The sequence below is a fragment of the Streptomyces sp. CC53 genome (genome assembly GCF_001865245.1).
Taxonomy (GTDB): Bacteria; Actinomycetota; Actinomycetes; order Streptomycetales; family Streptomycetaceae; genus Streptomyces.
Genome location: NZ_MKXB01000003.1, coordinates 1 through 44,289 on the forward strand (window position 1 = coordinate 1; position 44,289 = coordinate 44,289).

Annotated in this window: 36 protein-coding genes, 1 pseudogene and 1 riboswitch; of the genes and pseudogenes, 12 read left to right on the plus strand and 25 right to left on the minus strand. The window is 73.5% G+C overall.

What is annotated here, in order from left to right:
* Positions 1–292 precede the first annotated feature (292 nt).
* The 8 genes from BJP40_RS00085 to BJP40_RS00120 form a co-directional block, all read right to left on the minus strand.
* Entirely contained in the window at positions 293–1,660 is a 1,368-nt protein-coding gene (locus BJP40_RS00085; protein ID WP_226962434.1) for an ABC transporter ATP-binding protein, read from the minus strand.
* A complete protein-coding gene (locus BJP40_RS00090) occupies positions 1,657–2,646 on the minus strand; it encodes an ABC transporter ATP-binding protein (RefSeq protein ID WP_071277441.1) in 990 nt (329 codons plus the stop codon). The genes BJP40_RS00085 and BJP40_RS00090 overlap by 4 nt, the downstream gene beginning before the upstream one ends.
* Positions 2,647–2,652: 6 nt before the next feature.
* Entirely contained in the window at positions 2,653–3,618 is a 966-nt protein-coding gene (locus BJP40_RS00095) for an ABC transporter permease (RefSeq protein WP_071277443.1), read from the minus strand.
* A 1-nt stretch (position 3,619) separates the two neighbouring features.
* Complete coding sequence (locus tag BJP40_RS00100) at positions 3,620–4,624, minus strand: ABC transporter permease (protein WP_071277445.1); 1,005 nt, start codon at positions 4,622–4,624, stop codon at positions 3,620–3,622.
* 117 nt (positions 4,625–4,741) lie between these two features.
* Positions 4,742–6,418 carry an ABC transporter substrate-binding protein gene (locus tag BJP40_RS00105; RefSeq protein ID WP_071268913.1) on the minus strand — a complete coding sequence of 559 codons (1,677 nt, stop codon included), beginning with the start codon at positions 6,416–6,418 and terminating at the stop codon, positions 4,742–4,744.
* A 219-nt stretch (positions 6,419–6,637) separates the two neighbouring features.
* Positions 6,638–7,420, minus strand: coding sequence for an enhanced serine sensitivity protein SseB C-terminal domain-containing protein (locus tag BJP40_RS00110; protein WP_071277447.1), 783 nt, complete (start codon positions 7,418–7,420; stop codon positions 6,638–6,640).
* Between the two features lie 133 nt (positions 7,421–7,553).
* On the minus strand, positions 7,554–8,327 hold the full coding sequence (locus tag BJP40_RS00115; RefSeq protein ID WP_071277449.1) for an enhanced serine sensitivity protein SseB: 774 nt from the start codon (positions 8,325–8,327) through the stop codon (positions 7,554–7,556).
* A gap of 503 nt (positions 8,328–8,830) precedes the next feature.
* Positions 8,831–9,547 carry an AAA family ATPase gene (locus tag BJP40_RS00120; RefSeq protein WP_071277451.1) on the minus strand — a complete coding sequence of 239 codons (717 nt, stop codon included), beginning with the start codon at positions 9,545–9,547 and terminating at the stop codon, positions 8,831–8,833.
* Positions 9,548–9,695: 148 nt separating this feature from the next.
* Positions 9,696–9,800: riboswitch (glycine riboswitch) on the plus strand.
* 171 nt (positions 9,801–9,971) lie between these two features.
* On the opposite strand from BJP40_RS00120, the gene gcvT reads away from it, so the two are divergent.
* The 4 genes from gcvT to BJP40_RS00140 all read left to right on the plus strand — a co-directional run bounded on the left by gcvT (position 9,972) and on the right by BJP40_RS00140 (position 14,376).
* The gene (gene gcvT / locus BJP40_RS00125; RefSeq protein ID WP_071277453.1) at positions 9,972–11,087 is read left to right on the plus strand and encodes a glycine cleavage system aminomethyltransferase GcvT; all 1,116 of its coding nucleotides are present in this window, start codon (positions 9,972–9,974) and stop codon (positions 11,085–11,087) included.
* An 82-nt stretch (positions 11,088–11,169) separates the two neighbouring features.
* Positions 11,170–11,544, plus strand: coding sequence for a glycine cleavage system protein GcvH (gene gcvH / locus BJP40_RS00130; protein ID WP_071277455.1), 375 nt, complete (start codon positions 11,170–11,172; stop codon positions 11,542–11,544).
* Between the two features lie 55 nt (positions 11,545–11,599).
* A complete protein-coding gene (gene glyA / locus BJP40_RS00135) occupies positions 11,600–12,856 on the plus strand; it encodes a serine hydroxymethyltransferase (RefSeq protein ID WP_071277457.1) in 1,257 nt (418 codons plus the stop codon).
* Between the two features lie 152 nt (positions 12,857–13,008).
* Positions 13,009–14,376: an L-serine ammonia-lyase gene (locus tag BJP40_RS00140; protein ID WP_071277459.1), complete on the plus strand. Its 1,368-nt coding sequence runs from the start codon at positions 13,009–13,011 to the stop codon at positions 14,374–14,376.
* 107 nt (positions 14,377–14,483) lie between these two features.
* Here BJP40_RS00140 and BJP40_RS00145 read toward each other — a convergent pair whose 3' ends face one another.
* A complete protein-coding gene (locus BJP40_RS00145; protein WP_071271718.1) occupies positions 14,484–14,699 on the minus strand; it encodes an EF-hand domain-containing protein in 216 nt (71 codons plus the stop codon).
* Positions 14,700–14,793: 94 nt separating this feature from the next.
* On the opposite strand from BJP40_RS00145, the gene BJP40_RS00150 reads away from it, so the two are divergent.
* The gene (locus BJP40_RS00150; RefSeq protein ID WP_071277461.1) at positions 14,794–15,435 is read left to right on the plus strand and encodes a GNAT family N-acetyltransferase; all 642 of its coding nucleotides are present in this window, start codon (positions 14,794–14,796) and stop codon (positions 15,433–15,435) included.
* 24 nt (positions 15,436–15,459) lie between these two features.
* Here BJP40_RS00150 and BJP40_RS00155 read toward each other — a convergent pair whose 3' ends face one another.
* The 6 genes and pseudogenes from BJP40_RS00155 to BJP40_RS00180 all read right to left on the minus strand — a co-directional run bounded on the left by BJP40_RS00155 (position 15,460) and on the right by BJP40_RS00180 (position 22,080).
* Positions 15,460–16,623: a beta-propeller fold lactonase family protein gene (locus BJP40_RS00155; RefSeq protein WP_071277485.1), complete on the minus strand. Its 1,164-nt coding sequence runs from the start codon at positions 16,621–16,623 to the stop codon at positions 15,460–15,462.
* 299 nt (positions 16,624–16,922) lie between these two features.
* Positions 16,923–17,243: pseudogene (locus BJP40_RS00160) on the minus strand (hypothetical protein); the annotation flags it as partial.
* A gap of 393 nt (positions 17,244–17,636) precedes the next feature.
* A complete protein-coding gene (locus BJP40_RS00165) occupies positions 17,637–18,245 on the minus strand; it encodes an ATP-binding protein (protein ID WP_371258574.1) in 609 nt (202 codons plus the stop codon).
* 197 nt (positions 18,246–18,442) lie between these two features.
* Positions 18,443–19,210 carry an enoyl-CoA hydratase/isomerase family protein gene (locus BJP40_RS00170; RefSeq protein WP_071268723.1) on the minus strand — a complete coding sequence of 256 codons (768 nt, stop codon included), beginning with the start codon at positions 19,208–19,210 and terminating at the stop codon, positions 18,443–18,445.
* Positions 19,211–19,303: 93 nt separating this feature from the next.
* On the minus strand, positions 19,304–20,551 hold the full coding sequence (locus tag BJP40_RS00175; RefSeq protein ID WP_079169248.1) for an Ig-like domain-containing protein: 1,248 nt from the start codon (positions 20,549–20,551) through the stop codon (positions 19,304–19,306).
* A 182-nt stretch (positions 20,552–20,733) separates the two neighbouring features.
* Positions 20,734–22,080, minus strand: coding sequence for an Ig-like domain-containing protein (locus BJP40_RS00180; RefSeq protein WP_079170802.1), 1,347 nt, complete (start codon positions 22,078–22,080; stop codon positions 20,734–20,736).
* 217 nt (positions 22,081–22,297) lie between these two features.
* Here BJP40_RS00180 and glgX point away from each other — a divergent pair, with 217 nt between their 5' ends.
* The 4 genes from glgX (at position 22,298) to BJP40_RS00200 (ending at position 29,569) form a co-directional block, all read left to right on the plus strand.
* Entirely contained in the window at positions 22,298–24,490 is a 2,193-nt protein-coding gene (gene glgX, locus BJP40_RS00185) for a glycogen debranching protein GlgX (RefSeq protein ID WP_071268725.1), read from the plus strand.
* 396 nt (positions 24,491–24,886) lie between these two features.
* Complete coding sequence (locus BJP40_RS00190; RefSeq protein ID WP_071277467.1) at positions 24,887–26,710, plus strand: ABC transporter ATP-binding protein; 1,824 nt, start codon at positions 24,887–24,889, stop codon at positions 26,708–26,710.
* Entirely contained in the window at positions 26,707–28,908 is a 2,202-nt protein-coding gene (locus tag BJP40_RS00195; RefSeq protein ID WP_226962435.1) for an ABC transporter transmembrane domain-containing protein, read from the plus strand. Before BJP40_RS00190 ends, BJP40_RS00195 begins: the two co-directional genes overlap by 4 nt.
* A 172-nt stretch (positions 28,909–29,080) precedes the next feature.
* Positions 29,081–29,569 carry a hypothetical protein gene (locus tag BJP40_RS00200; protein ID WP_071277469.1) on the plus strand — a complete coding sequence of 163 codons (489 nt, stop codon included), beginning with the start codon at positions 29,081–29,083 and terminating at the stop codon, positions 29,567–29,569.
* 14 nt (positions 29,570–29,583) lie between these two features.
* Here the strand turns inward: BJP40_RS00200 and BJP40_RS00205 are convergent, their stop codons facing one another.
* Positions 29,584–29,919 (minus strand): YnfA family protein, encoded by a 336-nt coding sequence (locus BJP40_RS00205; protein ID WP_071277471.1) that lies wholly within the window; start codon positions 29,917–29,919, stop codon positions 29,584–29,586.
* Between the two features lie 40 nt (positions 29,920–29,959).
* Positions 29,960–30,157 (minus strand): hypothetical protein, encoded by a 198-nt coding sequence (locus BJP40_RS00210; protein WP_071277473.1) that lies wholly within the window; start codon positions 30,155–30,157, stop codon positions 29,960–29,962.
* A gap of 138 nt (positions 30,158–30,295) precedes the next feature.
* Between BJP40_RS00210 and BJP40_RS00215 the strand changes: the two genes are divergently transcribed.
* Positions 30,296–31,222 carry a helix-turn-helix transcriptional regulator gene (locus BJP40_RS00215; RefSeq protein WP_071277488.1) on the plus strand — a complete coding sequence of 309 codons (927 nt, stop codon included), beginning with the start codon at positions 30,296–30,298 and terminating at the stop codon, positions 31,220–31,222.
* Positions 31,179–31,316: a DUF397 domain-containing protein gene (locus BJP40_RS35060; RefSeq protein ID WP_256220570.1), complete on the plus strand. Its 138-nt coding sequence runs from the start codon at positions 31,179–31,181 to the stop codon at positions 31,314–31,316. Before BJP40_RS00215 ends, BJP40_RS35060 begins: the two co-directional genes overlap by 44 nt.
* A gap of 144 nt (positions 31,317–31,460) precedes the next feature.
* Here the strand turns inward: BJP40_RS35060 and BJP40_RS00220 are convergent, their stop codons facing one another.
* The 3 genes from BJP40_RS00220 to BJP40_RS00230 all read right to left on the minus strand — a co-directional run bounded on the left by BJP40_RS00220 (position 31,461) and on the right by BJP40_RS00230 (position 33,086).
* A complete protein-coding gene (locus tag BJP40_RS00220; protein ID WP_071277475.1) occupies positions 31,461–31,973 on the minus strand; it encodes a hypothetical protein in 513 nt (170 codons plus the stop codon).
* Positions 31,970–32,347, minus strand: a complete 378-nt coding sequence (locus BJP40_RS00225) for a hypothetical protein (protein WP_071263989.1) — start codon at positions 32,345–32,347, stop codon at positions 31,970–31,972. Before BJP40_RS00225 ends, BJP40_RS00220 begins: the two co-directional genes overlap by 4 nt.
* Positions 32,348–32,627: 280 nt before the next feature.
* Positions 32,628–33,086: a hypothetical protein gene (locus BJP40_RS00230; protein ID WP_071277477.1), complete on the minus strand. Its 459-nt coding sequence runs from the start codon at positions 33,084–33,086 to the stop codon at positions 32,628–32,630.
* Between the two features lie 303 nt (positions 33,087–33,389).
* On the opposite strand from BJP40_RS00230, the gene BJP40_RS00235 reads away from it, so the two are divergent.
* Positions 33,390–35,429: a M4 family metallopeptidase gene (locus BJP40_RS00235; protein ID WP_071277479.1), complete on the plus strand. Its 2,040-nt coding sequence runs from the start codon at positions 33,390–33,392 to the stop codon at positions 35,427–35,429.
* A 312-nt stretch (positions 35,430–35,741) separates the two neighbouring features.
* Here BJP40_RS00235 and glgP read toward each other — a convergent pair whose 3' ends face one another.
* The 5 genes from glgP to BJP40_RS00260 form a co-directional block, all read right to left on the minus strand.
* Positions 35,742–38,387 carry an alpha-glucan family phosphorylase gene (glgP, locus tag BJP40_RS00240; protein ID WP_071277481.1) on the minus strand — a complete coding sequence of 882 codons (2,646 nt, stop codon included), beginning with the start codon at positions 38,385–38,387 and terminating at the stop codon, positions 35,742–35,744.
* 137 nt (positions 38,388–38,524) lie between these two features.
* Entirely contained in the window at positions 38,525–39,832 is a 1,308-nt protein-coding gene (locus BJP40_RS00245) for a flavin-dependent oxidoreductase (protein WP_071263994.1), read from the minus strand.
* A 14-nt stretch (positions 39,833–39,846) separates the two neighbouring features.
* Complete coding sequence (locus tag BJP40_RS00250; protein WP_071263996.1) at positions 39,847–40,995, minus strand: monodechloroaminopyrrolnitrin synthase PrnB family protein; 1,149 nt, start codon at positions 40,993–40,995, stop codon at positions 39,847–39,849.
* A 104-nt stretch (positions 40,996–41,099) separates the two neighbouring features.
* Complete coding sequence (locus BJP40_RS00255; protein WP_071277483.1) at positions 41,100–42,539, minus strand: MFS transporter; 1,440 nt, start codon at positions 42,537–42,539, stop codon at positions 41,100–41,102.
* Entirely contained in the window at positions 42,536–43,993 is a 1,458-nt protein-coding gene (locus tag BJP40_RS00260) for a 4-hydroxyphenylacetate 3-hydroxylase family protein (RefSeq protein WP_226962436.1), read from the minus strand. Before BJP40_RS00260 ends, BJP40_RS00255 begins: the two co-directional genes overlap by 4 nt.
* Positions 43,994–44,289: the final 296 nt, after the last annotated feature.

The following is a 44,289-nucleotide window of genomic DNA, read 5'->3' on the forward strand; positions in this document are numbered from 1 at the left end:
TGACCAGGTGCCCTGCCGACTCGGGCACCCGCCCGCGTGCCCTTGAGGCCGCGGGGCACGCGGCCCCGACCGTGCCCGCACGGCAGTGGGCCGGGCAGCCCGGACAGCGCGCCCCGGCGGCCACGGTCGGGCATGCCGCCCGCATGCCCTCAAGGCCCGGCGCCGTCACCCCGCCCGTGTGCCCCGTGCCGCGACTCCGCGGGACCGGGCACCGCCCTCGCGTGCCACGTGCCGCAGGGTGCGGGTCGGACACCCCGCCCCTGCACCCCCAAGCCGTGGTCGCACACCCCTCTCACGGGCCCGCAGGACGGCGCCGGGCACCCGCCCGCATGCTTCGTGCCGCAGGGCCGGGCCGGATCCCGCGCCCACACCCCGCACCCGCACAGCCACAGCCGGGGCACCGCCTGCCCGCACAGTCTCGGATCAGCATCCGGCCGCAGGTGCCGGGCCGGATCCCGCGCCCCGCACCCCGCACAACCACAGCCGGGGCACCGCCGCCCGCACAGCCGCGAGTCGGCACCCGGCCGCGGGTGCCGGCGGGCGCGAGGGCGGAGCGCCCGGTCTCCGGGTGGGGACGTGCCCGTCCGGGCGCCTTCGTGACCGGGGCCGAGGGCTGCTCCGGGATGGCGGCGGTCGCGGCCTTCGGGCCCGTGGGGCGCATCGGCGCGAGGGTGCCCGCTTCGATCTCCGCGGCGAAGTGGCAGGCCACCCGGTGGCCGTCGCCGGTGTCCGTCAGCTCAGGGCGGTCCTGGGCGCAGCGGGGCTGCGCCCACGGGCACCGGGTGTGGAAGCGGCACCCCGCGGGAGGGGCGGCCGGGGAGGGCAGGTCGCCGTGGAGCAGGATCCGCTCGCGGCGGTCCTCCACCTCCGGGTCGGGGACGGGCACCGCGGACATGAGGGCGCGTGTGTACGGGTGCTTCGGCGCCTCGTACAGCGCGTCGCTCGGGGCCTCCTCGACGAGCGAGCCGAGGTACATCACGCCGATGACGTCGGAGATGTGCCGGACGACGGCGAGGTCGTGGGCGATGACCAGGTACGTCAGGCCCAGCTGCTCCTGGAGCTCCTCCAGCAGGTTGATGACCTGCGCCTGGATGGACACGTCCAGCGCGGACACCGGCTCGTCGCAGATGATGACGTCCGGTTCGAGGACGAGCGCGCGGGCGATGCCGATGCGCTGGCGCTGCCCGCCGGAGAACTCGTGCGGATAGCGGGACAGGGCGTTCGACGGGAGGCCGACCCGTTCCAGGATCGCCTTGATCCGGTTGCGCCGGTCCTCCTGGTCGTCGCCGATGCCGTGCGCCAGCATGCCCTCGGTGAGGATGGACTCGATGTTCTGGCGGGGGTTGAGGCTGCCCAGGGGGTCCTGGAACACCATCTGCAGCCTGCGGCGGAACCGGCGCATCTGCTCCTCGGGGAGCGCCGCGAGGTCCGTGCCGTCGAAGACGACGGAGCCGTCCGTGACGTCCACCAGGCGCAGCACCGCGCGGCCCAGCGTGGTCTTGCCGCAGCCGGACTCGCCGACCAGGCCGTACGTCTGGCCGGCCTCGACCTTCAGGGACACCCCGTCGACCGCGTAGACGTGGCCCACCGTGCGGTCGAAGAGCAGGCCCTTCTTGACCGGGAAGTGGACTTTCACGCCGTCCAGTTCGAGCAGGCTCATGCCTGGACCTCCTCGGGCAGGACCGGGTTGACGCACCGCACCTGGTGGCCGGCGTTCCCGGGTTCGGTCAGGGCCGGCGTGCCCGACAGGCACTCCAGCGTGTAGTGGTCGCAGCGCGGCGCGAACGCACAGCCGTCGACCCAGGCGATCTTGTCGTTGATGGAGCCGCGGATCGGGTTGAGCGGCTCGCCGCGCGGCGCGTCCAGCCGCGGGATGGAGCCCAGCAGGCCGTGCGCGTACGGGTGGGTGGGGTGGGCGAACAGCTCGCGGCGGTCCGCCGACTCCACCGCCTTGCCCGCGTACAGGACGTTGACCTGGTCGCAGAGCCCGGCCACCACCCCGAGGTCGTGGGTGATCATCAGCAGGGCCGTGCCCTCCTGGTCCACGAGCTCCTTCAGCAGTTCCAGGATCTGGGCCTGGATCGTCACGTCCAGGGCGGTCGTCGGCTCGTCGGCGATCAGCAGGCGCGGCGCGCAGGCGACTGCCATGGCGATCAGGGCGCGCTGGCGCATGCCGCCGGACAGCTGGTGGGGGTATTCCTTCAGTCTGCGGTGCGGGTCGGGGATGCCGACGCGGTCCAGCAGGTGCGCGGCCTCCTTCCGGGCGGGCTCGCCCTTCATCCCGCGGTGGCGCTGGAGGATCTCGGTGACCTGGACGCCGATCGGGATGACCGGGTTCAGGGAGGACAGCGGGTCCTGGAAGATCATCGCGAGCTTGCTGCCGCGCATGTCGCGCAGCCGGCGCGGGCTCATGGCGAGCAGGTCCTCGCCGTCGAACTCGGCGCGCCCGCCGATCGTCACGCCCTTGCGGGGCAGCAGGCCCATGAGGGCGAGCGACGTGACGGACTTGCCGCAGCCGGACTCGCCGACCAGGCCCACGACCTGGCCCTGGTCGACGGTGAAGGAGACGCCGTCCACGGCGGCGGAAGGCGTCCGGCCACGGCCGCCGAACGTCACGGTGAGTTCGTCAACAGTGAGCAGTGGCATGGTCGTTCAGCCTCGCAGCTTCGGGTCGAGGGCTTCCCGCATGGCCTCGCCGAGCAGGGTGAAGCCGAGGGCGGTGATGATGATCCCGACCGCCGGGTAGACGGCCATCATCGGCGCGTTGTCGAAGAACCGCTGCGCCTGGGCGAGCATCACGCCCCACTCGGGCACGGCGGGGTCCGGGTTGCCGAGGCCCAGGTACGACAGCGCGGCCGCCTCGATGATCGCGGTGGCGAGGCTGAGGGTCGCCTGGACGATCACGGGGCTGAGCGAGTTGGGGAGGATCTGGGTGACGACGATCCGCTTCTTCCGCACGCCGAGCGCCTTCGCCGCCAGGACGTAGTCGGAGCCGCCCTGGGCCAGCATGGAGCCGCGCAGCAGGCGGGCGAAGACCGGGATCTGGACGACGCCGACGGCGATCATCACGGTGGTGAGGGACTGGCCCATCACGGCCGCGATGGACACGGCGAGGAGCAGCGACGGGAGCGACAGCATGATGTCGATGACCCGCATGACGACGGTGTCGACGCGCTGTCCCGCCCGGCCGCCGAGGGTGGCGGCGGCGCCGGAGACCATGCCGATCAGGGCGCCGGCGAGGAGTCCGATGAGCATGGCGACGACGCCCACGAGGAGCGTCTGGCGGGCGCCGACGAGGATGCGGGAGAACGTGTCGCGGCCGAGGTGGTCCAGGCCGAACCAGTTCTCCGCGCGGGCGCCGACGAACTGGCCGCGGTTGGCGAACACCTCGCCGCGCCAGGTCTGCGCGGTCGGCGAGTACGGGGCCAGCCAGGGGCCGACGATCGCGATGAGCACGAAGACGCCGATGACCGCGGCGCCGATGACGGCCATCTTGCTGGACCTCAGGCGGCGGAAGGCCTCGTTCCAGAGGCTGCCGCCGGAGGTGCTGTCGTTGCGCTGGGTGAGCTCCGCGAGGTGGTCGATCTTGTCCTTCTTGGTGAACGTCTTGGCGGACACGTCAGTTCACCCGCACTCTCGGGTCGATGAGGCTGTACGCGAGGTCGACCAGCAGGTTGATGACGACGTACACCATCGTGATGAACATGATGAAGCCGACCAGGACCGGGTAGTCGCGTGCGTCGATGGCCAGGCGGATGAAGTTGCCGATGCCGTTGAAGGAGAACACGGACTCGGTGAGGACGGCGCCGGACAGCAGGGAGCCGGTGAGCAGGCCGATGGCGGTGACCACGGGCAGCAGCGCGTTGCGCAGCACGTGGCGGCCGCGGACGACGCGCTTGTCCAGGCCCTTCGACTCGGCGGTGCGGACGTAGTCCTCGCCGAGGACCTCCAGCACGCTCGCGCGGGTCATCCGGACGATGACGGCGAGCGGGATGGAGGCGAGGGTGACCGCGGGCAGGACGAGGTGCCACAAGGCGTCCGCGGCGGCGTCGAACTCGCCGGTGAGCAGGCCGTCGAGGACGGCGAAGCCGGTCACCTCGGTCGCGTCGATGCCGGTGGTCATCCGGCCGAAGCTGGGGAAGAGGCCGAGTTCCACGGCGAAGATGCCCTTGAGGATCATGCCGAGGAAGAACACCGGCACGCAGATGCCGAAGAGCGAGCCGGACACCGAGGCCACGTCGAGCCAGCCGCCGCGGCGACGGGCCGCCAGGTAGCCGAGCGGGATGCCGACCGCCACGGCGATGATCATGGCGGTGAGGCTGAGTTCCACGGTCGCCGGGAACCGCAGGACGAACTCGTCCCACACCGGCTGGCGGGTGCGGGTGGAGGTGCCGAGGTCGAGTTCGGCGATGCGCTTGAGGAACCGCCCGTACTGGACCCAGACCGGCTGGTCGAGGCCGAGGGCCCGGTTGATGCGCGCCACCTCGGACGGTGTGGCCTTCTCGCCCAGGATCGCCGCGGCGGGTCCGCCGGGCAGCCGGTTCAGCCAGACGAAGAGCAGGACCGACAGGCCGAGCAGGGTGGGAATGAGCTGGAGCAGTCTTCGTACGACGAGTCGCAGCACCCCGCATGCCCCTTTCTCGCGTCCGCGGGATTCTCACGCCGGACGCGTGCTACGTCGCGATGGGTCCGCCCGGCCACGCTTGTGGTGTGGCCGGGCGGACCCCGCGTGCGGATGCGGTTACTTGAAGGAGACCTCGGCGAAGTTCTCCTGCGTCAGCGGGGAGACCTTCGGCGGGTTGACGTTCTTGCCGAACGCGATGGCGGGCGGCGACGAGGAGATGGGGAGACCGGGCAGGTACTCCATGATCTTCTCGTTGGCGGCCTTGTAGGCCTCCACGCGCTGCGCCGGGTCGGTCACCTTCGAGGCGCCGGTGACGGCGTCGAAGACCGCGGGCTCCTTGAAGCCCCACTGCTTGTCGTAGCCGGAGAACCAGGTGCCGATGAAGTTGTAGCCGTCGTTGAAGTCACCGGTCCAGCCGAGCATGTGCAGGGCGCACGCTCCGGCCTCGGTGGCGTCCAGGTAGTCCGGGGCCCACTTGAGGGGCTTCGGCGTGACGGTGATGCCGGCCTTCTCCAGGTCGGCCTTCATCAGCTCGAAGATGTCCTGCGGGGCCGGCATGTAGGGCCGGGTGACCTCGGTCGGGTAGCAGAACTCCAGCTTCAGGCCGGACTCGCCGGCGGCCTCCAGCAGCTGCTTCGCCTTGGCGGTGTCGAACGGGTACGTCTTCACCTTGTCCGACCAGCCGGCGACGGTGTCCGGCATGAACTGCGTGGCGACCTTGCCGCCCTCGGGCAGCTGCGTCTTGACGATGTTCTCGCGGTCGACGGCGTGCGCGATGGCCTGGCGGACCTCGGGCTTCTGCAGCGCCGGGTTCTTCTCCTGGGTCATGCCCAGGTAGAAGATGTTGAAGACGTCACGCGTCGGGACCTGGAAGCCCTCCCCCTCCAGGGTCTTCACGTCCGCCGGGGACACCAGGTCGTAGCCGTGGATGTCGCCGGCCTGCAGGGCCTGGCGGCGGCCTTCCTCGGTGTCGATGGTGCGGAAGACGAGCTTCTTCACCTTCGCCTTGTCGCCCCAGTAGTCGTCGAAGCGCTCAAGGGTGACTTCCTTGTTGCCCTTGTTCCAGCCGGTGATCCGGAACGGGCCGGTGCCGGCGACCGTACCGGGCTCCTGGCTGTACGCCGGGTAGGTGATGGCGTCGTCGGCGCCGGTCGCGGCCTGCTTCTCGTACTCCTTGATGGCCTTCGGCGAGTGGATCGCGAGGGCCTGCAAGGAGAAGCCGCCGGGCAGGTTGGCGGACGGCTCGTGGACGGTGATGACGGCGGTGTTCTCGTCCTTCGCGACACAGGACTTGTAGTTGGCCTTGGGGGCCTCCTTGTCCTCGTTCTTCGCGAAGCCGCCCATGATGGCCTGCCAGTAGTACGACACGGCGCTGGACTGGTACGTGCCCGTCCAGTTGAACCAGTGGTCGTAGTTGGCGCAGACCGCGGCCGCGTTGAACGGCTCGCCGTCGTGGAACTTCACGCCCTTGCGGAGGTTGAAGGTCCACTCGGTGCCCGCGGGATTGCTCTCCCACGTCTCGGCGAGGCCGCCGACGAGTTCGCTGCCGCCGGACTCGTGCTCCAGCAGGGCCTCGAAGGCCTGGCGGGTGACGCGGAACGTCTCGCCGTCGCTGGCGAGGGCCGGGTCGAGGGAGCTCGGGTCGCCGGCACCGGCGAACACGAACGTGTCCTTTCCGCCGCCCTCCCCCTTGCCGCTGTCCTTGCCGCGCTCGCTGGCGCAGCCCGTGGCGATCATTCCGACGGCCAGCGCCGCGGTGACCGCACGGACCGCACGGGACTTGAATATTCGCATGGGCCACCCCTGGTTTGGCCTAGTGAATGAGGTCTTGAGTGGGCCGAACACTACCCACGGGTGGACCTGCGGAGAACAGTCCGGATAGCGGTGATACCTAGTCGAGACCCGGACAGTCGCCAAACCGGTCCCATCCGGGACAAGCCCGCGGGGCGCGTTAACACGCCTGACATACAGGGGACTTCGGGGCGCGCTCCGGCGGCCCCGCCGAACGGCAGGTCAGCGCTGCTGCGGGTAGCCGTAGCCGGTCGCGCCGGGCGCCGGCGGGGCGGCGAGGTGCGCCTCACGGTCGTAGAAGGGGCGGGCGTGGGCGCGCAGCCACATCGCGACCGGGTCGTAGGGGTCGGACATCGCGACCGTGGACACCGGCAGACCGTCCGGGACGGCTCCTACGGACTGCTGCATCATGGCGCGGACGGCGTCCACGGAACCGGGGCTCGTGTCGTACAGGTCGAGGCCGATCGCGAGGTACGGGGTGCCGAGGGCTGGCTGCACCCACGCCCGGCGCAGGGAGCGGACGGCGGCGGTGCGGTGCGCGTTCTGGGTGAGCAGGGCGTAGAACTGCGGCAGCTGGAGTGCGGGTTCGCCGAGCCGCAGCGGTCCCGCGGGCATGCGGTCCAGGCCGGTGGCGATGCGGCGCAGGTCGGCCCACGGGACGCCGACGCCGCCGCCGGGGGCGTGCGGGTTGAGCCAGATGCCCCAGCGGTCGGGGTAGAGGGTGCGGGCCACGTCGCGGACGGCGACGACCTCGTGGTCGCGGTCCCAGCCGGAGGCGGAGAGTTCCTGGGCGGAGGTGACGCAGGGGGCGTAGCCGTGCCCGTCGAGTTCCACGTTGCCGTACTGCGCCTCGGGGGAGCCCGCCCGGCCGTGCCACAGCAGCATCCACACCTGGCTGTCGGCCAGCGCGTGCAGCAGGGCCTCGTAGGCGTCGTAGCGGCCGGGCGTGACCTGCCGCAGCATGTGCTCCACGTGACCGGCCGCCGCCGTGCCTGACGCGCTCACTGGATCCCGCCCCTCGTTCCGCGTGGTGTCCGGTCCAGCTTAAGCGGCCGCCCGGCGCGCGGCCCCGCCCAGGCACCGTGTTCCGCGGGTCGGCGGGGCCCGCGGGTGCGCCCGGCGGCCCCGGGGGCGGCGGTCAGGAGGCGGGGGCACGGTCGTAGAAGGGGCGGACCTTCTCCCGCATCCAGTCGCCGACGGGGTCCTGGGCGACGTCGAGCAGGATCAGGTTCACCGGCCAGGGCACCGGGACCCGGCCGAGGGCCCGGCCCAGGGCGTCCAGGGGGGCCGTGCGGTCGGCGTCCCCCCACGACGAGAGCTGGACGCCGACGAAGAGCGCGGGCGGGTCGCCTTCGATGCTCGCCAGGGCGCGGCGGGCGGTGAGGACGAGGCCGGTGGCCTCGAACTCCTGCCCGGCGGCGGCGAGGAAGTCGACGGGGTCGTCCTTCCAGTCCGGCTCGAAGAGGCGGACGCGGCCCCCGGTCGCGGGACCGTCCAGCGGGCCGCGTCCGGCGCGGCACAGCTCGGCGACGGCCGGCGGCGGCAGCGGCACGCCGACGGCGCCGCCCGGGTTCACGGCGATGCCGAGCTGCGGCGGGAGCCCGCGGGCGAACTCGACGGCGGGCGCCACGGCGAAGTCCATGTGGTCTCCGACGCAGGCGCGCAGCTGCGCCTCGGAGCTGAAGACGGGCACGTACGGCTGTCCGTCGACCTCCAGTGTCGGCAGGTCGAGCCCGGGGCCGCCGGGGCCGGCGCTGTCGGGGCCGCCGCCCTTGGGGAGGGGCACCCACACGTGGCTGCGGCCGAGGACCTCGCCGATGCGCGGTCCGGCACCGGGGTGGCCGACGGAGGCGGCGAGGACCTCTTCGAGCTCGTTGGCCGGCCAGGCGGTGGCGGCTGCTGCGTGGTCCACGGCGCTCCATCCCTTTCCGCGCGGGGCACTTGGGTCTCCGCAGAACCCTAGCGCGGGGGCGGTGGGGCGGGGCGGCAGGGCCCCTCCGCGGTGGCCGGGCGACAGCCGCGGAGACCGGCAGCACCACGTCGGGGCGCGGGCGGGGCGACGTGCGGTGGGCGAGGGGGAGGTCCCGGGGCGGTGTGCCCGTGGGTCCCGGCCGGCAGCGGGGCGCGCCGGTGCGGGGGGCGGGGGTGAGCGCCTCGTGGGCCCCGTCCGCCGGACGGCCGGGGCAGGGGGTGGCCGGGTACAAGGCCGCGAGGCCGCGGTGGCCGGGCGGCAGCCGCGGAGACCGGCAGCACCACGTCGGGGCGCGGGCGGGGCCGGGCCGCGGGGCGCACCGCCCGGTCCGGCCGCTCGCCCGTCCGGCCGGCGGCGTCACGACGGGCGCGCCCGCGGTCGGGCGCCTGGTCAGGCCGGAGGTCCCCACCCGGGCGGCGCCCGTGGGGCGTCCCCTCCCCCGGTCAGCCGCCGAAGGTGATCCGGGCCAGCGCTCCGGCGGCCGCCCGGTCCAGCAGGACCGCGGAGGCGCAGCCGCCCGGCAGCACTCCCCGCTCGGCGTCGCGCAGCAGCCGGCCGACGGCTCTGCGGTGGCGGGCGAAGGCGTACGCGGAGACGCCGCGGCCCCGCTCGCGCTGGCCCGCGCGGGCGGTGTCGGGGTCCACGTCGAGCAGCAGCAGGTGCAGCGCGCGGCCCCGCCGCCGGGCCTCGCGGGCGAGCCAGCGGCGGACCCAGGACTGGGTGCCGCAGTCGTGGACGACGAGGCTCCGACCGGACCGCAGGGCGCTCCACAGTCCTGCGTAGTGGGCGGCGCGCACGAGCGGGCGGTAGACCGCGTACGGGACGAGCCGGGGGGCCCGGCGCTCCCAGCGCTCGCGGACGTCCTGGGAGTCGACGGCGCGGCCGGGCGCGGCGCGGCGCATCAGCGTGGACTTGCCGCTGCCGGGCAGCCCGGAGACCACGACGACGTCGCCGTCCGCGAAGGCCAGCTCGCGGGGGCCGCGTCGGGCGCGGTCGCGCAGGTCGCGCAGCACGGGCGCGGCGACCGTCGGCGGGGCGCCCGCGCGGTGCGGGGTGCCCGCGGAAAGCGGGACGGCGGTGGTGTCGCCGCGGGCGGGCAGCCCGGACGGCGCGGGCACCCCCGCGGTCACGGCGTACGCCTCGGACCGCTGCAATGTCATGGCCCCTCCCGGGTCGGCTCCCCACAGCCTGCCCACGAAGTGTAAAGAAACGGTAATAGGTCTCAAGTGATTCGCCGACAAGTGAAGGGTTTGCCGATCGGGACCCTCGTGCAATGATGTGCGCGCCGACAACCGCATACCGGCCGATCGAATCCGTGCGGGAGAGTTCCGGACCAGCCTCAGACGCTGGGCCGGGCGCCGAAGGAGCAAGTCCCTCCCTTGAATCTCTCAGGCCCCGCACCGCACGGGTGAGGCAGATCTGAAAAGCGAGCCGTCCCCTTCCGAGGGCGGACGGCTCCACCCAAGGTGCAAGCCGCGCCCGGCGGGTCCTCCCGCGGGTCACGGCGAACCTCTCAGGTTCCGATGACAGATGGGGAGGAATCGTCCTCGCCATTCTCGCCCCCTGGACCTGGGAGCCCCCTTCATGAGCACTTCCCCGCGCCGTACGGCCCTTGATGCGCTGCATCGTTCGCTGGGCGCCACCATGACCGACTTCGCCGGCTGGGACATGCCGCTGCGGTACGGCAGCGAGCGCGACGAGCACCAGGCCGTCCGGACGCGGGCCGGCCTCTTCGACCTCTCCCACATGGGCGAGATCACCGTGACGGGACCGCAGGCCGCGGACCTGCTCGACTACGCGCTCGTCGGCAACATCGGCGGTGTCGGCACCGGTCGCGCCCGCTACACGATGATCTGCCGGGAGGACGGCGGCATCCTCGACGACCTGATCGTGTACCGGCTCCAGGAGCAGGAGTACATGGTCGTCGCCAACGCGTCGAACGCGCAGGTCGTCCTGGACGCGCTGACCGAGCGCGCGGCCGGCTTCGACGCGCAGGTGCGCGACGACCGCGACGCGTACGCGCTCATCGCCGTCCAGGGCCCCGAGTCCCCCGGCATCCTGAAGTCCCTCACCGACGCGGACCTGGACGGGCTGAAGTACTACGCCGGCCTGCCCGGCACGGTCGCGGGCGTGCCCGCGCTGATCGCCCGTACCGGCTACACCGGCGAGGACGGCTTCGAGCTGTTCGTGGCGCCGGAGCACGCCGAGCCGCTGTGGCGGGCCCTCACCGAGGCCGGCGCCCCGGTCGGGCTCATCCCCTGCGGCCTGTCCTGCCGCGACACGCTGCGCCTGGAGGCGGGCATGCCGCTGTACGGGCAGGAGCTGACCACGGAGCTGACCCCGTTCGACGCGGGCCTCGGCCGGGTCGTGAAGTTCGAGAAGGCCGGCGACTTCGTGGGCCGCTCGGCGCTCACGGCGGCCGCCGAGCGCGCCGAGTCGGCGCCGCCGCGCAAGCTGGTCGGCCTGGTCGCCGAGGGCCGCCGGGTGCCGCGCGCCGGGATGGACGTCGTCTCGGACGGCGAGGTCGTCGGCCGTGTCACCTCGGGCGCCCCCTCCCCCACGCTGGGCAAGCCGATCGCGATGGCGTACGTCGACGCGGCCCACGCCGCCCCCGGCACGGCGGGTGTCGGTGTCGACATCCGCGGCACCCACGAGCCGTACGAGGTCGTGGCGCTGCCGTTCTACAAGCGCCAGAAGTGACATAAAGGCGTCAAAACCGGCGCTGGCGCCCGAGTGTGCCCCCGTTCCTCACCAGTCCCCCGCGTACAGGAGAATTCAGGTCATGAGCAACCCCACCGAGCTGCGCTACAGCAAGGAGCACGAGTGGCTGTCGGCCGCCGAGGACGGCGTCTCGACGGTCGGCATCACGGAGCACGCGGCGAACGCCCTGGGCGACGTCGTGTACGTCCAGCTCCCCGAGGTCGGCGACACGATCACCGCCAACGAGACCTGCGGCGAGCTGGAGTCGACCAAGTCCGTGAGCGACCTCTACTCGCCGGTGACCGGCGAGGTCACCGAGGTCAACCAGGAGGTCGTGGACGACCCCTCCCTGGTCAACACCGCCCCCTTCGAGGGCGGCTGGCTGTTCAAGGTGCGCGTCGCGGAGGAGCCCGAGGGCCTGCTCTCCGCCGACGAGTACACCGAGTACGCCGGCTGACCGGCCAGCAGCGCCCGGACACCCGCCACCTTCACCCACCCGTAGGGACCGCGTGATGTCGCTTCTGAACACCCCTCTCCACGAGCTGGACCCGGACGTCGCCGCCGCCGTCGACGCCGAGCTCAGCCGCCAGCAGAACACCCTCGAAATGATCGCCTCGGAGAACTTCGCTCCGGTCGCGGTCATGGAGGCCCAGGGCTCCGTCCTCACCAACAAGTACGCCGAGGGCTACCCGGGCCGCCGCTACTACGGCGGCTGTGAGCACGTCGACGTGGTCGAGCAGATCGCCATCGACCGCATCAAGGAGCTCTTCGGCGCCGAGCACGCGAACGTGCAGCCGCACTCGGGCGCCCAGGCCAACGCGGCGGCGATGTTCGCGCTGCTGAAGCCGGGCGACACGATCATGGGTCTGAACCTCGCCCACGGCGGGCACCTGACCCACGGCATGAAGATCAACTTCTCCGGCAAGCTCTACAACGTGGTCGCCTACCACGTGGACGAGACCGGCCGGGTCGACATGGCCGAGGTCGAGCGCCTCGCCAAGGAGTCCAAGCCGAAGCTGATCGTGGCCGGCTGGTCGGCGTACCCGCGCCAGCTCGACTTCGCCGCGTTCCGCCGGATCGCGGACGAGGTCGGGGCGTACCTGATGGTCGACATGGCCCACTTCGCGGGCCTGGTCGCCGCCGGGCTGCACCCCAACCCGGTGCCGCACGCCCATGTGGTCACCACGACCACGCACAAGACGCTGGGCGGCCCGCGCGGCGGCGTGATCCTCTCGACCGCCGAGCTCGCCAAGAAGATCAACTCCGCGGTCTTCCCCGGCCAGCAGGGCGGCCCGCTGGAGCACGTCATCGCCGCGAAGGCGGTCGCCTTCAAGGTCGCGGCGAGCGAGGACTTCAAGGAGCGCCAGCACCGCACCGTGGAGGGCGCGAAGATCCTCGCCGAGCGCCTGGTCCAGGAGGACGTCAAGGCCGTGGGCGTGGACGTCCTCTCCGGCGGCACCGACGTGCACCTGGTCCTGGTGGACCTGCGCAACAGCGAGCTGGACGGCCAGCAGGCCGAGGACCGCCTCCACGAGGTCGGCATCACGGTCAACCGGAACGCGATCCCGAACGACCCGCGGCCCCCGATGGTCACCTCGGGCCTGCGGATCGGCACCCCGGCGCTGGCCACCCGCGGCTTCCAGGCGGAGGACTTCCGTGAGGTCGCGGAGATCATCGCGGAGACCCTGAAGCCGGCCTACGACGCCGCCGCGCTGCGCGCCCGGGTCGAGGCACTCGCCGCGAAGCACCCGCTTTACCCTGGCCTGTGACGTTCGGCACGTAACAGACCATTTGCCGGGGCACCGCGCACACTGACACGGTGAGTGCGGTGCCCCGTCCCGTGCCCAGGCACCACCACCCCAGCCCCGACCTGCACCACCCCACCGGCAGACAGCGGCGTCTACCACCCAAGGAGTCCCCCGTGGCCATCTCGGTCTTCGACCTGTTCTCGATCGGCATCGGGCCGTCCAGCTCCCACACCGTCGGCCCGATGCGGGCCGCCCGCATGTTCGCGCGCCGCCTCAAGAACGAGGGCGTGCTGGCCTCCACCGCCTCCGTGCGGTGCGAGCTGTACGGCTCCCTCGGCGCCACCGGCCACGGGCACGGCACCCCGAAGGCCGTCCTGCTCGGGCTGGAGGGCGAATCGCCCCGCACGGTGGACGTGGAGTCCGCGGACGACCGGGTCGAGGCGATCAGGACCGCCGGGCGGATCAGCCTCCTGGGCGCCCACGAGATCGCCTTCGACGCCGGCGAGGACCTGGTCCTGCACCGCCGCAAGGCGCTCCCCTACCACGCCAACGGCATGACGCTGTGGGCGTACGACACCGAGGGCGCGGCGCTGCTGGAGAAGACGTACTACTCGGTGGGCGGCGGGTTCGTCGTCGACGAGGACGCGGTCGGCGCCGACCGGATCAAGCTCGACGACACGTCCCTGAAGTACCCCTTCCGCACCGGGGACGAGCTGCTGCGGCTCACCCGCGAGACCGGACTGTCGATCTCCGCGCTGATGCTGGAGAACGAGAAGGCGTGGCGCACCGAGCAGGAGATCCGCGAGGGCCTGCTGGAGATCTGGCGGGTCATGCGGGAGTGCGTCGACCGCGGCATGTCCCGCGAGGGCATCCTCCCGGGCGGCCTGCGGGTCCGCCGCCGGGCCGCCACCACGGCCCGCAAGCTGCGCTCCGAGGGCGACCCGCTGGCGCTGTCAATGGAGTGGATCACGCTCTACGCGATGGCGGTGAACGAGGAGAACGCGGCGGGCGGGCGGGTCGTGACCGCGCCCACCAACGGCGCCGCCGGCATCATCCCGGCGGTCCTGCACTACTACGTGAACTTCGTGCCGGGCGCCGACGAGGACGGCGTGGTGCGCTTCCTGCTGGCGGCGGGCGCGATCGGCATGCTCTTCAAGGAGAACGCCTCCATCTCCGGCGCGGAGGTCGGCTGCCAGGGCGAGGTCGGCTCGGCCTGCTCGATGGCGGCGGGTGCCCTCGCCGAGGTGATGGGCGGTTCGCCGGAGCAGGTGGAGAACGCCGCCGAGATCGGCATGGAGCACAACCTGGGCCTGACCTGCGACCCGGTCGGCGGCCTGGTGCAGATCCCGTGCATCGAGCGCAACGGCATGGCCGCGGTGAAGGCGGTCACGGCGGCGCGGATGGCGATGCGCGGCGACGGCACGCACAAGGTGTCCCTGGACAAGGTCATCAAGACGATGAAGGACACCGGCGCCGACATGTCGGTCAAGTACAAGGAGACCGCGCGCGGCGGTCTCGCGGTGAACATCATCGAGTGCTGAGGAGGCGGGTCCCGGGTGTCCCCGGGGCCCCTCTCGCACGCGGCGGCCACCCGGTGCCGAACCGGGTGGCCGCCGTGGTGCTCGGCCGTAGGGGCCGGCCGGGGTGCTCAGGCCCTGTTGATGCGGGTCCAGAACTCGTCCCAGCTCAGCTGCCCGTCGCCGTTGACGTCCTGCGCGTTGATGACGGCCTGGGCCACGGGCTCGGTGACGTTGAAGTCGCCCAGCTGCGCCATGACGCTCTTGTACTCGGCGGCCGTGATGAACCCGTCGCCGTCCACGTCGAACCGGTCGAAAGCCTTGCGCGCGGCCTCGATGTCCGCCATCGCTCCACCCCTTCGTGATACCTGCTGTACGGCGGTCAGCGTACCGGCTGGACCGGGCGGGGCCTGCTGGGCCCCGGAGGGTGAGGATGGGCCCATGAGAGACGCAGTGGGACGCGTACTGGCCGCGGCCGCGCGGGGCGTGTTCCCGGCTCCCGACGGTTCCGTGGCGGTCGTGCCGCAACCGGGTCCGCGGGACGCCGGAGTGCTGGCCTTCACCGCGCACTCGGTGGTGTTCGTCGACGAGGACCCCGCCTGGGTGCGCGCCCGGTTGGCGGCCGTGGGGAGGGACCCGCTGGCGGCCGCCGTGAGCCCCCGCTTCCTCACCGCGCTGATGGACCGTACGGGGCGGTGGACGGACGGCGTCGACCTGCTGACCGTCGCGGACCGCCTGCCGGGCGGACCGCCCGTGGAGTTGCGGGAGATCGAGGACCCGGAGCACCCGCGGGTCGTACGGGCCCGTGCGTACCGCGACGACGTGCGGGTGTGGCGGGCGGCCGAGGGCGGCGTGGTGGTCGTGGGGCGGGCGGTGGCGGGCCGCTGGGAGTGCGCGATCGAGGTGGACGAGGGGGCGCGCGGCCGTGGCCTGGGCGCCCGGCTGGCCCTGGCCGCCCGGCATCTCGTGCCGGGCGGCCACGTGTGGGCGCAGGCGTCGCCCGGCAACGCCATGAGCGTGCGCGCCTTCCAGGCGGCGGGCTACCGGCCGGTGGGCGCCGAGGCGTTGCTGACGGCGGGCTGACGCCTGCCGTCCGGACCGGGCGGCTCAGCGGAAGACGCCGGTGTGGCCCAGGGAGTAGCGGCCGGGCTGTGGGTAGACGGCCAGTCCGTGGGGGCCGTCGCCGACGGGGATGCGGGCCAGTTGCCTGCCGGTCGTGGTGTCGATGGCGTACACCTCGGAGTCGTACCGGCCGGAGAGCCACAGGACCTTGCCGTCCGCCGAGACGCCGCCCATGTCGGGCGAGCCGCCGTCGGGCAGCCACCACTTCTTGGTCAGCTTGTTCTTCGTGAAGTCGAAGACGGAGATGGAGCCCTCCCCGCGGTTCGGGACGTACATCTCCTTGGAGTCCCGCGAGATGTACAGGCCGTGGCAGCCCTTGCCGGTGGGCAGCAGGGTCGGGGTGGTGAACTTCTCGCCGTCCAGGACCCACATGCCGTGCGCCATCATGTCGGCGATGTAGAAGGTCTTGCCGTCCGGGGAGAGCTTGACGTCCTGCGGCATGGCCCCGTTGAAGGGGAGCTTCTGCTGCCCGACGACCTTCATCTTCTGCGTGTCGACCTTCAGCAGTTCGCCGGAGAACTCGCAGGACACGATGAAGTAGCGGCCGTCCGCGGAGAAGTCGGCGTGGTTCACGCCGTAGCAGGTGACCGGTTCGGTGTGGACGCGCTTCATGGTGTGCGGGTCACGGAAGACCAGTTCGCGGTCGAGGGAGGCCATGACGACCGCGTGCTTGCCGTTCGGCGTGAAGTACAGGTTGTACGGGTCGTGGACCTCCACGTCCTTGCCGCGCTTGCCCGTCGCGGGGTCGATGGGGGTGAGGGTGTGGCCCTGGTTGTTGTTGACCCAGAGGGTCTTCAGGTCCCAGGAGGGCACCACGTGCTGGGGGTGCTTGCCGACCGGGATGGTCTCGACGACCTCGTACGTCTTCGGGTCGATGACGGTGACGGTGTTGGAGAGCGTGTTGGGCACGTAGACGCGGGAAGGGAAGTCCTTCACGACGGGCGAGAGCTTGTTCGGCCGGTCGGCGGCGTAGATGTCCTTGGCGTCGAGGACCGGGGGCATCCCCGGCAGTCCGGCGGGGACGGCGGGCTTCTTCGGGACGGGAGGCGCGGCGGCCTTGGGCACGGCCGGTTCGCTCGCCGAGCCGCAGCCGGAGGCGAGGGCGGCGAGGAGGGCGGCCGCGAGCAGGATCGAGGGGCGTTTCATCATGTGCACGGTCACCCGACCATTTAAGGGTGAGGTGCTACGTAAGGTACCGATTGACCCGTCATGTGCCGTTTTTTGGTGGCAACGCCCCCCGTCTGCCATAGTCGGCACTGCGACCCCCATGACCCGGGCCAGGTCGTCGACAGCGCCGTCGGACACACCCCTTACCCGTTCGGGGCGCTCCTGTGCAGAAGCCCCCGCGCGGTACCGTCACCACGGCACGCAGGGGGCTTCCGTGCGTTCGGCGCCCCGACGGCACCGAGGGGCGCGGCGTCGGTGTCTGCCGGCGCGGCCGTCGGCCGTCACGCCGCAGGTGCGCGCAGCTCCGCCGCGATGATCACGTTTCCGCAGAGGCCGGCCAGGTGCAGTGAGCGGCTGTCGGCCTCGTCCCGCACGCCCCGTACGCGCACGCCGTGCCGGCGCAGCCGCTCGCGGACCGTGTCCAGGTCGGGGGTGTACAGCACCAGCAGGAGCCGGCCGCCGCTCCGGCGGCCCACCAGTTCGCGCCCGCGGTCGCCGGCGGCGGCCATGAGCCGGACGCCGGCCGGCTCCTGACCGGGCAGGCCGATGTGCAGGAAGCGGTGGCCGCCGGCCGTCCCGTCGTGCAGGACGCGGAAGCCGAGGGCGTCGCGGTAGGGCCAGCGCCGCGTCCTGGTCGTCGACCAGGACGACCACGCGCCCCAGCGCGGAGAACGGGCTGTCGTCGGTGTGAGCGGTCATGCCCGGCAGCCTGGGCGGAGCCACTGACAGCGCCTCAGGAGACGGGAACCCCGTGAGGGCTCGGGCAGGAGCCCGGCGGGCGCGGGACGCAGGGCCTGGCGGCGCGGGCGCGGTGGACAGGGGCGGCGCGGGCGCGGAGACCGGCGGGAACCGCATACGGCAGACCCGGGCGCATGAGCCCGACGGTCGCGGGGCGCGGCGGGCTGGGGGCGGGGGCGGCGGAACGCGCGTACGGCGGGCGCAGGGCGCGGGAGCCTGGCGCGCGGGCGGACAGGGGGGCGGCGGGCCGCGAGGCCCTATCCGCGGTCGGCGACCCGCATCTCGAACCACGTGTTCTTGCCGCGGGGCAGCAGGTCCACGCCCCAGCGGTCGGAGAGCTTGTCCACCAGGAACAGGCCGCGCCCGCTGATGTCCGTCTCCCGCACGGGCATGAGGCAGGGCAGTCCGCGCGAGGGGTCGCGCACCTCGACGCGGATGCGGCCCCGGCCGCGGCGCATCCGCAGGCCGAAGACGCGGGCGCCGGTGTGGCGTACGGCGTTGCCGACGAGCTCGGAGACGAGCAGCACCGTGTCCTCGGCGATCTGCGGGCCGAGCGACCACTCACGCAGGACGACGTGGTGCACCATCCGGCGGGCCAGGGCGGCGGATTCGGGGCGGGACGGCATCTGCACTTCCTCGACCGTCGGGTCCCCGTACTGCTCCAGCGCCTTCAGCGCCTGCTCGTCGTCCGCCGTGGGCATCCACCGTGCGGTGGTGGCGCTGCCGCGCTGCCATGGTTGCTCACCTTCCAGCCCCGCCATGCCCCCATCATGACCGTCCGGCGTGCCGCGCGGGGCGGTTCCACGGGAATCGCCCCCGCGGGACCCGCACCCAAGGGGAAGCCGTACGGCATATGACGGGGGCAACTCAGACCCGTTCCACCCGGGCTGACCTGCGGTGACACACTGTTCAGCCATGATCACGGACAGATCTGAGCACCTGCGGCTTAAGGCTGGCTTGAGGCTGCCTTAAACCACCCGCAGGGCTGAACCGGTAACGGACCGTTTCCGCCGCGCGGACCGGCCATGCGCCGCGGCGCCACCCCTGCCGGTGTGGTCATATGTCAAAGGAACTTGGCCTTGCCGGGACCCTCCTCGACGAAGCTGCGCATGCCCCGCTCCCGGTCCTCGGTGGCGAACAGCCCGGCGAACCAGTTCCGTTCGATGGTCAGGCCGGTGTCGATGTCCGTCTCCAGGCCCGCGTCGACCGACTCCTTCGCCGCGCGCAGGGCCAGCGCCGGGCCCTGGGCGAGCCTGGCGGCCCAGGCGTGCGCCTGCTCGTACACCTCGGCGGCCGGGACGACCCGGTCGACGAGACCGATCGCCAGCGCCTCGTCCGCCCGGACGTGCCGCCCGGTGAAGATGAGGTCCTTGGCCTTGGACGGCCCGACGAGCCGCGCCAGCCGCTGGGTGCCGCCGGCCCCCGGGATGAGGCCGAGCAGGATCTCCGGCTGGCCCAGCTTCGCGTTGTCCGCGGCGATGCGGACGTCGGCGCACAGCGCCAGCTCGCAGCCGCCCCCCAGGGCGTAGCCGGTGACGGCGGCGACGACCGGCTTGGGGATGCGGGCCACGGCGGTGAAGGAGTCCTGCAGGGCCTTGGCGCGCAGCACCATGGCCCGGTGGTCCATGGCCTGCATCTCCTTGATGTCCGCGCCGGCCGCGAAGACCTTCTCGCCGCCGTAGAGCACCACCGCGCGCACGTCGTCGCGGTCCGCGGCCTCCTCGGCGAGTTCCTTGAGGCGGTCCTGGGTGGCGATGTCCAGGGCGTTCATGGGGGGCCGGTCCAGGCGGACGGTGCCGACACCCGCGGAGACTTCGAGAGTGACTGTCATACGGGGCAGGTTAGCCGCCGTTAACGGCCGCGGGAACGCGGGTGGGCCCGGCGCCGTCCGCCACGGCTCCGGGCCCACCCGCGGGGCACCCCGCTACTTGATCCACTCCGGCCACGGCATGTTCCAGCCGTTGAGGCCGTTCTCGGGCTGGATCTGCTTGTCCTGGGAGTTCTTCACGACCACCACGTCGCCGATGATCGAGTTGTCGTAGAACCAGGCGGCGGGCGTGGCCGGGTCGCCGGCGCCACGGACGTCGTGCAGCCCGACGCAGCCGTGGCTCACGTTGGCCGAGCCGAACGTCGACTTCGCGGCCCAGTAGTTGCCGTGCACGAAGGTGCCCGAGGTGGACAGCCGCATCGCGTGCGGCACGTCCTTGATGTCGTACTCGCCGCCGAAGCCGACGGTGGCGCCGTTCATCCGGGTCACCTTGTACTTCTCGCTGATGACCATCTGCCCGTTGTACGTGGTGGTGGACGGCGCGCCCGCGGTGATCGGGAGCGTCCTGAGCACCTTGCCGTCCCGGACGACGGTCATGGTCTTGGCGCTCGCGTCGACCGTCGACACCTGGCTGCGGCCGACGGTGAAGCTGACGGTCTTGCGCTGCTTGCCGTACACGCCGGGGCGGCCCTCCACCCCGTCGAGGTCGAGCGACAGCGTCACCTTCGTGCCCGGCTTCCAGTACTCCCGCGGCCGGAAGTCGAGCCGGTCGTTGCCGAACCAGTGGCCCTCGACCGGCACAGACGGCTCGGCGGTCACTTTGATGCCGGCCTCGACGGCCCCGGGGTCGGTGATGCCGCGGGAGAACTTCAGGGACACCGGCATGCCGACGCCGACCGTGGAGCCGTCCTCGGGCGTGAACTCGCCGAAGAAGGTGTTCTGCGGCACCAGCGTCGTGAAGGAGGTGTCCTTGGCGGACTCGCGGCCCGCGGCGTCCTTGGCGACGGCGTGCACCTTGTACGTCGTCGCGGCGGCCAGGTGCCGGACCGGCTGCCAGCTCGCGCCGTCGGCGGACATCCGGCCGTCGACCTTGCCGCCCTTGGAGTCCGTCACGGTGACCGCGCTCAGCGTGCCCTTCTCCGCGGTGACCTTCAGGGCCCCGCTCGTCTCGACCCCGTCCGCGCCGTCCTTCGGGACGACGGTGACGAGGGCCTGCGACGGCGCGTTGTCGACCTGCTGCGCATCCTTGGCTGCGGCCGCGTTCTCCGCGTCACCGCCCGCGCCGCCCGAACAGGCGGACACCAGCAGCAACAACGTTCCTGCGGCGACGGCCAGCGTCCCTCTGGCGCCCCGGCGCCGGGCCCCGCCCCGCGCCGCCGTCCCCGATATCGGCAGCACCTTCACGATGTACCTCTTCCTCGCCGGGCCCGGCGTCGCCGAGGCCCGCACCCCCGCGTGCTGCACTCGCACGCACCGCGCCAGACAACCACACCGCGAGCACCGCGGCGCGCCCCGGAATGTCACCGTTGCGTCCCAATGCTTCCAGGGCCGGCTTCCCGGGGCGCACCCGTCCTGCCGGGGCCGCCTCAGCGCAGCGCCGAACCCGCCTTCCAGGACTTCCAGTCCATGTTCCAGCCACCGAGGCCGTTGTCGGGAGCGACCTTCCGGTCACGCGAGTTGACGACCTCCACCACGTCCCCGACGAGGGTCCGGTCGAAGAACCAGCCGGCCGGGGTGTCGGCGCCGCCGCCCTTGGTGTCGCGCAGCCCGACACAGCCGTGGCTGACGTTCGCGGAGCCGAAGGCGTCGGCGGGCGTCCAGTAGTTGCCGTGCAGGAACGTGCCGGACGCGGTCAGCCGCATGGCGTGCGGCACGTCCTTGATGTCGTACTCGCTCTTGCCCGTCGCGTCCTTGAACCCCACGGTGGCGCCGTTCATCCGCGTCACCTCGAACAACTCGGTGACCACCATCTTCCCGTTGTACGTGGTGGTCTTCGGCGCTCCGGCCGTCACCGGCAGCGTGGCGACGAGCCGCCCGTCGCGGCGCACCTCCAAGGTGTGCTTCTCCGCGTCGACGAGGGAGGTCTGCGCCCGGCCCACGGTGAACCGCACCGTCTTGTCCTGGATGCCGTACACGCCGGGCGCGGCCTCCACGTCCCGCAGCCGCAGGTCGACGGTGACGCGGGTGCCGGGGGCCCAGTAGTGCTCGGGCCGGAAGTCGAGCCGCTCGCTGCCGAACCAGTGGCCGGCGATGTCGACGGCGGGCTCCGCGGTGACGCGGATGCGCCGCTCGACTGCGGCGCGGTTCCGCACCGGCCGGTTGAACCGGAAGGAGACGATCATGCCGGTGCCGACGGTGGAGCGGTTCTCCGGGGCGAAGTAGCCGATGAAGCGGTGCTCCGGCACGAGCGTGGTGAACGTGGTGTGCCGCGCGGAGCGCCGCCCGCGCCGGTCCACGGCCACCGCGTCCACGCGGTACTTGGCGGCGAGCGCCAGCCGGGTGCCCGGTTCCGGACGCCAGGCCAGCCCGTCGCCGGTGAGGGCGCCCGGCACGTCGTCGGGCTCGGCGTCCTCCACCTTGCGCACCCGTACGCTCTCCAACCGCCCGTCGGGGACCCGGACCTCGACGCGGGCGCCCGGGGCCACGCCTTCCGCCCCGTCGCCCGGCGTCACCCGGATGGTGTCACCGGCGGATTCGCCCTTGCCCCGGTCGGGAGCGACGGACCCGCCGTCCCCCCGGCCGCGTTCACCCGCGGCCCCGCCGCCCGGGGAGCACCCGGCCAGACCGAGGGCCGGACCCGCACACACCAGCGCAGCGACCAGGCCGGCCCATACCCGTGTCGCCCGTGGGATTCCATGTCGTCTCACAGCCCGCCCAACGACCGCGCCCGGGGCAGGGAAACGTCTGTACGGGTCGTGTTCGGGACCGGCCATGTTGGGATCGGGACAGTTCGGGCAGAACACGGTGAGGACCGGGAGCCCCGGGGACGGGTGACCGGATCCGTCAGCCGGACGAGCCGCAGGAGGCCGGCAGGTGTCGAGCGCAGCGGAACAGAGGTCAGTCGGTGGCGCCGTGCCCGGGGGGCCCGCGACACCCACCGCACCGCGGCATCCGGGGCCCGACGGGTCACGCCCCGGAGCCGCCGACGGCGTGACCGCGCGGGAGGCGCGCCCCGACGCGCGGGCGCAGGCCGCACCGCCCGCGTGGCCGGGGGCGCCCACGCCCCTCGGGGCCCGCTTCCGGGTCGGGCCCGACGGGGTGGCGGGCACGAACTTCGCGTTGTGGGCGGGTGGGGCGGAAGCCGTCGAGGTGTGCCTGTTCGCCCCGGACGGCACCGAGACCCGGGTGCCGCTCGCGGAGCTCACCCACGAGATCTGGCACGGCTTCGTGCCGGGGGTGCTGCCCGGGCAGCGGTACGGGTACCGGGTGCACGGCCGGTGGGACCCGTGGACGGGGGCCCGTTGGAACCCGGCGAAGCTGCTGCTCGACCCGTACGCCCGCGCGGTGGACGGCGAGTTCCGGCTGCCGCCGGAGGTCTACGGGCACGTGCGGGACTGGCCCGACCAGCGGGTGGCGGACACGGTCCGCGACGAGCGGGACTCGGCGCCGCACGTGCCGAAGGGGGTCGTCGTGCACGACCCGGACGACTGGGCGGACGACCGGCGCCCCAAGACGCCGTGGTCGGACTCGGTGATCTACGAGCTGCACGTGCGCGGCTTCACCATGCGGCACCCGGGCGTCCCTGAGGAGTTGCGGGGCACCTACGCGGGCCTCGCGCACCCGGCGGCGGTGGAGCACCTGACGCGGCTGGGGGTGACGGCGGTCGAGCTGCTGCCGGTGCACCAGTTCGCCCACGAGGACCACCTGCTGCGGCGGGGGCTGCGCAACTACTGGGGCTACAACTCGATCGGCTACTTCGCCCCGCACGGCGCGTACAGCGCGTCGGGCACGGGGGGCGGGCAGGTCGGCGAGTTCAAGCGGATGGTGCGGGCACTGCACGCCGCGGGCATCGAGGTCATCCTCGACGTGGTCTACAACCACACGGCCGAGGCGAACGAGATGGGCCCGACGCTGTCGCTGCGCGGCGTCGACAACCGCGGCTACTACCGGCTCGCGGGCGACGCCCGCCGCTACGCCGACTACACCGGCTGCGGCAACACCCTGCACGTGGTCCAGCCGCAGGTGCTGCGGCTCATCACGGACTCGCTGCGCTACTGGGTGACCGAGATGGGGGTGGACGGGTTCCGCTTCGACCTGGCGGCGGCGCTGGCCCGCTCGATGCACGACGTGGACATGCTGTCGCCGTTCCTCGCGGTGATCGCGCAGGACCCGGTGCTGCGGCGGGTGAAACTCATCGCGGAGCCCTGGGACGTCGGCAGCGGCGGCTACCAGGTGGGGGCCTTCCCGCCCCTGTGGACCGAGTGGAACGACCGCTACCGGGACGCTGTCCGGGACTTCTGGCGGGGCGCGCTGCCGGACGTGCGGGACCTCGGCTACCGGCTGTCCGGGTCGAGCGACCTGTACGCGTGGGGCGGGCGCCGCCCGTACGCGTCGGTCAACTTCGTCACCGCGCACGACGGTTTCACGCTGCGCGACCTGGTGTCGTACGAGCACAAGCACAACGAGGCGAACGGCGAGGACAACCGGGACGGCACGAACGACAACCGGTCCTGGAACTGCGGCGCCGAGGGCGAGACGGACGACGCGGACGTCAACGCGCTGCGCCGCCGCCAGGTCCGCAACCTGCTGACGACGCTGCTGCTGTCGACCGGCGTGCCGATGCTCGTCGCCGGGGACGAGCTGGGCCGCACCCAGGGCGGGAACAACAACGCGTACTGCCAGGACAACGAGATCGGCTGGGTGGACTGGTCGCTGCTCGACGAGGAGCCGTGGACGCGGCAGCTCCTGGCGCTGGCGCGGCGGCTGCTCGCCCTGCGCCACGCGCACCCGGTGCTGCGGCGCCGCGCGTTCTTCTCGGGCCGGCCTCAGGGGGAGGACGGGCTGCGGGACCTCGCGTGGTTCACCGCCAAGGGCGTGGAGATGACGGAACAGGACTGGTACGCGCCGACGGCGACCATCGCGTTCTACCTGTCGGGGCGGGACATCCCGGGGCGGGACGCGCGGGGCGGACCGATCCGGGACGACAGTTTCCTGGTGGTCCTGCACGCGGGCCACACGGAGGCGGAGCAGCGGCTGCCGGGCCCGCCGTGGGCGGAGTCGTACGAACTGCTGGTGGACACGACCGGAGAGGACCAGGAGGAGCCGCCGGGCACCGTCCACGACGGCGGGGAGGCGGTGAGGGTGGCGCCCAGGTCGGCACTGCTGTGGCGGGTGCGGGCGTAGGAGGCCCTCCGCGGCGGGCGCGCGGGCGGGCCGGTGCCCTGTTCCCGGGGATGGGGCGCGGCGGGCAGCCGCCCCGTCCCGGCGACGGGAGCGCTCCTGTGCTCTCCTCCGGGACGGCCACGGCCACGGCGTGCGGGCGTGCCGCCCCGGCGCGGGAGGTGGGGAGAGTGCGTGTGCGAGGAGTGTGGATGCGGGGCCGGCGCGTGGAGGAGGTGCGCGGGCCGGGGCTCCGCTCGCCGCGGAGGGGCGGGCAAGCGCCCGTTCCCGGGGCGGGCGGGGGTGCGGACCGGCAGGTGGGGGCGGTCGTAGGGCCGCGGGACCAGCACGAAGGTCCCAGGGCTGTTCGGCGGAAAAGCACATGAGCGATGTCAGTGGTGAACCGTACGCTCGGTGCTGATGTCTGCCTCTCCGTCACCAGCCCCCGTCCCTCCGTCGTCCGCCTCCACCGCCCCGCCGCCGAAGCGCTCGGCAGTGCGGTCGCTGCTGCGGCTGTGGCCGTACCTGCGCCCGGTGCGGGCGCGGTTCTTCACGGCCGCCGCCATAGCGGTCGTGGCGTCCTGCCTGAGCCTGGTCATCCCGCTGGTCCTGAAGTGGATGGTGGACGGGCCGGTCGCGGACCGCGATCCGGACGGGGTGTGGTGGGGCGCGCTCGCGGTGCTCGGGCTGGGGGTGGCGGAGGCGCTGCTGTTCGGGCTGCGGCGCTGGCTGGTGGCCCGGCCGCTGACGGGCGTGGAGGCGGCGCTGCGCGGCGACCTCTTCCGGCGGCTGCAGCGGCTGCCGGTGGCGTTCCACGACAAGTGGGCGTCGGGTCAGCTGCTGTCGCGCGGCACCACGGACCTGTCGCTGCTGCGGATGTTCTTCGCGTTCCCGCTGACGTTCCTGTTCGTCAACGCGGTGACGGTGCTGGCGGGCTTCGTGGTGCTCCTGATGCAGGACTGGACGCTGGGCCTGGTGCTGCTGGTGCCGGTCGTGCCGCTGATCGTCGGCTGCTCGTGGTTCGAGGGACGCTACTCGCAGGTGGCACGCCGGGCGCAGGACCAGGTGGGCGACGTGACCACCGTGGTCGAGGAGAGCGTGCTCGGCATCCGGGTGGTGAAGGGCTTCGGCCGGCACCGGAGCCAGGCGCAGGCGTTCGCGGTGACCGCGGAGCGGCTGCGCGGCACCGAGCTGCACAAGGCGCGGCTGCTCGCGTCCATCTGGGCGTTCATCACCGTGGTGCCGGAGCTGGCGATCGGGGCGGCGCTGGTGCTGGGCACCGTCCACGTGGCGGACGGCACCCTGTCGGCGGGGACGCTCGTGGCGTTCCTGTCGACGGCGCTGGCGCTGCGCTGGCCGGTGGAGTCCATCGGCTTCCTGCTGGCGATGAGCCAGGAGGCGGCGACGGCGACGGAGCGGTACTTCGAGGTGATGGACCAGGCCGAGGAGGAGCCCGGGCCCGCCGCCGCGGCCTCCGCTCCCCCGGACGGCCGCCGGGGGATGGTCTTCGAGGGCGTCCGCTTCCGCTACCCGGACGCGCCCGCGGACGCGCCGCCGGTGCTGAGCGGGGTGGACCTGCACGTCCGGCCCGGCGAGACGCTGGCGCTGGTGGGGGCGACCGGCTGTGGCAAGACCACGCTGACGGCGCTGGTCCCGCGGCTGCACGAGGTGACGGCGGGCCGGATCCTGCTGGACGGCGAGGACATCGCGGCCATGCCCAGGGAGCGGTTGCGGGAGCTGGTGTCGGTGGCGTTCGAGGAGCCGACGCTGTTCTCGGCGAGCGTCAAGGAGAACGTGCTGATGGGCGCGGCCGCGGCGGACGCCGGCGACCGGGAGCTGCGGCGGGCGCTGGACGTCGCCCAGGCCGGCTTCGTGGCGGACCTGCCGCAGGGACCCGACACGCAGGTGGGCGAGCAGGGCCTGAGCCTGTCGGGCGGCCAGCGGCAGCGGCTGGCGCTGGCCCGCGCGGTGGTGGGCGGCCCCCGGTTCCTGGTGCTGGACGACCCGCTGTCAGCTCTGGACGTGCACACCGAGGCGCTGGTGGAGGCGGCACTGCGGGAGGTGCTGGCCGGTACGACGGCGCTCGTGGTGGCGCACCGCCCGTCGACGGTGCTCCTGGCCGACCGGGTGGCGCTGCTGTCCGGGGGCAGGATCGCGGCGGTGGGCACCCACCAGGAACTGCTGCGGAGCAGTGCGGAGTACGCATGGCTGATGTCGGGGGCGGCGGAGGACGGGACACGATGACGGTTCAGGAGAAGCACCGGCCCCAGGAGGACGAGCCCACGGGCAGCGGTCCCGGGGAGGAGGGCGGCCGCGCGGCGCGGGGTCGCGGGACGGACCGCGCGGGCGGCCACGGGCGGGCGGACGGCGGCTCCGTGGACGGCTCCCCGGGCGGCGTCGACGGGGCGGCGGACGACCACGCCGCCGAGGCCGGGGACCCTCAGGTCCGCACCGGCCCGGCACAGGGCCACCCGGGCGGCGCCGGCGGCGGGGCGCAGGACCGGACCGCCGCCCCCGCCGCTCCCGCGGAGGACAGCCCCGCCGCCCCCACTGACCCCGGCGGCCCCGGCGGCCCCGGCGGCCCCGGCGGCCCCGGCGGTGTCACCGAAGCCGACGCCCCCACCGGCCCCGCCGGTGAGGGGGACGACCCCTTCGACCGGGACGCGCTGCCCGCGCCGAAGGGTGCGACGGGCGCGCTGCTGCGCTCGCTGCTCGCGCCGCGGCGGGCGGGCGTGGCCCTGTCGGCGCTGCTGCTCCTGCTCCAGCAGGCAGCCGTGCAGGCGGGCCCGCTGCTGGTGGCGTACGCGATCGACCGGGCCGTGCCGGCGCTGCGGCAGGGCGACCACGGGCCGGTCGTCGCCGTCGCGGCGGGGTACGCGCTGTGCGCGTTGGGCGCGGCGCTGTTCCAGTACGCCTTCACGCGGGCGTCGGCGCGGGTCAGCCAGGATGTGCTGCTGGACCTGCGGGGCCGGATCTTCCGCCACGCGCAGGCGCTCAGTGTGGACTTCCACGAGCGCTACACGTCCGGGCGGTTGATCTCCCGCTCGACGACCGACGTCGAGTCACTCCGGGAGCTGCTGAACGAAGGGCTCCAGGAACTCGTCAACGTCTTCCTGTCGTTCGTCGCGATCTCGGTGCTCCTGCTCTGGCTCGACTGGGGCATCGGCGCGGTCGCGGTGGCCTCGTTCGTGCCGCTGTACCTGCTCGTCCGGCTCTACCAGCGCCGGGCGGCGGTGGCGTTCAGCGCCCGCTCGACGGCCATCGCGGCGGTCATCGTGAAGTTCGCCGAAACCATGAACGGCATCCGGCCGGTGCGCGCGTTCCGCAGGGAACGCGCCAACGACGCGGTGTTCGGGCAGCTGAACGCCCACCACGAGCGGCGCAACGGGGACGCGATCCTGGAGATGGCGCGTTACGTGGTCGGCTCCCGGCTGGTGGCCAACACGGCGGTGGCCGGCATGGTGCTGTGGGGCGCCTACCGGGTCGCGGACGGCACGCTGGCGCTGGGCGTGCTGGCGGCCGCGGTCCTCTACATGCGGCGGTTGTACGACCCCATCGACCGGCTGGCGATGTTCCTGAACGCCTACCAGTCGGCGGCCGCGTCCCTGGAGAAGATCGCGGGCCTGCTGGCCCAGCGGCCCACGGTCGGGGAACCGGCCCCGTCGGCGTCCCGCGACCTGCCGCCGCGGCCGTCCGGGGCGCCGGGCCGGGAGGTGGTGTTCGACGGGGTGTCGTTCGCGTACCGGACGGGCGGCGAGGTCCTGCCCCGCTTCGACCTGCGGATCCCGGCCGGCCAGACGGTGGCGGTGGTGGGGACGACCGGCGCCGGGAAGTCCACCCTCGCCAAGCTGCTGGCGCGGTTCTACGACCCGACGACGGGGCGCGTCCTGCTGGACGGCGTGGACCTGCGCGACCTGCCCACCCCTGAGCTGCGGCGCGGTGTGGTGATGGTGACGCAGGAGGCGTTCCTCTTCTCCGGGACGGTGGCGGAGAACATCGCCCTGGGGCGCCCGGACGCGACCCGCGCGGAGATCGAGCAGGCCGCGAAGGCCATCGGCGCCCACGACTTCATCGCGGCGCTGCCGGACGGCTACGACACGGACGTGCGGAAGCGGGGCGGCCGCATCTCGGCGGGGCAGCGCCAGCTGGTGGCCTTCGCCCGCGCCCTGCTGGCGGACCCGGGCGTCCTGATCCTCGACGAGGCGACGAGTTCCCTGGACGTGCCGGGCGAGCGGGCGGTGCAGCAGGCGATGGACACGGTCCTGCACGGCCGTACGGCGGTGGTGATCGCCCACCGCCTGTCGACGGTGGAGATCGCGGACCGGGTGCTCGTGATGGAGCACGGCCGGGTGGTGGAGGACGGCGCCCCGTCCGCCCTGATCCACGGCGACGGCCGCTTCGCGGGCCTCCACCGGGCCTGGCGGGACAGCCTGGTGGGCTGAGGCGGCGGCCCGGCGAACGGCGGCAGGCGGGGGCCGTGTCGGTGGCTGCGCGGACGTGTCCCGGCTTCACGCGAGCCTCTGTTCTGCCGGCGGCCGGGGCGGCACCGGTACGGATCCGGACGAGACCGACCGCGGCCGCTGCGCCACGCTGCCGTCTGCGTAGACTCGCGGCATGCCAACCGACGAGCGCGTGACCCGGGCGTCGTTGTCGCGCCGCCTCAAGCCGATCTCCGCTCCGCATCGACTGCCGCTGCTCCCCGAGCGGGTCTGGTCGGACGCGGAGTGGGAGCGGATCAGCCTCGGCTACCGCGCGCGTGACATGGACGAGAAGTGGAACGTCTTCACCGAGGGCGACGTCGTCCACGTGCACCGCAGCTGGACCGGCTTCGGGATGTACGAGGCGACGTTCGCCCCGGTCGAGGGCGGCGGCCGCCGGATCACCGCGGCCCTGGCCGAACGCGACCCCGAGCGCTACCGCAACGACGACGACACGTACGACGGCCTGATGCTGGAGCTGGTGCTGAGCGCGATCGTACTGGGAGAGCCGGCCGACGAACTGCGTCAGCGGCTGGTCGAATCGGCCCGCGCGCGGGCGAAGGACCCGACCGTGTCCGGCGGCTTGGTGCAGCACAGCGTCCTGGGCCTGCGCTCCGACGCGTAGCCTCGGCACGCCCCTCACGTGCCGCGCGGGGCGTACATGATCAGGCCGACCCCGGCGAGGCACACCAGGGCGCCGGCCACGTCCCACCGGTCGGGGCGGAAGCCGTCCATGACCATGCCCCACGCCAGCGACCCGGCGACGAACACCCCGCCGTACGCGGCCAGGACCCGTCCGAAGTTCGGGTCGGACTGGAACGTGGCGACGAACCCGTACGCCCCGAGGGCCAGCACCCCCGCCCCCATCCACGCCCAGCCGCGCTCCTCCCGCACACCCTGCCAGACGAGCCACGCACCACCGATCTCCAGCAGGGCGGCCAGGGCGAACAGTGCGGCGGAGCGTGCGACGACCACGGCGGACCTCTCTCGTCACGGAGCAGGGAGGGCCCCATCCTCACACTTGCTGCTCGTGCGCCTCACCGAGGTGCCGCCGCAGCAGGACGTTCGCGTCGGTCGCCGCGCTGGAGTCGCAGCGGAACCGCGCCTCCGCCCGCTGGGCGGCCAGTTCCAGGCAGGGCAGGCAGCCGGGCACGGGCGAGGGCGGCCGCAACGGGTCGTAGACGTACGTACGGGAATCGACCTGTCGTTCCATGAGTGCTCCGTAAGGGGATACGCGTCCCGCACATACGGACCGCGTGACTACGTTGGGTGGCATCAGCGTTGCTCAGCGCGGTGGCCAGGCTCAATGCTGAGCGCGTGCCAGTGGACGACTGTCACGGGAGGGGACAGGGTGGCCCAACGCAACGCCCCGGCCGACACGGCGCCGGGAAGCTCGGCGGAGCTGTTCGGGGAGGTCCTGAAGCACTACCGGGAGGCCGCCGGTCTCACGCAGACGGCGCTCGCACGCCAGATCCCGTGCGACCGGTCGCACGTGGCCCGCGTGGAGGCGGGAACGCGGGTGCCGCAGGACCGGTTCGCGGCGCGCTGCGACGAGTTGCTGCGCACCGGCGGAGTACTGACGCGGATGTGGGCGAAGGTCGACTGGTATCCGAACGTCGAGCACCCGGACTGGTTCAAGCGGCGCGCCCTGATGGATGCGCGCGCGGAGGCGGTCCGGTTGTACGAAACGCACCGCATTCCCGGACTGCTGCAGGCGGAGGACTACATGCGGTGGCTCTTCTCCCTTCGGATCGCGGAGCCGGCGGCGGTCGAGGAGCGCATGCGGGCCAGGCTGAGCCGTCAGACGCGGTTTTTCGCGCCCGGCGGCCCGCTCCTCATCGCCGTACTGGAGGAAGCCTGCCTGCGGAACGTCGTGGGCGGGGCCGACATCATGGTCCGCCAGTGCGCGCACCTGCTGGACGCGGGGCAGCGGCCCAACATCCGTATCCAGGTGGCGCCCTCGGACGCTCCGCACCTTGCCCGGCCCAAGACCTCGATGTCCCTCATCACGCTCCCGGACGAGCCCGACTGCGTGTATTCGGAGTCTCTCAACAGGGGCCACTTCGCGGCCGATCCGCACCTCTACGCCGTTAACAGCCGCGCCTATGATGTGCTCAGGGCCGATGTTCTGTCCGCTCGGGAATCCGCGGCTCTGATCAGGGACGTGATGGAGGGATACCGGCACCATGCACTGGATCAAGAGCAGCCACAGCGGGGACGACGGCGGCGACTGCGTGGAAATCGCATCCGGTGTCCCCGGCCTCGTCCCCGTCCGTGACAGCAAGGACCCCGACGGGCCCGTCCTCGCCTTCGAACGGGACACGTGGGCCTCGTTCGTGGGCGCTGTCCGGGACGCGGCACTTCCCGCGTAGCGCCACGCCGCGTCAGCCGGGGACCGCACGACGCGGCGTGGCACCCCTCCGTGGGCCGTCCGCCAGGACGGGCACCCCGTGCCCCGAGACCGGCCTGAGCCGACACGGGCAGCCCGGGAGGGCGTCAGGCCCGTGGCCGCCGGACTAGTCCCCGGGGCTGTCCGGGCTCGCGAAGCGGAACGGGACGGCGAGGTGCGCGGCCAGCGCGCGTCCCGCCCGCTCGGCCGCGGCCGCCGACGGGTGGCGCGGCCCGCGTCCTGCGCCGAGGTACCGCACCGCCGCCTGCCAGTAGACGGTGGCGAGGCGGTGACCGGCCGGGCAGTCGGTGGTGACGGCCAGCAGGTCCACGAACCAGTCGTGGACCGTGTCGCCGTCCCACACGGCCTCGATCGCGACGACGCGTCCGGGCGCAGCGGAGGCACGGGCGGCCAGGGACTCCACGTCGAGCGGGTCGTCCGGAACGGGGACGACCCGCTCACCGTGGTGCCGGTAGCGGTCGTCGACGACGGCCTGGGCGTCGACGAGACTCATGCCGTGTGGGCGGCCCGCCTCCCAGACGGCCTTGACCGCGAGCAGCGGCGCGTCGCGCAGCACATTGGCGTCGGCCGCGTCCCGGGCGTCCGCGGGCAGCAGCTCCCACCATCTCGTGCCGCTCATCGCAGGAACTCGTGGACGACCTCGATGCGGCCCACGATGTGGGTGTTGAACTCGTCCAGCTCCTCAGCGGGCACCCACAGTTCGAGGATCGTCTCGCCGCCGGCCTGCCGGACCGGGTAGCGCGACACGAACTCGGTGTCGACCTCGAAGCGGGTGACGTAACCGGCGCCGCTGTGCGGGACGTTCCAGTCGCGGGCGATGCGGATCGCGTAGTCCTCGTTGAGGACGGGGTAGAAGATCGGCTGCTCCGGGAGGCGCGGCGGCCACGCGCGCCAGTCGGCGGCCCGGACCAGCTCCAGCTCCTCGGGGCCCGTGGGACGCCACAGCGTCGTCGTGGTCCGGGTCGCGGTGCCGGCGGTGTCGGTGCTGGTCATGGGCAGGACCGTAACGGTACGCGCCGGGGCTGAGCATCCCGTTTTCGCGCGGCGGCGCGGGTCGGGGGCGGGCCCGGCGCGCGCAGACCCGGCCGCAGCGGCGCCGCGGCCGGGCCGGACGCGAAGCCGAAGCCGAAGCCGAGCCGAGCCGCCGCGGACGGCCACGCCGGGCTTCGCCCCGGCCCGGCGCCGCACCGGGCGGGGCCGGGCCGGGGCGGGGCCGGGCCGCAGCGGCGCCCCCGCAGCATCCGGCAGTCCCCGGCTCCGCCGGGAGCCGCGCTCAGCCGACGCCGCGGGCCGTGAACTTCAGGCACAGCTCGCGGTGCGCGCCGGTGTCGACGGTGGCGCGGATCTTGACGGTGCGGCCGACGAGTTCGCTTCCGGCGCGGAAGGACCCGCGCGCGGTGTGCTTCGTCCCGGCCCGGAGCGCGCCCGTCGCGGTGTCGCCCAGCGGGAGTTCGCCGAACGACGCCTCGGCGGTGAGGCGGAACCGTGCCTTCGCGGCGGTCGCGGCGGGCACGAAGTCGGCATCCACCGTGTAGCTCTGGTGGAGGCGCAGGGTGGTCGTGCCGCCGTCGTTGCCGCTGACGCGGAGTTCCAGCGGGCGGCCCTTGCCGCCGCAGTTCTCGACCCCGGTGACGGCGCCGCCCTGGGCCGGTCCCGCGCCGAGGAGCAGGAGTCCTGCTGCCGCCGCCAGGGCCGTGTACACGCGGGAGGGGGTCTGGGTGTAGGTGTTCATGGGGCCCGGTCCTACACCCCCGGTGCGCCCCACACACCGGTGCCGGTCCGGAGGGTCCCCGCATCGAGGTAACCACTGGTTGACGTCCGGTTAACGGACATGACATTTCAGGCAACGGACGAATTCCGGCCAAGTTCTTGACGCGGTCCTGACAGCTGGCCGCCGCCGGTGCCACTCTTCCTGCGTTCCGCACGTACTCCTCAGGACCGCGCAGGAGTCCGCGCACTGCTCCGCCGCTCTTCTTGCACCACCCGGGGCGCCACACCCAGCACCCCGGCAACCCCCCTCGCAAAAGGAGTCCGCGTGAGATCCACGCCAGCCCGTCGCGCGACCGCCACCGGCGCTCTCGTCGCCGCCGCAGCCATGCTCGCCGTGGGCGTCCAGACCGGGAGCGCCACCGCCGACGACTCCTGGGGCGCCGCCCCCAAGAGCCAGTCCGCCGGCAAGGCCGACCCCGGCGCCCTGCCCGCCGACCTCTCCCCCGCCGAGCGCACCGCCCTCATCCGCGCCGCCGACGCGGGCAAGGCGGAGAAGGCCAGGGAACTGGGCCTCGGCGCGCAGGAGAAGCTGGTCGTCCGCGACGTCGTCCAGGACCGGGACGGCACCACCCACACCCGCTACGAGCGGACGTACGCGGGTCTGCCGGTCCTCGGCGGCGACCTGGTGGTCACCGAGACCAAGGCGGGTGCGACGCAGAGCGTCACCAAGGCGGCCCGCGCCGAGCTGCGGAACGTCGACACCGGCGCGTCCCTCGCCCCGGCCGCGGCCGAGCGGCAGGCCCTGTCCGCCGCCAAGGCGGAGGGCTCCAAGGCCACCAAGGCCGAGCGCGCCCCGCGCAAGGTCGTCTGGCTCGCGGACGGCAAGCCCGTCCTCGCGTACGAGACGGTGGTCGGCGGGCTCCAGCACGACGGCACGCCCAACGAGCTGCACGTGGTCACCGACGCCCGCACCGGCGCCAAGCTGTACGAGTGGCAGGCGGTGCACAACGGCACCCGCAACACCATGTACAGCGGCACGGTGACGCTGGGCACCGCCCAGTCGGGCTCCTCCTACACGCTGAGCGACACCGCGCGCGGCAACCACCGCACGTACAACCTGAACCGCGGCACGTCCGGCACGGGGACGCTGTTCTCCGGCTCCGACGACACCTGGGGCAACGGCCTGCCGTCGAACCTGGAGACGGCGGGCGCCGACGCCCACTACGGCGCCGCGCTCACCTGGGACTACTACAAGAACGTGCACGGCCGCAGCGGCATCCGCGGCGACGGCGTCGGCGCCTACTCGCGGGTCCACTACGGCAACAACTACGTCAACGCGTTCTGGCAGGACAGCTGCTTCTGCATGACGTACGGCGACGGCGCCAACAACAGCAAGCCGCTGACGTCCATCGACGTGGCCGCCCACGAGATGACCCACGGCCTCACCTCCAACACCGCGGGCCTGCGCTACAGCGGCGAGTCCGGCGGCCTCAACGAGGCCACGTCCGACATCTTCGCGGCGGCCGTCGAGTTCTACGCCAACAACGCGCAGGACAAGGGCGACTACCTCGTCGGCGAGAAGATCGACATCCGCGGCAACGGCACCCCGCTGCGGTACATGGACAAGCCGAGCAAGGACGGCAGCTCCAAGGACTACTGGTACTCCGGCATCGGCAACGTCGACGTGCACTACTCGTCCGGGCCGGCGAACCACTGGTACTACCTGCTCTCCGAGGGCAGCGGCACCAAGACCATCAACGGCGTCACCTACGACTCGCCGACCTCCGACGGCCTGCCCGTCACCGGCATCGGCCGCGACAAGGCCTCGCTGATCTGGTTCAAGGCGCTCACCACCAAGTTCACCAGCACCACCAACTACGCGGGCGCCCGCACCGGGACCGTCGCCGTCGCCACCGAGCTGTACGGCGCGGGCAGCGCCGAGGTGAAGGCCGTCGAGCACGCCTGGGCCGGCGTCAACGTCGGCTCCCGCCCGGACGACGGCGGCCCCGGGGAGCCCGGCAAGGTCTTCGAGAACGGCACCGACGTCAACGTCCCGGACCTCGGCACCGCCAGCACCTCCGTCGCCGTCACCGGTCTCACCGGCGCCGCGCCCTCGAACCTGAAGGTCGGCGTGGACATCATCCACACGTGGCGCGGTGACCTGGTCGTCGACCTGATCGCCCCCGACGGCGCGGCGTACCGCCTGAAGAACGCCAGCGGCAGCGACTCCGCCGACAACGTCCAGGAGACGTACACGGTGGACGCGTCCAGCGAGACCGCCAACGGCACCTGGCAGCTGCGGGTGCAGGACACCGCACGCTACGACACCGGCTACATCAACAGCTTCAAGCTGACCTTCCCGTAAGGGGCGCCGCAGGCAGGGCCCCCGCACACCGGCCCGGTGACCGGCCGGTGCGCGGGGCGAGCCCGCCGGGCGGACTCCCGCCAAGGGGAGAGCACACGACACGAGCGGCCGCCCGGGGTCTTCCCGGGCGGCCGCTCGGCCGTGTACCGCGGCCCGGCGGCCCGTCGCTCCTCCTGCGGTACGGGTCCGGCTACGCCGGACGGCCGAGAGGGCCCCCGTCTCCGGGCCGATGTCCGCGGCGCACGCACACGGCAGGCTGGTGCCCGGCCCGCCGTCCCGTACGAGGGGAGGGGACGGCGGGCCGGGGCTCGGTCAGCGCATCAGCACGCCCCCGCCCTCGCCCGTGGACTCGTTCGGCAGGGCGACGAGCCCCAGGTCCGCGCCCGTGGCGAGCAACCCGTGGGCCGGCAGCACCCGGACCGTGTAGCCGAACGGTCCCGTGCGGTCCAGGCTCAGCGGGCCCTCGTACACCCAGCGGCCCTGCTGGTCCGGGCCGGAGCCGCCGCCCGCCGGCTTGAGCGGGAAGGGGCGGGCGTCGGTCAGCGCGTCCTGGGAGTCCACCCGGCCCGCCACGGCCTGCACCTCCACGTCCTCAGGCGTCAGGTCGCCCAGGGCCACCCGGACCCGCAGGGCGAGCGTGGCGCCCAGCTCGGCGGTGTCGCTGGCCTCGTCGACCTCCACGTGGTCCACGGCCACACCGGGCCAGGCGGCACGCACCCGGGACTTCCAGTCGGCCAGCTCCCGGGCCGCGTCCAGGTCGAGGGCGCGGTGGGCGAGGGCCGCCGGGGTGTAGAGCCGCTCCACGTACTCCCGCACCATGCGCCCCGCGAGCACCTTCGGTCCGAGGGTGCCGAGGGTGCGGCGGACCATCTCGATCCAGCGGCCGGGCAGACCCGCCGCGTTCCGGTCGTAGAAGCGCGGCGCCACCTGCTGCTCGATCAGCTCGTAGAGGGCGGTCGCCTCCAGGTCGTCGCGGCGGTCCTCGTCGGTCGCCTGGCCGTCGGCGGTGGGGATCGCCCAGCCGAAGTCCGGGTCGTACCACTCGTCCCACCAGCCGTCGCGGACCGACAGGTTGAGGCAGCCGTTCAGGGCGGCCTTCATCCCGCTGGTGCCGCACGCCTCCAGCGGGCGCAGGGGGTTGTTCAGCCACACGTCGCAGCCCGGGTAGAGCTTCTGCGCCATGGCCATGCCGTAGTCGGGCAGGAAGACGATGCGGTGGCGGACGCGCGGGTCGTCGGCGAACCGCACCATCTCCCGCACCAGCCGCTTGCCGCCGTCGTCGGCCGGGTGGGCCTTGCCCGCGACCACGATCTGCACCGGCCGCTCGGGGTGCAGCAGCAGTTCGCGGAGCCGGTCGCGGTCGCGGAGCATCAGCGTGAGCCGCTTGTACGAGGGGACGCGGCGGGCGAAGCCGATGGTGAGCACGTCGGGGTCGAGGACCTGGTCGACCCAGCCGAGTTCGGCGGCCCCGGCGCCGCGCTCCCGCCACGAGGCCCGCAGCCGGGCCCGCACCTCGTGGACGAGCTGCTCGCGCAGCGCCCGGCGGCACTCCCAGATCGCGGCGTCGTCGATCTCGGACACGGCGTCCCACCGCTGGGAGCCGCCGACGCTGAGGGCGTCCTCGGCGCGCTGCGCGCCGATCCTGCGGGCGCCCAGGCGGAACACCTCGGGTGCCACCCAGGTGGGGGCGTGGACGCCGTTGGTGATGGAGGTGATGGGCACCTCCTCCGGTTCGAAGCCGGGCCAGAGGCGGGCGAACATCGAGCGGCTCACCCCGCCGTGGAGGGTGGACACGCCGTTGGCGCGCTGCGCGAGGCGCAGTCCCATGACGGCCATGTTGAAGACGTTCGGCTCGCCGCCGGGGTACGTCTCGCGGCCGAGCTGGAGGATGCGGCCCGCGTCGACGCCCGGCAGTTCGGCGCCGGGGCCGAAGTGGCGGGCGATGAGGTCGCGGTCGAAGCGGTCGATGCCGGCGGCGACGGGCGTGTGGGTGGTGAACACCGTCCCGGCCCGCACGGCCTCCAGCGCCGCGTCGAAGTCGGTACCGTCCTCGGTGAGCTCGTGGATCCGCTCCAGGCCGAGGAAGCCTGCGTGGCCCTCGTTGGTGTGGAAGACCTCGGGCGAGGGGTGGCCGGTGAGCGCGCAGTAGGCGCGCACGGCCCGCACTCCTCCTATCCCGAGGAGCATCTCCTGGAGGAGCCGGTGCTCGCTGCCGCCGCCGTAGAGCCGGTCGGTCACGTTCCGCTCGCCGGGGCCGTTCTCCTCCACGTCGGAGTCGAGCAGCAGCAGCGGTACGCGGCCGACCTGGGCGACCCACACGTGGGCGTGCAGGGAGCGGCCGCCGGGCAGGGCGAGGGAGATCCGCACGGGCGAGGAGTCGGTGCGGCGCAGCAGGGTGACCGGGAGCTCGTTGGGGTCGAGCAGCGGGTAGTGCTCCTGCTGCCAGCCGTCGCGGGACAGGGACTGGCGGAAGTAGCCGTGCCGGTAGAGCAGGCCGACGCCGACGAGCGGGACGCCGAGGTCGGAGGCGGCCTTGAGGTGGTCGCCGGCGAGGATGCCGAGGCCGCCCGAGTACTGCGGCAGGGCCGCGGTGATCCCGAACTCGGGCGAGAAGTAGGCGATGGCGGCGGGCGGTTCCGCGCCGGGCTCGGCGCTCTCCTGCTGGTTCTGGTACCAGCGCCGGCCCCGCAGGTAGTCGTCGAGGTCGTCGGAGGCGGCGCCGAGGCGGCGCAGGAAGCGGCGGTCCCGGGAGAGTTCGGCGAGCCGGGCGGCCGGTACGGAGCCGAGCAGCCGCACCGGGTCACCGCCGGCGGCGCGCCAGCCTTCGGGGTCGACGGCCTGGAACAGGTCGCGGGTCTCGGCGTGCCAGGACCAGCGCAGGTTCCGCGCCAGCTCGGCGAGGGGTCGCAGGGGTTCGGGCAGGACGGGGCGGACGGTGAATCGACGGATGGCCTTCACGTGCTCCACCTTCGCAGGGGGTACGTACGTACAGTGGCGGACACACCACGGTATGCGTCCGCCCTCCTGGTCAGAAGGTAGTGCCACGGCGCCGCGCGCGGCCACGGCGCACGGCGCGCGCGGCACTGGGGGCGCACTCAGGGGAGCGCGCGCACGGGTGCTCCGTACGGGCTACCGCGGTTGACGGTCTCCCGGTCGAAGGCGCCCGCCTCGGCGTACCGGGCGGCGATGGCCCGGCGCTCGTCGGGCGGGACGACCTCGTCGATGTCGGTGAACCCGCCGGGGGCCCGCTCGTGGGCGAGGTTGATGACGACCTCGGGCCCGAGCCGCCGGTTGGCCCGCTGGAGCGCGGTGGTGACGGGGCGGCGCTCCCGCTCGTACGCGGCCAGGGCGTCGTCCGGGTCGCGGTGGACGGCCAGGGCGTGGGCGAGGGCGCGGGCGTCGATGACGGACTGGGTGGCGCCGTTGGAGCCGATGGGGTACATCGCGTGGGCGGCGTCGCCGATGAGCGTGGTGCGGCCGTGGGTCCAGCGCGGCAGGGGGTCGCGGTCCACCAAGGGGTATTCGTACGCGCCGTCGGCCGCGCGCAGCACCTCCGGGACGCTGACCCCGCCGAACTCCCAGCCCTCGTAGTGGCGCAGGAGCCGGGCGAGCGGGACGGGCCGGTTCCAGTCGCCGAGGAAGCGCTCGTCCACACGGTCGGCGGGCATGGCGAGCGCCCAGTTGACGAGGACGTCGGGGCGGCGGAGGGAGGGTTCGGTCATCGGGTAGACGACGGCCTTGCGGCGGTCGTCGCCCGCGATGAACATGAAGGACCCGACGTGGCGGGCGTCCATGCGGGACACGCCGCGCCACACGAGCACGCCGTTCCACGGCGGTTCGCCCTCGTCGGGGTGGAGGGCGCGGCGGACGGCCGAGCGGATGCCGTCGGCGCCGATCAGCACGTCCGGTTCGAGGACCGCGGTGCCGCGGACGTCGTCGCAGCGGTGCTCCAGGCGCACCCGGGGGCGGGCCCCGGGCGTGTCGGGCTGCTCCACGTCGGTGACGCGTACGCCGGTCACCAGCGCCTCGGGGCCGAGGCGCTCGCGGACCGCGTCGGTGAGGACCCGTTGCAGGTGCCCGCGGTGGACCGACAGCTGGGGCCACCGGTAGCCGGCCCGCAGCCCGCGTTCCTCGCGGGAGATGAGGGCGCCGCCCGCGTGGTAGTAGCGCAGTTCCCGGGTGCGGACGGCGTCGGCCTCCAGGTGTCCGAGGAGGCCGAGGGCGTCGAGTTCCCGCACGGCGTTGGGCATGAGGTTGAGGCCCGCGCCCGCCGGTTGGATGTCGGGGGCGGCCTCGACGACGGTGACGCGCGCGAACCCCGCGGCGTGCAGGGAGAGCGCGGCGGTGAGCCCGGCGATGCCTCCGCCGGCGACCAGGAGGTCGAGTCTGGTGTCCTGGGTCATGTCGGGTCCGCCTCTCAGGCGGCCGGGGTGCGCGGGGCGGACACGTCGGCGTGCGGCAGGGCCCGGCGGACCAGCGTCTCGTTGTCGCGGGTCAGGTCCAGGACGGTGCGCAGCAGGGCGACGGGGGCGCCGCCGCTGCCGTTGTCGTACAGGCGGAGGTCGTCGTGGTACGCCTTGCGGGCGATGCCGATGTGGCGGGCCCGGAAGGTCTTGAGGAGCCGCAGGACACGGGCCAGCGAGAGGGCCGACGCGGTGAGCTGTGGGGGCAGCCGGTGGGCGCTCTCCCAGCTGAGCGCGGCGGACACCTTGCCGACGGCGGAGACGGAGCCGCGGTGGGCGGCGTGGAAGGCGCGCCAGGCCGGCAGGCTGTACGGGAGGGACTCGTCGAGGAAGGCGTCGTAGGCGGGGTCGGAGCGGTCGCTCTGCCACAGCGTGAGGTCGACGAGCCACAGCGGCACCTGGGCGGCGGCGGGACCGAGGTAGTCGCGCCCGTCGACGTCGATCTCCTCGAAGTAGGGCCGCAGGACGCGGGCGAAGAACTCGGGCGTGACGTTGGCGACGGTGAAGTCGATGGAGTCGACCACGGACTGGACGTGCTGCGCGGTGCGGTCCAGCGCGGGGGCGAACCCGGGGTCGTAGGGTTCGAGCCGGGCCACGTCGGCGCAGCTGTCGAGGGCGGCGACGAGGCTGGGGAACACCATGCGGACGGCGTCCTGGAGGTGGCGCTCCATGTCGGTGGCGGTGTAGCTGCGGCGGCGCGCGCCGAGCGGGTTCCACGTGGTGTAGTGGTGGACGGTGTCGCGGGGCACCATGTCGGTGCGGCGCCCCAGTTCCCGCAGGACCGGCCCCACCTCGGGGACGGCCGCGACGGGTTCGGTGCCGTGCCGCTTCAGGGAGCCGAGCAGCAGCCCCAGGTCCCGCATCGCGGCGAGGCACTCGACGACGCCCCACCGGGCGAGCCGGGCCGGTTCCGGGACGAGGGCGCGCAGGGCGACGGTCAGCGCGGGCACGTCCGCGGCGTGGTTCATGACGGGGACGGCGGCGAGCAGCGCGTCGGCGCCGAGCGGGTCGGCCTCGCGTATCTCGGCGATGCGGTAGCGCGGTTCCGCAGGATCGTTACTGCGGCAGACGAGTCCGGGCTCGACAAGGTCGTACAGAGTCAACGCTGGCCCCTCTCGGGCAGGTGTGAGATGACGGGTGGCGGTGGCGGCCCGTGGGGCGCGGCCCGGCCGGTGGGCGGTGGCCCACCGGCCGGGCCGCCGGGCGGTCACCGCGGGTCGCCCACCCGGCCCTGGCGCGGGGTCGCCGCCGCAGCCGGCGGTGGGTGTCCCTCCTGCTCCGACGGGGTCGGGAGCAGGGGGGCGGGCGGGCGCAGCCGTACGGACAGCAGGGCGGCCGCCGCCGCGAGGGCGGCACCGACGAGCAGCGCCGCACGGAAGCCGGTGGTCTGGTCGAGTGCGGTGGCTCCGGGTCCGGTGCGGGCGGTGGCGACGGACACGAGGACGGCGAGGCCGAGCACGGACCCGAACTGCTGGCTGGTGTTGACCAGTCCGGAGGCGAGGCCGGTCTCCTCGGGGCCGGCCTCCGCGGTGGCGGCCACGTTGGTGGCCACCACGACCAGGGGGAGGGCGACGCCGAGGACGAGGCTCGGCGCGAGGACGGTGGAGGCGAAGGTGCCGTCGTCGGTGAGGGAGAGAGCGAGCCACAGCATGCCCGCGCACAGCAGGGCGAAGCCGGCGGTGGCGGTGCCCCGCAGGCCGAGGCGGGCGATGAGCCGCCCGGTCTGCGGAGCGGTGGCGACCACGACGAGGGACAGCGGCAGCAGCGCGAGCCCGCCGGCGAGCGGCGGGTACCGGAGCACGCTCTGCAGGTACAGGCTCACCAGGAAGAACATCGGGAAGAGCGCCGTCTGGGCGAGGGCGCTGAGCAGGTTGGCGAGCCGCAGGGTGCGCCGCCGGAAGACGGCGGGCGGGACCAGGGGATGGGCGGCACGGCGCTCGACGGCGGCGAACAGGGCGAGCAGCAGCAGGCCGCAGGCCCCGGCGGCCGGGTTCCGGCCGAACAGTGCGAAGGCGAGGAGGCCGAGGCCGCAGGTGGCCGTCAGGGCCCCGGCGAGGTCGAAGCCGGCCGGCTGCGTCCTGGTGCGCCCGTCGAGGAGGCGCCGCGCGAGCAGGCAGAGCGGGACGGCGAGGGCGACGTTGAGCCAGAACGTGGAGCGCCACCCCAGCAGGTCGGTGAGCACCCCGCCGAGGACGGTGCCGGTGACCCCGCCGAGCCCTCCCATCGCGGCGAGGACGCCGAGCGCACGGTGGCGGCCCGCGCCGTCCGGGAACAGGAGCAGCACCAGCGCGAAGGCGGAGGCCGCGGCGAGGGCGGCGCCGACGCCCTGGGCGGCGCGCGCGGCGGCCAGGACCGGCACCGACGGGGCGAGCGCGCCGGCGGCGGAGGCCGCGCCGAGGAGGGCGAGCCCGGCCGTGAACACCCGCCGGTGGCCGAAGCGGTCGGCGGCCCGCCCGGCGAGCAGGAGGAGTCCGCCGAAGGTGATCAGGTAGGCGTTGGCGACCCAGGACAGCCCGGCGGAGCCGACCCGCAGGTCGTCGCCGATCGGGTGGAGCGCCACGTTGACGAGGGCGGTGTCCGTGATCAGCAGCAGTTGCGTGGACGCGAGCAGGGCGAGGGCCCTGCCGCGCTGCGGCGCAGTGCTCACCGGGCGCCCGCGGCCGGGGCGGTGCCGTCCGCCGTGAGCCCGTACCCGTCGAGGCAGTCCCGTACGAGCCGCTCGCAGTCGGCGGCGCCGCCCTCCCACGCCTGCTGCGTCAGGTAGACGTGGGGCGCCCCGTGGTAGAAGCGCTCGTACTGCTCGTGCCGGCCGGCGAACTCGGAACCGACGGCGTCCCAGGCGAGCTTCAGGAGCTTGACGCGGGCGTCCGCGGGAGCGGCGGGCGTGCCGAGGTAGGTGCGCAGCAGCGGCCCGAGCTCGGGGTGGAGCAGCTCGCTGCCGGAGGCGGGCAGCTGGATGAGCCCTCCGCCGGCCAGCAGCTTCACCTCCTGCACGGCCTGCGGGTACAGCTCGCCGGCCATGATGCGCTGGGCGTAGGAGATGTCCCTGCCGGGCGCGACCCCGCCGCGCCCCTCGTCGACGGGGGTGTACGACGCCTCCGCGGCCAGCACGAACGCCTTGGCCTGCGCGACGCGGCCCAGGAGGCGCCCGACGGCCTGGGTGACGGGCGGCAGGTCGTGGGTGCCGTTCGCCTTGGCCAGCAGCACGGCCAGCCCGGTGAGGAATTCCAGCTTGGTCCAGAAGCGGGTGGCTCCCTGGTGGACGAAGTTGAGGAAGGCCGGGGTGTCCCACCAGAGCCGGAAGGCGGTGTCGGTGTCCCGGTAGGTGAGGACGCGGTCCCAGGGCACGAACACGTCGTCGCAGACGAGCAGGGCGTCGTTCTCGTCGTACCGCGAGGAGAGCGGGTGGTCGAAGACGCTGCGGGCCCGGCCCTCGTACGAGGTGCGGGAGACGAGGGTCAGGCCGCGGGTGGCGACGGGCACGGAGAAGGTGACGGCCCGGTCGGCGTCGCCCGGGCCCAGGGGCTCGATGGTCCCGACGACGATCTCGTCCGCGAAGACGGCGGCGGTGCCGGTCATCTTGGCGCCGCGGACGACGATGCCGCCGTCCTTCTCGCCGACGACCCGCAGGGTGCGCTCGTCGTCCTCCCCGGCACCGGTGGGGTTCGTCAGCGTGAAGGCGGCGTAGAGGTCCCCCTCGGCGAGCCGCCGGTGCAGGGTGAGCGCGGCGGTGGACCCGTCGTAGGCTCCGGCGGCCAGCACCCCGGGCGCGGCGGCGAACCCGGCGGCGGCCGCGGCCATGCAGTCGGGGGTCCGGCCCAGGAAGCCGTACCCCGCCTCGGCCCACACCTTGTGCGCCCGCCGGCGGGCGACGAGGTCCTCGTACGAGCGCGGGACGTGGAACGCGGTGTGGACGCCGTCACGGGTGAGGACGGGGGTGTGCGCGGAGTCGTGTGCCAGGTCGTACAGGTGGGCCAGGGACGCGGCGGTGTTGCGGAACGCGGGGTGCAGGGTCACGTCCGCGACCCGCTCGCCGTCGAGCCATATCTCCCGCCCGTCACGCAGGGACTGCACGTACTCCTGACCCGACCTGGTCACCATGTCTCCTCCGGGGAACGGCTGTGCCGGTCCGAAGCCTCTCCGTAACCGGACGAGTCGGGCAATGAACGACCGTCCACCAGCACTTAAGAACCAGCCAGCGACGGGCCGCCGCGAACCACCGCGAAACGGGCGCCCGAAGGGTGCCGGAAGGCATGGGAGGCGTACGGCCCGCATGTCGCGGCGGTGGGCACGGAGGGTCGCGCCGGCGGTGGCGGGAACGCCGCGGCGGCGGCTCCGACGCACCGGCGAACGGCGGCCGGGGCCCGTGCAGCCCGGGCACCGCCGGGGCGAAGCGG

Excerpts from the sequence above, each read along its gene's own strand:
- BJP40_RS00230 (WP_071277477.1), bottom strand. The coding sequence starts at position 33,086 with ATGAACACCTACACCCAGACCCCCTCCCGCGTGTACACGGCCCTGGCG.
- BJP40_RS00190 (WP_071277467.1), top strand. The coding sequence starts at position 24,887 with ATGTCTGCCTCTCCGTCACCAGCCCCCGTCCCTCCGTCGTCCGCCTCC.
- BJP40_RS00225 (WP_071263989.1), bottom strand. The coding sequence starts at position 32,347 with ATGACCAGCACCGACACCGCCGGCACCGCGACCCGGACCACGACGACG.
- BJP40_RS00145 (WP_071271718.1), bottom strand. The coding sequence starts at position 14,699 with ATGGCGGACATCGAGGCCGCGCGCAAGGCTTTCGACCGGTTCGACGTG.
- gcvT (WP_071277453.1), top strand. The coding sequence starts at position 9,972 with ATGAGCACTTCCCCGCGCCGTACGGCCCTTGATGCGCTGCATCGTTCG.
- BJP40_RS00195 (WP_226962435.1), top strand. The coding sequence starts at position 26,707 with ATGACGGTTCAGGAGAAGCACCGGCCCCAGGAGGACGAGCCCACGGGC.
- BJP40_RS00200 (WP_071277469.1), top strand. The coding sequence starts at position 29,081 with ATGCCAACCGACGAGCGCGTGACCCGGGCGTCGTTGTCGCGCCGCCTC.
- gcvH (WP_071277455.1), top strand. The coding sequence starts at position 11,170 with ATGAGCAACCCCACCGAGCTGCGCTACAGCAAGGAGCACGAGTGGCTG.
- BJP40_RS00090 (WP_071277441.1), bottom strand. The coding sequence starts at position 2,646 with ATGCCACTGCTCACTGTTGACGAACTCACCGTGACGTTCGGCGGCCGT.
- BJP40_RS00220 (WP_071277475.1), bottom strand. The coding sequence starts at position 31,973 with ATGAGCGGCACGAGATGGTGGGAGCTGCTGCCCGCGGACGCCCGGGAC.
- glyA (WP_071277457.1), top strand. The coding sequence starts at position 11,600 with ATGTCGCTTCTGAACACCCCTCTCCACGAGCTGGACCCGGACGTCGCC.
- BJP40_RS00210 (WP_071277473.1), bottom strand. The coding sequence starts at position 30,157 with ATGGAACGACAGGTCGATTCCCGTACGTACGTCTACGACCCGTTGCGG.
- BJP40_RS00260 (WP_226962436.1), bottom strand. The coding sequence starts at position 43,993 with ATGGTGACCAGGTCGGGTCAGGAGTACGTGCAGTCCCTGCGTGACGGG.
- BJP40_RS00245 (WP_071263994.1), bottom strand. The coding sequence starts at position 39,832 with ATGACCCAGGACACCAGACTCGACCTCCTGGTCGCCGGCGGAGGCATC.
- BJP40_RS00085 (WP_226962434.1), bottom strand. The coding sequence starts at position 1,660 with ATGAGCCTGCTCGAACTGGACGGCGTGAAAGTCCACTTCCCGGTCAAG.
- BJP40_RS00120 (WP_071277451.1), bottom strand. The coding sequence starts at position 9,547 with ATGACATTGCAGCGGTCCGAGGCGTACGCCGTGACCGCGGGGGTGCCC.
- BJP40_RS00155 (WP_071277485.1), bottom strand. The coding sequence starts at position 16,623 with ATGATGAAACGCCCCTCGATCCTGCTCGCGGCCGCCCTCCTCGCCGCC.
- BJP40_RS00170 (WP_071268723.1), bottom strand. The coding sequence starts at position 19,210 with ATGACAGTCACTCTCGAAGTCTCCGCGGGTGTCGGCACCGTCCGCCTG.
- BJP40_RS00105 (WP_071268913.1), bottom strand. The coding sequence starts at position 6,418 with ATGCGAATATTCAAGTCCCGTGCGGTCCGTGCGGTCACCGCGGCGCTG.
- BJP40_RS00150 (WP_071277461.1), top strand. The coding sequence starts at position 14,794 with ATGAGAGACGCAGTGGGACGCGTACTGGCCGCGGCCGCGCGGGGCGTG.
- BJP40_RS00180 (WP_079170802.1), bottom strand. The coding sequence starts at position 22,080 with ATGGCCGGTCCCGAACACGACCCGTACAGACGTTTCCCTGCCCCGGGC.